Raw genomic sequence first — 56,439 nt, 5'->3', positions numbered from 1 at the left:
CCCGCCCACGACCCGGCCCGCACCCTGGCCATGCTCGAAAGCGCCCTGCCGATCCGCGTGCGCAGGCCCTTGCCCTGGTGGCACAGCATCGAGCCGCGCTAAGCGAAACAAGAATATTTTGCAGGGGTGTTCCGGTTTTTCCGCCCTCGTTCGGATTAGCAGATGAACACACCGTTTCATCCGCCCTGACAAGGAACCTCCATGCCCCTGCTTTCGCTCCCGGTGCGCCTGCGCCCTTTGCTGCTGGCGCTGCCATTGCTGGCCGCCAGCCCCGCCATGGCCGACGACGCGCGCCGCTACGACCTGCCGGCCGGGCCGCTGGCCCAACAGCTCAATCGCCTGGCCAGCGTGGCCGGCATCTACATCGTCGGCGATGGCAACCTCAGCCAGGGCAAGACCAGCACTGCGCTGCAAGGCGACTTCACCGCCGACCAGGCCCTCGAACGCCTGCTGCAAGGCAGCGGGCTGATCGCCGTGCCCAGCGGCGAGCGCCAGTATCGCCTGTTGCCCCAGCCACAAGGTGCCGCGCTGCAACTGGCGCCGACCGCCGTGGATGCCCGCGCCGACAGCGCCTATGGGGCCGTGGACGGCTACCTGGCAAGCCGCGCCAGCAGCGCCAGCAAGACCGACAGCGCATTGCTCGAAACCCCAGCCTCGGTCTCGGTGGTCACCCGCGACCGCATCAAGGCCCAGGGCGCGCAGACCATCACCGAGGCCCTGAGCTATACCGCCGGCGTGCACACCAATGTGTCCGGCAACAACCCCACCGACAACACCCTGATGGTGCGCGGCTTCCAGCAGATCAACAGCGATGCCTACAGCGACGGCCTGCGCAACAACAACATCGGCTACTACGCCCCCGAGCCCTATGGTCTGGAGCGCATCGAAGTGCTCAAGGGCCCGGCCTCGGTGATCTACGGCCAGGGCGAGCCCGGCGGCATGGTCAACCTGGTGTCGAAGAAGCCGCTGTTCACCGCCCACCGCGAAGTCGGCCTGTCGCTGGGCAACCACGACCGCCAGCAACTGAGCCTGGACGTCGGCGATGTGCTCGACGATCAAGGCGCCCTCGCCTATCGCCTGGTGATGCTGGGCCGCGACGCCGACAACGAAATCGACGGCATCAAGGATGACCGCCAGTACATCGCGCCCAGCCTGACCTGGGCGCTCTCCGAGCACACCAGCCTGACCCTGCTGGCCTCGTACCAGAAGAACACCAACCTGTTCACCTCGAACATGGCCTATTCGCTGTTCGACGGCTCCAATCCCAACGGGCGCGTGCCGCGCCACCGTTCACTGAACGAACCTGGCTTCGACCGCGAACAATCCGAGATGAACAACCTCGGCTACGAGCTGACCCACCGTTTCAACGAGACCTTCAGCTTTCGCCAGAACTTCCGCTACAGCCACATGCACGGCTACCAGAATCAACTGTTTCGCAACAGCGGCGTGATCAACGGCAACACCTTGGCCCGCTACTACGAACTACGTGACTACGACAGCGACAACTACACCCTCGACAACCAGCTGCTGGCCAACTTCGCCACCGGTCCCGTGCGCCACGGCCTGCTGCTGGGCGCCGACTACCTGCGCGGCCATCGCAGCCAGGACGTGCGCCACGGCGACGCGCCGTCGATCAACATCTATGCCCCCGCGCGCGGGGTGAACATCGACACCTCGCGCTATACCTCGCTGCTGTCCAGCGCCCGTGACGACCGCCAGCTGGGGCTGTACCTGCAGGACCAGATCCACCTGGACAACTGGGTCGCGACCCTTGGCGTGCGCCACGACTGGGCGCGCCAGGACAGCACCAACCGCATCGCCGACAGCCACCAGGTGATCACCGACGAGGCCACCACCACGCGCGCCTCGCTGGGCTACAGCTTCGACCTGGGTCTGTTCCCCTACGTCAGCTACAGCGAGTCGTTCAAGCTGGCCAGCGGCAACAGCTTCGCTGGTTCGCCTTTCGAGCCGGAGACCGCCAAGCAGTACGAGGTCGGCATCAAGTACCAGCCACCCGGCACGGAGAACTACCTCACCCTGGCGGCCTTCGACCTGCGCCGGCAGAACGTCGCCACCTCGGATGTCGCGCATCCGGGGTTCAGCGTGCAGCAGGGTGAAGTCACCTCCCGCGGGATCGAACTGGAAGGCGTGGCCAAGCCAGTCGATGGCCTGAACCTGATTGCCGCCTACACCTACAACGATGTCGAGGTGAGCAAGGACAATCCCAACGCGCTGGGCGTGAGCAACAAGGGCAACATGCCGGTGCGCGTACCCCGCCACCTGGCCTCGCTGTGGCTCGACTACACCCTGCAGGGCGGGCCGCTGGCCGGGCTGGGCGCGGGGCTCGGCGTGCGCTACACCGGCGCGACCTACGGCGATGCGCAGAACACCTTCGAGGTACCGGGCTATACCCTGGTCGATGCGATGGTGTCCTACGACTTCGGCAAGGCCGACCCGGGCCTGCAAGGGCTGTCGGCCCAGCTGAACGTGAAGAACCTTACCGACAAGTACTATGTGGCGGGCTGCTTCGCCACGGTCGCCTGCCTGCTCGGCACCGGACGCACGGTAACGGCGGACCTGACCTATCGCTGGTGATGGCGCGCCCCGGCCGGCCTGGCCGGGACCGCTCACCAACGCAGCAGTCGAGGCCCCATCAGCGCTCCGAGGACGGTCGGCAACAACATCCCCAGCAGGTACCACAGCCCCCAGAACGGCACCGCCATTTCCGGGCAGTGCAGGCAGTACACGAGCGTCGCGGTGGATCCGGCGAGCAACCCGCCGGCGGCGCCGGCCTGGCGCAGCCGGGTCGGCGCCAGGCCGCGCAGGGCCCAGAACACGGCGGCGAACACGGGCGCCGAGAGCAGGGCGATGTTCAACGCGCAGGTGCGCCAGGTGCGGCCGAAGATCAGCTCGGCGCGGGCCTCCACCGGCGCGCCGGCCAGGCTCACGGCGGCCCCCAGCCATACCAGCAGCAGCGGCAGGCCGAGCCACCCCCACAGCGCGCCACCGCGCACACCCGGCCTGGCCAGGCGCTGGGTCAGCCACAGGGCCAGCAGCCCCAGGCTGGTGGGCAAGGCCAGCTTGGCCCAGAACAACGGCGTGCGCGCCACTTCGGCCAGATCGCTGCGCACGCCGTAGATGGCCAGGGTCATCAACAATGCGCCCAGCATGCCAGCCAATAGCGCCAGCAGCAGGCGTCGCACCAGCGCATGACGATCCACCGGCTCTGTGGCGGTCGCCAGAAGGCTGATCAGCTCATCGGTCTTCATGGTCGTCTTTACCTCGAATCAACCTTCCCAGGGCCTTGAGCCCCCGGTGTATGCCCACCTTCACCGCCGAACTGGACAGCCCGGTGATACGCGCGGTCTCCTCCACCGACAGCCCTTCCAGCTTGACGTGGACGATGGGCAGGCGCTGCCGGTCGGGCAACTGCCCGAGCAGCTTGTTCAGGTCCCGGCTGGCCTGGGCCGGCTCTTCTTCGCCACAGGCGAACAGCGCGCTGTCATCCTCCAGCGGCTCGTGACGCGCCTCGCGCCGGGCCTGGCCGCGCCAGTGGTCGGCCAGCTTGTAGCGGGCGATCGCCTGCACCCAGGCGGTCAACGGTTGCTGCGCCTGGTAGGTGTGACGGGCATTGTGCACCGCCAGCAGCACCTCCTGCAGCAAGTCCTCGACCTCGGCCGGCCGCTGCGCCAGGCGCCGACGCAGATAGCCACGCAGGTGCACCGCCAGCGCGGCGAGGAATTCGCGATAGGCCCCGGCGTCACCGGCCAGCCCAAGCAACAGCAGGGCCTGCAGCTGTGACTCACGTGCGCTGAGCACATCCTGTGGGTTAGTTCGTTGCATCGGCCGCCGGGGTTACACCGTCAGTGGGTTTCTTTTTTTATCCAACCATCGCCGCCACGCCGCGCGCAAGCATCGACGCCGCTTCCTTACCTTAGGTGGCCGGCGCAGGTGGCGAAAAAAATTTTGCAGGCGCTGTAACCGCCTCGCCCATCGCCGCGAACTACTCCATGAGCCGCCGGTACATCGCCACGGCCCCACCCTCTGGAGACGACACCATGAAAACCCTCGCCCTCGCCACTGCCGCCCTTGCCCTCGCCTCCCTGGCAGGCGCAGCCGTGGCCGACGACACCACCAAGGCGGCCACCATGGAGAAATGCTACGGCGTGGCCATGGCCGGCAAGAACGACTGCAAGGCCGGCGCCGGCACCACCTGCGCTGGCAGCGCGAAAAAGGACTACGACGGCATGCACTGGAAAAACGTGCCGACGGGTACCTGCACCTCGATCAAGACCCCCAATGGCATGGGTTCGCTGACCCCGGTCAAGTCCTGAGCCGAGGCCATCGACCATGAACGCACCTGTGCGAATGGGCGCCGGGCTCGGCCTCAAGGCCGAACACTATGCCCAGGCGTGGGACTGCTGCGCCGAAGGGCTGTGGTTCGAAGTCCATGCGGAGAACTACATGGTCGGTGGCCCGCGCTTGGCCTGGCTGCAGCGGATCGCCGAGCGCCATCCGCTGTCGCTGCACGGCGTGGCGCTGTCGCTGGCGGCGGACACCGAGCCGGACGCTGCACACCTGCGGCGCCTGCGCACGCTGATCGACCAGGTACAGCCGACGCTGGTGTCGGAGCACCTGGCCTGGTCAAGCTGGGGCGGGCTGTATTATCCCGACCTGCTGCCGTTTCCACGCAGCCATGAAGCGCTGGCCCGCATCGCCGCCAACATCCAGCGTACCCAGGACACGCTGGATTGCCGGATTTCCATCGAAAATCCCAGTCACTACCTGCGCCTGGACGGCCATGACTGGGATGAGATCGAGTTTCTCGCCGAGCTGGTGCGGCGTACCGGTTGCGGCCTGCTGCTGGACGTCAACAACGTGCATGTCAGCGCCCACAATCTGGGTTTCGACGCCTGCGACTACCTCGCCCGCTTCCCCGCAGGCGCCGTCACCGAAGTACACCTGGCCGGACACAGCCAGGACGACCAGGGTGTCCTGCTGATCGACTCCCATGATGCCGCCATCACCGCACCGGTATGGGCATCGTACCGGCAGTTGATCGCGCGCATCGGCTCGCGTCCGACCCTGATAGAACGTGACGGCAACCTCCCCGCGTTCGAGGCACTGCTCGCCGAACGTGCGATCGCCCAGTCCACCCTCGACCTGGCGGGGGCCTTGCCATGAACCTCTCCCTGACACAGTTCCAGAACGCTTTCATCGACGCGCTTTACCTGCGCCCCGCGCCCGAGCTGAGGGAGTTGAGCGCGCAGGCCGCGTTCGCGGTGTACCGCAATACCGTGCTGGCCGGTTGCGTCGACGCACTGCGCGCCAACTTTCCCAGTGTCGAAACCCTGGTGGGCGCGCAATGGATGCACGACGCGGCCACAGCCTATGCCAGACAATCGCCGCCCTGCGACGCGCGACTGGTGCACTATGGCGCGGCGTTCCCAGCGTTTCTGGATGAGCTCGCAGGCTTCCATTGCTTGCCGTACCTGGCCGATGTCGCACGCCTGGATCATGCCTGGAACGAAGCCTTCAGCGCCCCGGACGCCCCTTGCCTGGCACTGGCCGACCTGGCCGGCATGACCGCCTCGGACCTCGAGCACTGCTGCCTCAGCCCTCGTGCCGGCGTGCGCTGGCACTGGTTCGGCCAGCATCCGGCCTACAGCCTCTGGCAGCACTGCCGCGAGGGCCGGGCATGGCCCGAGGATCACCCTTGGGAAGCCGAAGGCGTGCTGTTCGGCGGCGGCCGTGAAGGCGTCATCCACCAGGCACTCGGCCTCGGTGGCTGCATCTTCGTCGATGCCTGTGCCGCCGGCCTACCGCTGGCAAAGGCCTCCCAACTTGCCCAAGGTGCCCAACCCGACCTGGACTTCGGCGCCCTGCTCGGCGCGCTGCTGCGTGCCCAGGCCTTTGGCCCACTGACCTTCGCCTGAAAAGGAGCCGCCATGGACATCAGCCACTCCCGTGCAGCACCCCACGGTCTGCGCCATCACTACAATCGCCTGGCCGAGCGTGCGCAGCACCTGCTCGGCGACAACGTCCTGTGCCTGGTCGCGCGCCTGGGCATCGCCTCGATCTTCTTCCTGTCCGGCCGCACCAAGGTCGAAGGCTTTCTCAGCATCACCCCTGGCACCTATGAACTGTTCCAGAGCGAGTACGCCTTGCCGCTGGTGTCACCGTGGCTGGCCGCGCACCTGGCGACCTATGCCGAGCACCTGTTCCCGCTGTTGCTGGTGCTCGGCCTGTTCACCCGGCTGTCGGCCCTGGCCCTGCTGGGCATGACCCTGGTGATCGAGATCTTCGTCTACCCGGATGCCTGGCCTACCCACCTGTCCTGGGCCGGCCTGCTCCTGCTGCTGATCGCCCGGGGCGGCGGGGCACTGTCCCTGGACCGGGTGTTGCGGTTGCGCTAAAGAAAATGGGTCGCCAAGCGACCCTTTTTCCCGACTCGAAGCGGCTCGGCTCAGAGCCCTGCCGCGCGAGCCCGCGCGGCGTGCAGCTTCTTGTAGCTGTCCACCAGGCGCAGATGGCGGTCCAGCCCTTCGAGCTGCATGCTGGTCGGCGTCAACCCGTGGAAGCGCACGCTGCCCTCGACCGAGCCCAGTACCGCGTCCATGCGCTCGTTGCCGAACATGCGACGGAAGTTGGCCTCGTAGTCGGCCATCTCCAGCTCATCGTCCAGCACCACCTCCAGCACCACGTTCAGCGCCTGGTAGAACAGCCCGCGCTCGACGGTGTTGTCGTTGAACTGCAGGAACATCTCGACCAGCTCCTTGGCCTCCTCGAAGCGCTGCAGCGCCAGGTGGATCAGCAGCTTCAGCTCGAGGATGGTCAGCTGGCCCCACACCGTGTTGTCGTCGAACTCGACGCCGATCAGCGTGGTGATGGTGGTGTAGTCATCCACCTCGGCATTGTCCAGGCGCTTGAGCAGCAGCTTCAGCGAGCGGTTGTCCAGCTTGTGCAGGTTGAGGATGTCGGCACGGAACCCCAGGGCGCGGTTGGTGTTGTCCCAGATCAGGTCCTCGACCGGGTAGATCTCCGAATAGCCCGGCACCAGGATGCGGCAGGCGGTGGCGCCGAGGTCGTCGTAGACGGCCATGTACACCTCCTTGCCCAGGTCTTCGAGAATGCCGAACAGGGTGGCGGCCTCCTGTACGTTGGAGTCCTCGCCATGACCGCTGAAGTCCCACTCGACGAACTCGAAGTCGGCCTTGGCGCCGAAGAAGCGCCACGACACCACGCCGCTGGAGTCGATGAAATGCTCGACGAAGTTGTTCGGCTCGGTCAGCGCGAGGCTGTCGAAGGTCGGCTGCGGCAGGTCGTTCAGGCCCTCGAAGCTGCGGCCCTGGAGCAGTTCGGTGAGGCTGCGCTCCAGCGCCACCTCGAAGCTCGGGTGGGCGCCGAACGAGGCGAACACACCGCCTGTGCGCGGGTTCATCAGGGTCACGCACATCACCGGGAACTCACCGCCCAGCGACGCGTCCTTGACCAGCACCGGGAAGCCCTGTTCCTCCAGCCCCTGGATGCCGGCGACAATGCCTGGGTACTTGGCCAGCACCTCCTGCGGCACGTCCGGCAGGCACAGCTCGCCCTCGAGGATCTCGCGCTTGACCGCCCGCTCGAAAATTTCCGACAGGCACTGCACCTGCGCCTCGGCGAGGGTGTTGCCGGCGCTCATGCCGTTGCTCAGGTACAGGTTCTCGATCAGGTTGGACGGGAAGTACACCGTCTCGCCGTCCGACTGGCGCACGAACGGCAGCGAGCAGATGCCACGCTCCTTGTTGCCCGAGTTGGTGTCGTACAGGTGCGAGCCGCGCAGCTCGCCGTCGGGGTTGAAGATCTCCAGGCAGTGTTCATCGAGGATCTCGGTCGGCAGCGCGTCCTTCGGTCCTGGCTTGAACCACTGCTCGTTGGGGTAGTGCACGAACGGCGCGTTGGCGATGTCCTCGCCCCAGAACTGGTCGTTGTAGAAGAAGTTGCAGTTCAGCCGCTCGATGAATTCGCCCAGCGCCGAGGCCAGCGCGGCCTCCTTGGTGGCGCCCTTGCCGTTGGTGAAGCACATCGGCGACTGCGCATCGCGCACATGCAGCGACCAGACGTTGGGCACGATGTTGCGCCACGAGGCGATCTCGATCTTCATCCCCAGGCCGGCAAGGATCGCCGACATGTTGGCGATGGTCTGCTCCAGCGGCAGGTCCTTGCCGGGGATGTAGGTGGTGCTGTCGGACACCGGCATCAGCAGCGCCTGGGCGTCGGCGTCGAGGTTGTCGACCTCTTCGATGATGAACTCGGGACCGGTCTGCACCACCTTCTTCACGGTGCAGCGGTCGATGGAACGCAGGATGCCCTGGCGGTCCTTCTCGGAGATATCCTCGGGCAGCTCGACCTGGATCTTGAAGATCTGGTTGTAGCGGTTCTCGGGGTCGACGATGTTGTTCTGCGACAGGCGGATGTTTTCCGTGGGGATGTCGCGGGTCTGGCAGTACAGCTTGACGAAGTACGCCGCGCACAGGGCCGAAGAAGCCAGGAAGTAGTCGAACGGCCCCGGGGCCGAGCCGTCGCCTTTGTAGCGGATCGGCTGGTCGGCGATCACCGTGAAGTCGTCGAACTTGGCTTCGAGACGGAGGTTGTCGAGAAAATTGACCTTGATTTCCATGCGCAGGGGTACCAGAAAACGGGCGGGAACGAATAAATGGCGGGCATTATCCGGGATTTTTGCCGGCAAGTGTTGCTTCACCGCCCGGCGTGACTGAGGCCACGGCTCGCCGTTGAGCCGGGAGAAGGGGATGCTCCGGTTTCTTCTGAGGCCCTAGGTGCTCGCCGGGAGTGTTGTAGCGCTTACAAGATCGAGCGCCGCCCGCGCGGCGCATCGCGACGCAAGGCCGCTCCTACATCTGTTTCGGGCCAGTCAATCCTGTGCCATTACCTGGTCCGCCTTGTTGGCCCGGCGCGGTTTCAGCGTGGGCGCCACTGCCGCTCTACCTGTCTCAAGACATGCGCCAAGGCGGGCAACCATGGCCTGACAGGTTCGGTACGTTGCAACAGATGTGAGCGGCCTTGCGTCGCGATGCGCCGCGCGGGCGGCGCTCGATCTGATAGGCGCTGCAAAAACATCGGCGAACACCTGGTGGCCCTCACCGAATATCCCGACATGCACCTAGCCGCCCTCACGCGATCTCAGCCAACAATCAAAGCCAGGTGCCAGACGAAGGCCTTGTAGCGCCTATGAGATCGAGCGCCGCCCACGCGGCGCATCGCGACGCAAGGCCGCTCCTACATCTGTTTCGGGCCAGTCAATCCTGTGCCATCACCTGGTCCGCCTTGTGGGTACGACGCGATTTCAGCGTGGGCGCCACTGCCGCCTCACCTGTCTCAAGGCATGCACCAGGGCGGGCAACCATGGCCTGACAGGTTCGGCACGTTGCAACAAATGTAGGAGCGGCCTTGCGTCGCGATGCGCCGCGCGGGCGGCGCTCGATCTGATAGGCGCTGCAAAAACATCGGCGAACACCTGGTGGCCCTCACCGAATATCCCGACATGCACCTAGCCGCCCTCACGCGATCTCAGCCAACAATCAAAGCCAGGTGCCAGACGAAGGCCTTGTAGCGCCTATGAGATCGAGCGCCGCCCACGCGGCGCATCGCGACGCAAGGCCGCTCCTACATCTGTTTCGGGCCAGTCAATCCTGTGCCATTACCTGGTCCGCCTTGTTGGCCCGGCGCGGTTTCAGCGTGGGCACCACTGCCGCCCCACCTGTCTTGAGGCATGCACCAAGGCGGACAGCGGTACCCTCACAGGCATAACTGGCCCGAAACAAATGTGGGAGCGACAGCGGGAAGGCTAATGGCACAATGATTCACAAATGATTATCATTAGCCTTTATTTCGCATGTCGACTCTCCCATGAACTCCAACGATGTCGTCGCCAACCTCTACCAGGCGCACAACAGCTGGCTGAAAAGCTGGCTGCAACGGCGCCTGGGCTGCTCCAGCGAAGTCGCCGACCTGGCCCAGGACACCTTCGTCAAGGTACTGGGCCGCAACCTCGACGGCCTGCGCGAACCCCGCGCGTTCCTGCGCACCATCGCCCACGGCCTGCTGGTGGACAAGGTCCGGCGCAAGGAGCTGGAGCGCGCCTACCTGGCTACCCTGCAAGCGCTGCCCGAGGCACTGGCGCCCTCGCCCGAGCTGACTTGCTCGCTGCTCGAAAGCCTGTACGCCCTCGACCGCCTGCTCGGCAGCCTGCCGCCCAAGGTGCGCCAGGCCTTCCTGCTGTGCCAGCTGGACGGCCTGAAGTACGCCGAGGCCGCCGAGCGCCTCGGGGTGACCGTGAGTTCGGTGAAGAAGTACATGCGCACCGCCTTGCTGCACTGCCTGGAACTGGAGGCATGAGCGACAGACAGTCGAGCCTGGACAGCGCGCTGGACTGGTACATCGAGCTGCGCGAAGCCCATGCCCAGGACCCCCGCCGCCAGCGCTGGCAAGCCTGGCTGGACGAGTCCGAGGCGAACCGCCAGGCCTGGCAGCGGGTGCAGGCGTTGCAGCAACGCTGGGCGGGCGACGACGGCAAGCTGTTGCTCTCGGCCTGGCGGGCGACACCGCACGCCACCTCACGGCGCGCCTTCGTCGGCAAGCTGTGCCTGTTGCTGGGTGGCACCGGTGCCCTGGCCTACACCGGCCAGCAGCTCGCCTGGCCGACACTCGACGCCGACCTGCGCACGGCCACCGGCGAACAGCGGCGCCTGGAACTGGACAACCAGCTGGTGCTCGACATCAATACCGCCAGCGCCCTGGACATCAAGGCCCGGCACCAGGACACGCTGATCGAGCTGCTGCGCGGCGAGATCATGGTCGACTCCCGCCAGGCCCTGCCGTTGTCCACCCAGGTACGCAGCGGCCAGGCACTGATCCAGGCCGGCCACGCGCGCTTTGCCGTACGCGCCCTGGACGACCAGCCAACACGCATCTCGGTGTATCAAGGCCAGGTCGGCGTGCTACTGGCCGATGGCGAGCACAGCGTGCCAGCAGGCCAGCAATTGCTGCTGGGCGCCAGCCATCTGCAACGCGTGCCCTTGCCCCTGGCCTCCGATGCCTGGACTCGCGGCCTGCTGATCAGCGAAGGCATGCCCCTGGGCGAGTTCGTCCGGGAACTCGACCGCTACCGCCCCGGGATCCTGCGCTGCGACCCACAGGTGGCGCAACTGCGTATCTCCGGTTCGTTCGACCTGCATCAGCCCGAGCAGGTCCTGGCCACCCTGGGCCAGGTGCTGCCGGTACGGATTCTCTACCGCAGCCGCTACTGGGCGACACTGGTGCCCGTCGCATGAACTCGAATGTTCCCTCACCTCGAAAGCCCTGTACTGCCCCTGCGTGATCAACCGCCTGTGGGAGCAACTGTCTTGCTCAATTTTTAGAATCTGAGCAAGCTAGTTGTTCCCTCCGAAAGCCGACGCCCTGGTGCTATCCCTGTGGTCCCGCGACCTGCGGCGCCAGGACGAACTGCTTGGGATTGCGTCCCAGCCACTGCGCAGCCAGGCGGTTGACCGTCTGCAGGTCGAGCGCACGCAACCGTTCGGGCTCGCTGGCCAGACTGGCAAAATCGTCATCGACCATGGCCACCTGCAGCAACGCCTCGCTCCAGTACAGCGCGCTGCGCCGCTGCTGGCGCTGGTCGTTGAGCAGCGCCTGACGGGCCTGCTGCAGTTCGCTGGCACTGATGCCGGCCTCGGCGATCCGCTGGATGACATCACGGGCCTGGGCGGCCAGCGCCTCGGCCCGCTCGGGAGCGGCGGTGAAGTTGAGCCGCGCCAGGTAATAGGACGACGGCAGGCGCGTGAGCAACTGGGAGAAGCCGATGGCATAGACACCCGAAGCCTGCTCGCGGATCGCCTGGCGCAAGCGCAGGCTGGCGACCTGATCCAGCAGTTGCAGGGCCAGCACATCGTCGCCACGCCACTGCGCGGGACTGCTGTAAAGCACGCTGACCATGCTTTTCGGGCTGCTTGACCAGGGGTAGGTTTCATTCATGACGCGATGCAACGGACGCACCCCCCGGTCCTGCCAGTGCGGGCGCACGCTGTCGGCAAGCGGCAGGCCGGCGACCCAGGTCCGGGTGAGCGCACGCAACTGCGTCAGGTCCGCAGGCCCTGCGATCACCAGGGTCATGCCTGGGCGCACGGCGAACAGCTCGCTGTGCACGCGAGCCAGCTGGGCCACATCGAAGTGCCGCCATGGCCCTTGCGCATCGCTGACCATGCGCTGGCCATTGGCATAGGCATCGCGGTTGATCGCGTCCATGTAACGCCGCTCGGCCGGCTGGTGTCGCAGGCCCTCGGCCATGCTTTGGCGCATCTGCGCCAACGGCGCGGCGTCGAACCGGGCGGCCGTCAGCTTGAGGTTCAGCAACTTGAACAGTGTCTCCAGCTGGTCCGCCGGCGCCGTGCCGCGCAGGCCATGGAACAGGCTGTCGCTGAACGGCTGCACACGCACGCCGTGACGGTCGCCCAGCCGTGTCAGCTGGCGTGGCGAGTAGGCACCATAGCCGCTGCGCTCGGCGAGCTGGATGGCCCAGTGCTGCTGCCCGGCCTGGTCGTCGGGCTCCAGCGAGCTGCCCCCGGCCTGGCGCAGCTCGAGGCGCACGTTGTCCTGCAGGCTGGGGTCGGTCTTGACGATGACCCGGATACCGTTGCCCAGGCGCCACTGCTGCGCACCCACTTCGGCCAGGTCCGGCAAATCGTCCAGGCGGCCGGACGCGGGCGCCGCCAGGGCCAACTCCTGGGTCTCTGCCTGCAAGGCGAAGCGCTCCAGCTGGCTGGCCTGCACACGCTGCCACACGGCCTGGAAACGGGCGTCGTCGAAACGCCCGGCATCGCTGTCCGGGCCAATTACCGCCAGGCGCGGCGAAGCCTGTTGCAGCAGCTCGGCGACCGCCGCGCGCAGATGGTCGACGCCGATGCGCGGCAACCAGGCTTCGGTCAGGGCCAGTTGCTGGCGCTTGTCGAACATCGGCATGCGGTACTCCAGCGCATCGGCCAGGCCATCGGCCAGCACGGCATGCCCGTAGCGCTGCTGCCCGGCGGCCTGACCCTGCAGTTTTTCCAGCAAGCGGCGCTTGGCCGAGGCCAGCTCGCTGGCCGTCACCGGCTGGACGGCCAGGCGCCGCACTTCGCTGAGCAGCCGCTCGGCGGCGCCCGGCAGGTCGTCATCGCGCAGGCTCGCCATGAACAGGTACTGGGCACGACGGGCATCGAGCAGGCTGGAACGCTCGGCGGTGCCGGCACTGGCGAAGCCACCCTGTTCGACCAGCAGGTCGAGGCGCTCGTCGAGCACGCCGAGCCACAAGGCATCGATCAAGTCCCGCCACTGGCCGTTCTGGGTGTCGAGCGAGGCTGGCAGGTCGCGCTGCAAGGCGAACTGCAACAGCCGCTGGCCTTGCTCGCCGTCGAACACCTGGGCCACGCGCAGCGTGGTGTCGCCATGGAAGCGCGGCGCCGCCGGGTTGACGGCCTGGCCACGCGGCTGGGTAGCAAACGCCTGGTCAATCGCTTCGCGCACCTTGCCCTCGTCGAAGCTGCCGACCAGCACCAGGGTCATGCGCTGGGGCTGGTAGCCGTCACGGTAGAAGGCTACGGCCTGCTCCAGCGGCGCATGGCGAATGATCGCCAGGTCGCCGATGGGGTCGCGCCGCGCATAATCACTGTCGGCATAGCGCAGCCTCTCGAGCTGCTGGTTGATGCGCTGGCCGACACCCTGACGCAGGCGCCACTCCTCGACGATCACCTCGCGCTCGGCTTCGAAGGCCGCCGGGTCGAAGCTGACCTGCCCAGCCCAATCGGCCATCACACGCAGGGCCAGGTCGGTCTGGCCGTCGGGCAACGACAGCTTGTACAGGGTGCTGTTGAAACGGGTCGCGGCATTGATGTCCGGCCCCAGGCTGATGCCCTCGCGTTCCAGCGCCTGCAACCCGGCCTGCCCGGGGAAATGCCGCGTGCCCTTGAACGCCATGTGCTCGACGAAGTGCGCCAGGCCACGCTGCTGCGCCGTTTCCTGCATCGAGCCGCTGGCCACCAGCAGACGCAGTTCGACGCCCGGCTCCGGGCGTGGCAGCAGCAGGACGCGCAGGCCGTTGTCCAGCCGATAGTCGCGAAGGCCGGGGCGCACCGGCAGCTCGCCGACGGCGCTGACGGTTGCGGCGCTATCGGTGTTGTCGGGCGACGTGACGGTGCAGGCCGCCAGGCACAGCATGCTGGCCAGTAACAGTGTTCTAGAGAGCATCGACGGGGAGTTCCTTGACGGCGGATTGAAGCACGCCCAGCTCGATCACGGTGTCGGCCAGGGCGGCAAGGTGAGGCTGGTGACTGACCAGCAGGATGGCACTGTCAGGCAAGCGTTCACGCAGCAGCGACAGCAGTTCGCTGGCTGTCTGCGGATCGAGGGCCGAGGTGATCTCGTCCAGCAGCAGCAACCGTGGCTGGTTGAGCAGCAGGCGGGCGAACAGCAACCGTTGCCGTTCGCCGCCCGATAGCCGTTGATTCCAATCGGCGCGCTGCCACGCCCGCCCGGCCCATTCGCCCAGCCCGACATCGGCCAGTGCCTGCGCGAGCTGCGCCTCGGGGAAATCCGCCGCCGGCCGTGGGTAGGCCAACAGCTCGGCCAGCGCTTCGTCGGCCAGGTAGGCTTGCTGGGGTATCCAGAAGGCCTCTTCACGTCGCATCAGACGGCCGCTGTAGTGCGGCCAGAAACCGGCCAGCGTGCGCAACAAGGTCGACTTGCCCACGCCGGAACGCCCATGCAACAGGGTCAGGCTGCCGGGGCGCAGGCCCAGTGCCAACGGCGCCAGCAAAGGGCCGCCATCGGCTTGGCGCACGCTCAGGTGCGCCTCCAGCAGGGCGCTCGTGCGCGGCGCGAGCGGCGCTGTTGCCCGGTCGGCCTCGAGCAGGCGGACGAACCCATGCAGACGCTCCACGCAAGCCGACCACAGCGCGATATCGCGATAGGCGTGGATGAACCAGCTCAGCGAACCCGAAACCTGGCCGAACGCCGACTGGATACGCATCAGCCCGCCCAGCTGCAACTGCCCCGCCAGGAAGGCCGGCAAGGCGAAGAAGAACGGCGCGATGATGGTCACCTGCTTGTAGCCGACCGTGAAGAACGCCAGGTTGCGCTCCGCGCGCATCAGCCGGTACCAGTTGCCCACCACCTCGGCGAAGCGGCGCCCCAGGGCCCGGCGCTCACTGCCCTCGCCGTGCTGCCCGGCAATCGCTTCGGCGTGCCGCCGACGCAGGATCAGCGCCCCACGGTAATCGGCCTCGCGTTGTTGCTGCTGGTAGTTCAGCCGCTGCAGCGAGCCGCCGATCCACTGGGTCAGGCCGATGCCCAGCACCGTGTACAGCACGCACGCCCAGACCATGTAGCCAGGCAATCGATACTCGCTGCCCCACAGGCTGAAGGCGAAGCTGCCCGACAAGGTCCAGAGGATGGCGACGAAGGACACCAGGGTCACCAGCGCGCGGACGAACGACAGCAGCAGCTGCAAGCTCAGCTCGATCATCTGGCGGATGTCGTCGGCGATGCGCTGGTCCGGGTTGTCCGGTTCATGCCCTTGCAACTGCAGGCGATAGTGGCAGGCATCGGTGGCCAGCCAGCGCCCGACGACATGCTCGGTGAGCCAGGCGCGCCAGCGGATCAGCAGCTGCTTGCGCAGGTAGTCGGCGTACACCACCGACAGAATCATCGCCAGCGCCAGGCCCGCGAACTGGTACAGCAGGCGGTACAACGCAGGGCCATCGACAGCTTGCAGGGCGTTGTAGAAGGCGCCGTTCCATTCGTTCAGGCGCACGTTCAGCCACACCCCGAACAGGGTCAGGCCAAGCACCGTGGCCAGCAGCGCCCAGGCCGGCCAGGCCTGGCGCGAACGCCAGAATGGCCGGGTGACGACCCAGAACTGACGCAGCCGGTTCATCGACGGCGCCCGCCGCTCAGAAGTCATAGGACAGCCCCAGCCACAGTTGACGTCCCGGCTGGTAGACCTTGTAGGTGCCGCCGCGCCAATTCAGGGTGTCGCTCTGGTTGCGGGTATTGAACAGGTTGCTGACCTCGGCGGTGAAGCCCAGTCCACCGGCGAACACCGGCTTCCATTGCAGGCTGGTGTCCCAGCGCCACAGCGAGCCGATGCGCGCCGAGCTGTACTTGCGCACCCGCAGGCCGCTGTCGGGCAGCGTGTAGTAGCCGTCGGCATCGGTGTCGTGCTTGTAGACCTGGTCGCGGCTGCTCTCGAACGTCACCCGATTGAACAGCGACAATCCTTGCGCCTGCCAGCTCGCCTGCCAGTCGAGGTTGAGCTTCCATGGCGCGTTGAAGTCGGTGGCGGGCAGGTCCCTGGCACTGATCACCTTGCCGTTGTACCAAGCCTTGTCCGGATCGAGCTTCATGCTCAGGTCGATGTCGCTGTAGCCCAGCTCCAGCGCGGTATCGCTGCGGGTACGCTGCCAGGCCAGCGAGGCGCCGAAGAGGTGCTCGGCGCCCTGCCAGCGCAGCGGCTCGAGCATGCTCACGCTCAGGTAGACGTTGTCGCTGTCGGTCCGGCTGTCGTTGGTGAACTGCTTGATGCTGCGCTTGCCGCTGTCGCGGCTGTCCGGGTACTTGGGCCGGCTGCGCACTTCGTCGCGGTGCTTGCGGTTGACGTACTGCAGCGACCACAGGCTGTTGCCCCAGCGCTGGCTGAGGCCGACCATCAGCTCGTCGCTGTAGGGGGTCTTGAGGCCCTCGAGCCCCTCGTAGTCGGGGGTGGCGTCCCAACTGCCGTCGCCGTTGTCGATCAGGTCCAGGCAGCTGGCCTCGTAGTAGCAATGCTTGAGGCCGCCGTTCTGCGCACCATACAGGGCATAGGTCAGCATCGAGCTGCCGTAGTAGCGGTTGGCACCGGCCTTGAGCACGGTGTCGCCATTGCCCTGCACGTCCCACGAGACGGCCAGGCGCGGCGCCAGGTTGTTGCGCCCGACGAAGTCGTCGCGGTCCAGGCGCACGCCGGGGCGCACGGTCACCCGCCCCCACTCCACGGCATCCTCGGCGAACAAGTGGTAGCTGGTGTAGCGGGTGGAGGCGGAGCCGGCGAAGAACGCATCGACCTGCTGCAGGTTGTAGTAGTCCTGCATGCCGGTGAAGGTCGCCGAGTAATAGGTCTGGTCGCGCTTGAACTGGGCATCGACCTGATTGACCCCGGCCCCCACGGTCAGCTGGTGGCCCAGCACGCCGGTGCGCAGCTGATCGAAGGCGAACTGACCGGACAGCTCGACGGTATCCTGGTAGCTCTGCAGGCTGCCGGGACCGCCGTACTGGTAGTTCTTCGGGCTGCGCCAGTCACTGAAGTCACGGACCATGATGCGAAAATCGGTGTCGCCGTCACGCTCGTCGGTCATGTGCCGGTAGCTGGCCGAAAGGTCCAGGCGCCCAAGGTCGGTCAGTTGCTCGAGCTTGAGGATGCTGCCCAGGCCGTCGTGACGGCTGCGGTAGCCGGAGTCGGCGATGGTGTTCTGGAACATCTGCTCGTCATAGCCCGAGTACAGCACCGTCCAGTGCAGCGTGGTCTCGGGCGTGGCGTAGAGGCTGAACTTGGCCGAGAGGTTGTCGGACTGACGGCGTTGCTGGCGATTGCGCGCGGGGTTGTCCGTGGCCACCAGCTCGTCGCCCGCGACGACGAACCCCTGCCCGCCCAGGTCGCGCATGGGGATCTTCGAATCGCGTCGCGAGACGCTGAGCACCACGCCGAGATTTTCCGCCAGCTGGGTTTCGGCCCAGGCGCCGTAATCGCTCTTCTGGTACTTGGGCTGAAAGCGCGCCGGGCGGTCGACGCTGTTGTTGGCGCTGTCGAAGTCCAGGCGGCTGTCGCTGAAGCTGCGGTTCCAGTCGGCGTCGCTGTGCCGGTAGTACACCCGTCCACCCTGCCCGCCGCGCCAGCTGCGCGAGGTGGCCTCGACCACGCCGCCGGTGAAGCCGCTGTAGCGTGCGGAAATGTTCGAGTCGTGCACTTCGAGGCTGTCGATCAGGCGGCTGTCGAGGTAGAAGCCCTGCTCGCTGGAGGTTCCCGAGGCCAGGGTCACGCCATTGCCGGGATCGACCGGATCGAGGTCGTTGTTCATGCGCATGCCGTCCAGGCTGAACAGGCCCTGGTAGGGCCGCGAACCATGGATGGAAATCGAGTCGGGCTTGATCTCGCCCTGGTTCAGGCCGCTCTGGCTGCTGTTGGAGAACTGCACCACCGGGTGGCTGCGCAACAGATCGGTGAGGTTGCTGTTGGCCTGCGGGCGTTTCTCGATCTGTTCGGCGGTGAGCGCGAACGGGTTGGAAAAACGCTGCTCGTCCTCGTTGTGCACGCTGTTGACGGTGGTCGGCTGCAGGCGCACGGCATCTTCAGCGCTGGCCTGGTCCCGACGGATCAGGTAGCCGTTGCCGGTAGCGATGGAGCTCAGGCCAGTTCCGCCCAACAACGCTTCCAGGGCGCCTGCGACGCTGTAGTGACCCTCCAGGCGCAGGGCCTGATGGCCGTCCACCAGGCGCGAATCATAGGCCAGGCGCACACCGCTGTGCTCGGCGAAACGCGTCAGGCTCTGGCCCAGCGGGCCGGCGGGAATGGCGAAGTAGCGGCGCTCGCCGGACTGCTCGCGGGAGGCCGGCGCGTCATCGGCCAGGGCGCAGGGGACGGCTGCCAGGAGCATTGAAGCGCAGAGCAGTACCGGGAAACTCGAGGTATCGGAAGGCATCGATCGTGATCCGTGCAGGGCATTGTCGATCCCAGCGAACTGGGAATCATTATCGATTTGTTATGCCGAACAAGATCGCGAAAGGGACAATGGCCAACGCCCGCATCACCAACAACGCGCATTCAATCCCAGTAACAGCCGCACCATTGTGGAATTCAAGTAAACAATAGAGCGAATAATTGCCCGAGATAGGAATTTATCGCCTACATAGACTAGCGCGATCTACCTTGCCTGGATTGCCTGCCATGCCACACGCCCCCTCACCCGCTTCGGCGATGCCACGTCGCAGCGCCGGCTCCATCGCCCTGCTGGCCATCGCCGCCTTCGTGATCGTCACCACCGAGTTTCTGATCATCGGCCTGCTGCCTGCCCTTGCCCGCGACCTGGACATCTCCATTTCCGCCGCGGGCCAACTGGTCACCCTGTTCGCCTTTACCGTGATGCTGTTCGGCCCGCTCTTAACCGCCGCCCTGGCCCATATCGAGCGCAAGCGCCTGTTCATGGTCATCATGCTGATCTTCGCCGTCGCCAACGCCCTGGCGGCCGTGGCCCCGAACATCTGGGTGCTGAGCCTCGCCCGGTTCATCCCGGCGCTGTTGCTGCCGGTGTTCTGGGGCACCGCCAGCGAAACCGCCAGCCAACTGGTCGGCCCCCAGCAGGCGGGCCGCGCCGTGGCCCAGGTATACCTGGGGATCGCGGCGGCCACCCTGTTCGGCATCCCGCTGGGCACCGTGTTCGCCAACCTGATCGGCTGGCGTGGCGCCTTCTGGGGGCTGGCCGCGCTATCGCTGCTGATGCTGGTGCTGCTGGCGCGGTACCTGCCGCCCCTCGCCCGCTCCGAACGCAGCAGTATCGGCCAGCAGATGCGCATCCTGCGTGACGGTCGCTTCATCGGCAACATCCTGCTCTCGGTGGCGGTGTTCACCGCCATGTTCACCGCCTACACCTACCTGGCCGACATGCTCGAACGCCTGGCCGGCATCGCCCCGGTGGCGGTCGGCGGGTGGTTGATGGGGTTCGGCGCCATCGGCCTGGTCGGTAACTGGCTGGGGGGGCACTGGGTCGACCGCAACCCGCTGGGCGCCACGGCACTGTTCGTGCTGGTCCTGGCCGCCGGCATGGCCCTGAGCATGCCTCTGGCCAGTTCGTCCGTTGGCCTGGCGCTGGCACTGGCCGTCTGGGGCATTGCCTATACCGCGCTGTACCCGGTGTGTCAGGTGCGGGTGATGAGAGCGGCCAGTCATGCCCAGGCCCTGGCGGGCACCCTGAACGTCTCGGCCGCCAATGCGGGCATCGGCCTGGGCGCCATCATCGGCGGCTACAGCATCGAAAAGACCGGCCTGGCCAGCATCGGCTACATCGCCGCCACGATAGCCCTGGCCGCGGCAGTGATCTGCCTGCTGCTGATCCAGCGAGAGGAACGCCGCGCCACCGATGCTGGGACGCTCCTGCGATGACCGAGCGAGGCGTATTTCGCCTGACGGCGAAGGCGCCACCTCGGTTTCGGCCCGCCGTGCTTGCTGCTACCCTGGCCGCCACCCCGCGCACTCAACGCATGCAGCGTGTATGCCCACCTCGGGCGCGAAAGGTAGAAGGATTTTCAATGAGGCTCACCGAGCACCTCAAAGGCATCGAGGTTTTCGTCACCACGGCGGACGCCGGCAGCTTCACCGCCGCCGCCACGCAGCTCAATCTTTCGACCTCGGCCGTGAGCAAGGGCGTCGCCCGCCTCGAAGCACGCCTGGGGACTCGATTGTTCAGGCGCACCACCCGCAGCCTTGCCCTGACCGACAGCGGCGAGGCGTTCTACCGTACCTGCGCGCGCATCCTGGCCGAGCTCGAAGAAGCCGAAACGGTTCTGGCCGCACAGCGGCACGAACCTGCCGGGCGCCTGCGCATCGATGTGCCGGTGACCTTCGGCAAGCAACATGTACTGCCGTTGCTGCTGAATTTCACCGAACACAATCCGCGCCTGCGTCTGCATGCCTCGTTCACCGACCGCTTCGTCGACCTCATCGAGGAAGGGATCGACCTGGCGGTGCGTATCGGCAGCGTCGAGCAACTGCCCAACCTGCTGGCGCACCAGCAGCTCGGCCAGGAACGCCTGATCTTCTGCGCAGCGCCCCAGTACCTGGGCCAGCACCTGGACATCCAGCACAGCCATCAACTCGACCAGCTCGAGTGCATCATGTATGGCCGTGCCGATGGCAGTGTCAGCCCTTGGCTGTTCCGTGGCCCCGATGGCCAGATCGAGCGGCGCACCATGAACGGCAGGATCACCGTAGGCAGCGGTGAAGCCCAGGTGCAGGCGGTCAAGGGCGGCTACGGTATCGCGCAACTGGCGACCTGGATGATTGGTGACGAACTGCGCCGTGGCGAGCTGGTGGAAATCCTGCCGCACCTGGCAACGCCGGGGTTGCCGGTACACCTCATCTGGCCGCGCAGTCGGCAACTGCTGCCCAAGGTCGACCTTATGCTGCGTTTGCTTGCCCGCCATTTGACGCCGCTGCTTTTCGACCACGACTAAACGCAAAAGGCCACCACGGGGCGATTTCAGCTGGCCCCGTAGTGCCCGCATACATCCATGTGTATGCTGGCCAGGCGCTGCGATCGGCCTTGCGGATCCGCCGCCGCCCTTCGCGATCGGGCCACGATCGAGCCATTTCGTAGCGGACGCCCTGCCCCATGCCCGTCGACCTGAACGCGCTCTACCCCAAGCTGATCCACCTGATGCTGGACACGGTGTTCGTGGTCGACCGGGACAACACCATCGTGTTCGTCAGCAACGCCTGCGAAGCCTTGCTCGGCTACCGCGCCGACGAGCTGACCGGCACGCCGATCACCCGCTACCTGCACCCCGACGATCTGGACAGCACACGGGCCTCGATCATCCGGGTGATGAACGGTCACGCGCACTTCGACTTTCGCAACCGCTATATCCGCAAGGATGGCGGCATCGTGCATATTCTCTGGGCGGCGTTCTGGTCCGACGAAGTGGGCGCGCGGATCGGCGTGGCACGCAACGTGACGGCGCTGACCGAGGCCGAGGAGGAACTGCGTTTTCTCGCCCATCACGACCCGCTGACCCGTCTGTGCAACCGCTCGCTGTTCAACGACCGCCTGCAGGCGGCCCTGGGCACGGCGCAGCGCGAGGAGCAGGTACTGGGGTTGCTGTTTCTGGACATCAACGACTTCAAGGGCATCAACGACGTGCATGGCCACGCGGCGGGAGACCGTGTGCTGTGCACCGTCGCCCGGCGCCTGCAGGGTTGCGTGCGGGCCAGCGACACGGTGGCCCGCATGGGCGGTGACGAATTCACCGTGCTGCTGCCGGCTCTCCCGTCGGCCAGCGCCGTGGCCGAAAAGGTGGCGCAGATTCTCGCCGTCATGGCCGAACCGTTGGGGGATGAGTTCGGCGCGATCCGCATGCCGTCGTGCAGCATCGGCGTGGCCTGCTACCCCATGGACGGTACCGACGCCGACACGTTGCTCAGCCTGGCGGACGACGATATGTACCGGCGCAAGCGCTGTCGCCCCAGGGCGGGATGATATGCGCGAAGACGGGCGGCCGGCGCCATGCCTGCCGAACGCAAGGGCCCCTGGATAGCGATCCGCGACCTGCCGCCGGCCAGAACTTTTTGCGCTTTGGCGGTCTATTGGTCAGCACGCCACAACGATGTCGCGCGCTCCTGTCGTCAGCGGTCCAATTGCCATCCAGAGGTTGCCCTTCCCCATGAAACTGCCTGCCTCACGCCTGCTGATCGCCGGCCTGCTCGCGCTCGCGACGGCGCTGCCTGTCGCCGCCAAGCAGCTCAAGACCGTCAGTCCATCCTTCACCCCGGAACCTGCGGCCAGCAGGGCTGCGCCCTGGCCAAGCATGGCCGGCGAGCACGGCGGCCCATTGCTGGCCCATGACGATCGCTACCGTCACGATGATCGCTGGCATGACCGTCGGGACGACTGGCGGCGTGAGCAATGGCACCGTGAACAATGGCGCAGGGAGCAGCACCGCCGGGCGATGGAGCGACAACGCTACTGGGAACGCCATCATGATCGCGCGTGGCACCATCGCTACGAGGACGATCACCGCCGTTATCGTCGCTAATCCCCTGCCGGCATTGCCCCTTTTGCTGTCAGCCAGGTGGCGAACCCGGAAATGGCCACTCGCCACCACTCGATCCCTTGCGTAGACTTCTCTGCCAACTGAATCTGCTGGCATGTGACACCCATGGACGAAAGCATTCTCTGGCTGGGCCGACTGTTGGCACAAGCCAAGGAGCAACACCTTCAAGGCAAGCGCACCGACCACGAGTTCGAACAAGTCCTGCTGTACACCTTGGGGGCGTTGCTTGTCGACTGGACGCGTGGACCTTGGCTTGCAGCGCTGACGCCCCAGGAGGAGAGCCAACCTCGGAACTGGGCGCATCTGACCCAGATCCTGGTGGATGCCTGCGAGGCCAAGGCCTCGAAGACCACGCTCGATCTTTCCCGGGTGCAAGCGTGCGCGAACCTGTTGTCGAACTGGACCAAGCTCAGGCCACGGGAGGAGTGTCTGGCGCTCTTCGACACGCTGTTCTATCGCATCATCAGTCGCGCAGGCTTCAATCGACGTCACGCAGATTTCGTCGCACAGCTGACCACGGGCCTGGCGGGCAAGCGCGGCATCACCGACCTGTACGCCTACAACGCAGAGGCACTGATCAGGCACGGCACTCCATTGTCCGACAAAGGCCTGCATGAGGTCAGGGAGACGGAGAGCGTCTTCGTGCACCTGACCCATCTTCGACTCGCCGTATTGGCCATTGGCTACAAGCGCATCGATGGCACAACAAGAGGCAATGCAGCGAATGTCGCCTTGCTGGACAACCCCGTTCTGCTTACACATCCATTCACCCGCCTGTTCACCCTGGCCGTCGATGGTCGAGTCAGCGGCGAAACGCTCATGGTTTTCCAGATCACCACAGGTGCGATGGACCCGGTACAGATGGAAGTCAGGCGCCTGTTGAGCGAGCAGGATCTGCTGGAGGCAATCGTCGATTTCACCAGCTACAACCCAACGGGAAAGACGCGACATTACACCGCCTGGCTATTGAACAGCGACAAGCCGCGCGGCGGACAAACCCTGTGCATCGACACCCGGCAGACCCTGGAGCCCATCAAAGGCGCCAACGTGCGACACATTGCCGAGTTCGCCGTGGCCATCGTGCAGAAGTGGAGATCCAACGACAGGCCCAAGGCAGGCAACAAACTCCAATCGCTAGGCCCACTCAGCGGTTTGTACGCTCAGTGGTTCGACCGCGGATACCGCGATATCGACGGTGTGTGCCGCGCTGTCGAGACTCGTCAAGCACTGAAGTCGCCAGTCAACAGCAAACGCGTACCCACACGCACCGCCTTGCGGGGCTTTTCGCTGCTCGATAGCAGACCCCTGACACGTTTGCTGGACGACACACCGCACGCGCCCCTTTGCGTGTACATCATTGGCAACAACGGGGCGGGCAAGAGCTGGTTGCTGGCCTCGCTCATCGGCAGATTGAAAGAGCAGGACACGCCGTGCTCGGCGATCGCCATCGGCCCACAGGACCGCTTTCCCCATTGGAACAAGCAACTGGGCGACTACCGCTACCTGGGCGACCGTACCGAAAATGGCTACTCCGTGCCGGCCATCGAAGGCAAGCTCATCAGCCTCATGATCGAGCTGCACAAGGACGAAGCCCGGGTAAGGACGCTCGACCATGTCATGGATCGGCTGGGCTTCAAGCATCAGACCTACCTCGTCCCGAAAAACGAACTGAACGATGTGCTCAACCCCCTGGCCTTGAGTGAGTCACTCCAGCCCTTCGGCCAGCACATCAAGCAAACCCGTGGAACCCGAAACAAGTCACTGGCTGTCGCCCGGCAAGGCAGCACGCAGTTGTTCCATTTCAGCGAGCTGAGTTCCGGAGAGCAGCAAGTGCTCGTGCTGTTCACCAAGATCATCGTGGCGGCGCAACCTGGCAGGGTCTTGCTGATCGACGAGCCAGAACTCAGTCTCCATGTGCATTGGCAACAATTGCTGCCGCAATTACTCGGTCTGATTGCCAGGGAACGCAGTGTACGGTTGATCGTCGCCACCCACTCGCCAACAGTGGTCGCCAATGCGCAAGACCCCATCGACCACTGCTTCCTGGCCAAGGACCAGCAGCTGACCGACATCGCCCCGGAACGTCGCCACTCGGTGGAAACCATCCTGCTCGAAGGCTTCGAGACCTACACCCCGCACAATCGCGAGATGCCTGAGCGCTGCGCCGCGTTGGTCGCTGACGCGATGCGCGCCATCAACCAGGAAAAAAGCGCCATGCGCGCGCGGCACAAGCAGCTCACCGACAAGCTCGGCGAGTTGCGCGACCTGATGAAAGCCTCAGGCGCGCTGCGTGATGATCGCTTCGAACGAGACGCTCAGCTGATTGACCAGGCACAAAGAGCCATCGAGGAAACCTTCAAGCTGGCGAAGAGGCAGAGCACCGTATGAACGCCAAGGCTCCGCCCGCCCCCACGGTGAAGTTCGGCCCGTACCTCACCCAAGCACAACGACAGATGCTGCAACAACGCCAGCGATTCAGGGCGATGCGTGATCTGCAACGTGACGCCAGGGCAGGCGATACCAAGGTTTGGAAAAGATTGAGCAATGACCCCCTGCCGCATCACAAGCATTGGAAAAAGCTCATTCGCGACCGTCTCAAGGACGAACAAGAGCCGCGCTGCTGCTACTGCAAGCGATGGCTGCTCGCCTACGCCCATGCGACCCCCATCGAGCATGTGCTGCCCAGCAGCCGCTACCCGGCGCGGGCGCTACGGTTGCGCAACCTCGCATTGGCATGTCACGACTGCAACTATCTGAAGGGCGATAGCGACTGGAACGAGCACGCGGGGCCATACCGCTCATGCGACGGACTGGGTTTCTTTCATCCCCGGTACCATGCCTATGACGACCACATCCAGTACATCCACTATGAAACCAATGACCTGGAATACATTGCCTATCAGGGCTTGACGACCCAGGGCCGCCATTTATGCCGAGCGCTGCTGAGCGATGTCGTGGGGAAAAAGCGACTGGTGGAGTACTTCCCCGGCCTGCGCAGCTGGACGCAAGCCGCCAGCAGTTTCGCTGCCACCCCCCAAGGGGCGAGTGAACGCCCGCAGCTGGACAGCTTTGCCAGGCTGCTGAGTCAGACGGTTACCGACCAATTGGCCGATGGCGCGAAGATCAGTGCGATGTGGGTACGCAAATCGCCGTAGAATGAGCGTCGCACGCCAGCCACCCGGCCTGTCCGACAGGCGCGAACCTGCCGGCGACACAACGCCGACGTCGGTCCGCGCCTTGACCGTTCGGCGACTTCACGTACAAACCTCGGAGCACCCTTGTGCTGCCTGGCAAAAGGTAAGACAGTAACCCACTGCCACTGCCAAGAAACGGAGATTCGCCCTTGAGTACCGATCGTCTGAGCCTGCTGCAATTCGAGCACCTCAGCCTGAGCCCCGCGGCCGCCGAACAGTTTGCCCTCGCACGCAAGGCGCTCGAGAGACTCTCGCTTTCCGAGAGCATCACCCATCATGTGGCGCACTACCTGGGCGACCTGGCCGAAGCGCAAGATGCACTGCAATTGGCTGAGGCCGTAGGCCTGGGCATCGGGTACATCTGGGAACTGCGCGCCGCCCGCGCCCTCAAGGTTTCCCAGGAGAAGGCGCTGCTGGAGGTCTTCAGGGAAGCCCGCGAGCGCGCCATTGCACTGGCTGAAAAGAACGCCCACGCCCATCATTCATGACCCACACGCCTTTCTCCCCCTTGCAGCCCCTGGCGGACAGGCTGCTGGCCTGCCTGCCCGCCGCACCCGGCGACGGTTCCCATGACCTCTCTCACCTCCATCGGGTCTGGGCCAACGTCCGGCGGATCCAAGCCAGGGAGGGCGGCGACCTGGAGGTGCTGCTCGCCGCCACCGTGCTGCACGATTGCGTGGCGGTGGAGAAGAACTCACCGTTGCGCACCCAGGCGTCGAGTCTTTGCGCCGACAAGGCCGCCGAAATCCTCAGCGTCATGGGCTGGCCCGCGCCCCGCATCGAACAAGTGGCCCACGCGGTGAAAACCCACAGCTATTCGGCGGGTTTCGCGCCACAGACCCTGGAAGCGAAGATCCTCCAGGACAGCGACCGCCTCGACGCCATCGGCGCGGTGGGCATCGCGCGCTGTTTTTATGTGTCCGGGCGCCTGGGCTCGGCACTGTACGATCGCGACAACCCGGGCGCCCAGGGTCGCGACTATCAGGACAACACGTTCGCCATCGAGCACTTCCATGCCAAGCTGCTCAAGCTCGCCTCTGGCCTGCAGACCCGCGAAGGCGCCCGCCTGGCCGCGATCAGGCATGCACGGCTGGCGTCGTTCGTCGACGACTTCATGGATGAGATCGGCGCCGCCGAGTAACGCCTGATCCACGGCACATGCACCCATGCCGATCGTCGTCACTTTCGCGCTTTACTTGTCTATAACTTCAGGGTTCATGATCGCCCCAGCGCATGAGGGGAGGACAGATGTATCGCATTTCCGAATTGGCAGCCAAGCTCGGCCTTGCCCGCTCCACGCTGCTCTACTACGAAAAGCTGGGGCTGCTATCGTCCCGGCGCCAGGCCAACGGCTATCGCCACTACGGCGAACAGGACCTGCAACAGCTGCGTTTGTTGCAGCAACTGCAGGCCGGCGGTCTGAGCCTGAAGGAGTGCCAGGCGTGCCTGCAGGGGCGCATGGACCGTTCCGTCCTGCTCGCCCGCCTGCATACCCTGGACGAGCAGATCGCCGCCCGGCAGCGCTCGCGTGACCTGCTCGCCGCCATGCTCGGCCTGTCGTCCATGCGCCCCTGGCACCAAGTGCTCGAACGGCAGGCCCCCGGGGCTCACCTGGCGTGGCTGCGCACCCAAGGATTCAGTGAAAAGCAGGCCCTGCGCCTGAAATGGTTATCCCGCGACATGAACGAACACGAACGCTACATGGCCGACTTCGAGCGTATCTTCGATAGCCTGCAACACCTCGGCCCCGGCTCGTCGCACGACTCGCTCGAAGCCCTGCGCGCCCTGCCCCGGGCACCGACCACACTGCTGGAAATCGGCTGTGGCCGTGGCGCCACCAGCGTGCTGCTGGCCGAGCACAGCCAAGCGCGCATCACCGCGCTGGACAATGACGAACACAGCCTCGGCTGCCTGCGGGCCACCCTCGCCGACAAAGGCCTGCAGGATCGCGTCACGCCGGTATGCGCGAGCATGACCCGCCTGCCGTTCGCCCAGCCGGGCTTCGACACGCTCTGGGCCGAGGGCTGCGCCTACATCATGGGCTTCGACAATGCCTTGAAGTACTGGCGGCCCTTCATCAAGCCACAGGGCTGCCTGGTGGTCAGCGACCTGGTGCGGGTGGCCGACAGGCTCGCCCCGCAAGCCGAGGCATTCTGGCAAGCCGGCTACCCGGACCTGCAGAGCGTCGACACGCGTCTGGCCAGCATCGCCCGGCTGGGCTATCGCACCTTGCTGCACTTCCCCTTGAGCCCGCAGGCCTGGGCCAATTACCTGGAGCCACTGCGCGAACGCGTGTCCGCCCTGGCCGACGAAACGTTCGCCTCCCAGGCCTTGGCCGATATCAAACGCGAACTCGAGATCCACGAAAACCACCTGGGCGAGTACGGTTATCATCTGTTCGTCATGCAGACACGCTGAAACCGCCCCAGGACATGGAGTCACCATGAACATCGAAAAACTGCAGAACCGCCTGACCTTCCTGCGCCAGGCCGAACAACTCAAGAGCGTGATCCGCAGCGCCCATACCTCCACCGGCCGCGCCGAAAGCACCGCCGAGCACACCTGGCGACTATGCCTGATGGCCATCACCTTCGCCGACGAACTGGGCGAGCTGGACCTGCTGAAAGTGCTGAAAATGTGCCTGATCCACGACCTGGGCGAGGCGATCCATGGCGACGTTCCCGCCGTCAGCAAGCAGGGCTTCCCCGACAAGAGCCAGCAAGAGCGCGAAGACCTGCTGCACCTGATGGCGTCGCTGGACGCCACGCTGCGCGACGAAATCATGGCGCTGTGGGAAGACTACGAAGCCGCGACCTCGCCCGAAGCCCAGGCGGTCAAGGCCCTCGACAAGCTGGAAACCCTGCTGCAGCACAACCAGGGCCGCAACCCACCAGGCTTCGACTACGCCTTCAACCTGAACTACGGCAAGCGCTACACCGCCGCGACGCCGTTGTTCGAGGCCCTGCGCGGCCTGATCGACGCCGACACCCAAAGGCACCTCGACAATGGCATCGCCTTGCGCGACGAACGCCCGCAGGATAGCGCGGCCATCAGCCAGCTGACCGAGGCCGCCTTCGCCAATGTCGAGCACAGCAGCCACACCGAGCAGTTCATCGTCACGGCCCTGCGCCGGGCGGGCCAGATCACGGTGTCGCTGGTGGCCGTGGCGGCCGACGCCGTGGTCGGCCACGTGGCGATCTCCCCGGTGACCCTGTCGTCAGGCACCGCTGGCTGGTACGGACTGGGGCCGGTCTCGGTGTCACCGCAGCGCCAGGGACAAGGCATCGGCTCAGCGCTGGTCAACGCCGCGCTGGCCCGCTTGCACGCGCTGGGTGGCCGGGGCTGCGTGGTGCTGGGCGACCCGGGCTACTACAGCCGCTTCGGCTTCAAGGTCCATCCAGGCTTGACCTTGCCCGGCGTCCCCGCCGAGTACTTCCAGGCCCTGGCCTTCGCTGGCGATGTACCAGAGGGTTCGGTGCAGTACCACGCGGCATTCGAGGCCACGCAATAGCATTCGTCAAGGCCGTGCCAGAGTACTGCGGTGCCTGGCACCGGCTACGCCGGTGTTCGCGGCTGAAGCCGCTCCCACAGGCACAGCGCCGATCTCAAGCCATGCGTATACCTGTGGGAGCGGGTTTACCCGCGAAACAAGCAACGCATTGCCTGGCACCGGCTACGCCGGTGTTCGCGGCTGAAGCCGCTCCCACAGAGTGGACTGCCAGATCGAGGAGTCTGAGCAAGACAGTTGCTCGGATCTCTCCCCGAGGGAGCGGATCACCGACGTTGCCACACCTGCCCTTGCGCGCCGACCACCCACGGCGCCTGCCCGGCATCGATGCGCACGCCGCCCACCCAACGCTCGGCAGGCCCCTGGTCCAGCCAGTTCGCTTGCCCTGCCAGTACCTGCTCGCCCAGCGCGGTCAGGCGCAGCGAGCGCTGCTGCCAGTGCTCGCCGGGGCTTTCGTGCAGCAGTGGGCGTGGCGTGTCGATCAACGGGCGCAGCAGCACATGGAACATCAGGTCACCCAGGTACGGCAGCGGCTCGTCGCGCGTCATCAGCTCGCTGAACACGCGCCCGGCCGGCAACTCGCCGTATCGGGCAAGGATGCGCAGGCTCAGGCGCTCGGTCAGGCTCAGGCCGTCATTGGCCCCTGGCAGCTCCTGCAACTGGCGGGCGAGCGCGGCGCCAAGCAACGGCAGCGCCGTGTGTCGATGCGTGGCGAGCTCGGCCCAGGCCGACGGGTCGGACGCTGTGTAGGCAGCCCAGGCCTGACGCGCCAGGGCCAGGGCGTCCTCGCCCAAGGCCCGGCGTTGCGGCCATAGCCAGGCCAGCAGGTCCGGAGCGAGCTGGCCGATACCGACGAAACGCTCGACGCCCGGCACCCGGTCGACCTCGACCAGTTCCAGACGCCTGGGCAGCGCGGTCAGGCTGGCCAGCACACGCACGAGGAACAGCTGATCATAGGCATCCGCCTCGCACCACAGCACCATCTGGCTGTCGCCACTCAACTGCGCCAGTGCCGTGCGTTGCCGCGCCTGGCGCCGGGCCAGGTCGACGGGGTCGAGCTTGAACACGCGCTGCACGTAGGCGGTGCGCACACGCCAGTAGTCATCTTCCGGCAGGGCCGGCACGGGGCCCATCACCATGGGATCGTCGAACATCCAGAATGCCCCGGAGAATCCGGCGATACGCAGGCTGTGTTCGATGTCGTTGCCACAGCGCCAATGCTGCACCTGCGCCTGGTCATCGGCAGCGAAACCCGGATGGCGCGCGGCGAAGCTCACCGCGTCGGCATGCGCCTTGAGCTTCGGCCAGCTGGCGAAACCGGCCTGGCGGGCCACCAGCCACTGGGTATCGGCCAGACGGTAATCCGGGCCGTGCAGGCCCAGGGCGTGCAGTTGCGTGCGGGTATCGGGGTCCAGCGCCTTGAGCAGGCGCTTGGCGCGCTTGCGCAGCGCAGGCAGGTCGAGAAGGCCGTGGTGACGGGATGCATCGATGGCGGGCATGCCAACTCCTTGTGGGGCTCGGTCCGCCGACAAGCCGGGAGCTGGAATGAAATGAGGTGTTCAGAGCCTGGGGAACCCCTTTGCGCGGACCGCGGGCGCAGCGAACGCCTGAGGCCAGACTTTAGCGGCACACGGGGCGCGATGCAAACGATGTGCTCCGGCGCCTGCGGCCATCGTCTACCTGGACGTTTCGAACGCGCCTTTCCTTCGCCCCAGGTTCCCCGATGCAAGCACTTCTGCAAGAGATCCTCGACCACGTCCGCCCCCTGCTCGCCCAGGGCCAGGTGGCGCAATACATTCCCGCCCTCGCCCAGGTCGACCCGAACCAGCTGGGCATCGCCGTGCAGAGCCTGGATGGCCAGCTGCACTGCGCGGGCGACGCGCGCACGCCGTTCTCGATCCAGAGTATCTGCAAGGTGTTCAGCCTGGTGCAGGCGATCAACCACAGTGGCGAGGACATCTGGTCGCGGCTGGGCTATGAACCGTCGGGCCAGGCCTTCAACTCGCTGGTGCAGCTGGAGGTGGAAAAAGGCCGGCCACGCAACCCGTTCATCAACGCCGGCGCCCTGGTGATCTGCGACATCAACCAGTCACGCTATGCCACCCCGGCCTTGTCGATGCGTGACTTCGTCCGCCGCCTGGCGGCCAACCCACGCATCGTCAGCGACGCCGTGGTGGCCGAGTCCGAGTACCAGCACCGTGCGCGCAACGCGGCCATGGCCTACCTGATGCAGGCCTTCGGCAACTTCCACAACGATGTCGACGCGGTACTGCGCAGCTACTTCCACCACTGCGCGCTGTCGATGAACTGCGTGGACGTGGCCCGTGGCTTCGCCTTCCTGGCCAACAGCGGCTATTGCCCGCACAGCGGCGAGCAAGTGCTCAGCCCGCGCCAGGCGCAGCAGGTGAACGCGATCATGGCCACCAGCGGGCTGTACGACGAGGCCGGCAACTTCGCCTACCGAGTCGGCCTGCCGGGCAAGAGCGGCGTGGGCGGCGGCATCGTCGCGGTGGTGCCGGGGCGCTACAGCATCTGCGTGTGGTCGCCGGCGCTCAACGCCTCGGGCAACTCGCTGGCGGGGCTGCGGGCACTGGAGTTGCTGAGCGAGCGCATCACCGGTTCGGTGTTCTCGGCGGTGTGATCGCCATCGATCTGCGCCATGCCCAAGCGCGCCGTTTCCTTCAGCCCCAGTGAGCACCCGGCCACCAGCGCCAGCGCGGCGCCCCCATACAACGCCACGCCCAACGGGTCGTGGTCGGTGAGAATGAGGATTGCCGTGGCAATGCTGGAGGCCGTTCCCCCGCCCAGGGCCGCACCGACCTGGTAACTGGCAGAGATCCCCGAGTAACGCATCGAACGGGGAAACTGCTCGCCCAGGAAGGCCGGAATCGGCCCCTGGGTCGCGCCCATCAGCGCGCCGATCAGGCTATAGGCGAACAGGGCGGTGGCGAAGTGGCGCATGTCCACCAGGGCGAAGAAGGCGAACAGTCCCAAGGCCATGACCAACGCCCCGAACACCATCACCACGCGCCGCCCCAGGCGGTCCGACAAGTACCCGAACAGCGGCGCCGACAGCACGATGGCCACCGACAGGGTCAGGTCGAACATCAGGGCCTCGGTGCTGCCGTAACCCACCTGGGTGGCGTAGGTCAGGAAGAACGTGCTGCCGATATAGGCGACGGTGCAGTAACCGAAGGCGATCCCGGTACATAGCAACAGTTGCCGTGGCCGTTGCCGCAAGGCCTGGGCCAGGGGCGCCCGCACGGGTTTGGCCGTGGAGGTGGCCGACGGCGTCTTCAGCCGTGCGTACAGGCCGATCAGCACCAGGGTGCCCCCCAGCCAGAACGGGATCCGCCAGGCGAAGTCCACCAGGTTGTCATCGAACGCGACGCTGACCAGGGCGAACACCGCCGCCCCGAGAATGCCGCCCACGCCAATGCCCATGCTGGTGAAGCTGCCCCACAGCCCGCGCCGCCCCGGTGGCGCCGACTCGATGCCGAACAGCGCGGCGCCGCCCCACTCGCCCCCGGCGGCGAAGCCCTGGATCAGACGCAGCAGCACCAGCAGGATCGGCGCGGCCACACCGAGGCTGGCATGGCCCGGCAGGCAGCCGATGAGGAAGGTGCTCAGCCCCATCAGCAGCAAGGTGGTGACCAGCACCTTCTGCCGGCCAAGGCGATCGCCGAAATGGCCGAACACCAGGCCACCCAAGGGGCGAGCGAGGAACCCCGCGCCGAAGGCGCTGAACGCCACCAGGGTAGCGGTCAGGTGATCCAGCCCAGGAAAGAAGACCTGGGGAAACACCAGCGCCGCGGCGGTGCCGTAGATGATGAAGTCGTAGAACTCGAGGGCCGTGCCCAGGCCGGAGACGCAGAAGGTGCGCAAGGCGGAACGCGAAGGGTGTGCATGCATTGTTGTTGTTCTCGTGAGGCGAATGGGCTCAGAAGCGTTGGCAGCCGGCCTTGGCCAGTTGCAGCGGGGTGCCGGCCACGTAGTCCAGATGGCCGTGCTCGGTGTCAATGGCCACGCTGAGCAGGGTCTCCCAGCGCTCGGTGTCGGGCAGCGCCAGGTCCGGATGGAAGCAGATCGGCGCGGCATCGCCCGCGGCGCCGCACATGGCCTCGGCCCGGGCACGCGGGTCGGCGCTGGTCATCTGCTCGACCACCTGCCGCAGATGGGCCAGCCGGCCCTCGGTCTCGGCGCGGTCGGCAACCTGCTCGCCGGCGCTGAGCTGCGGATCGAGGAAGTGGTTGGTGTGCAACAGCCAGCCATCCTCGCCGGGCAGCACCAGCGCCGTGCGCTCGGGGCTCAGCTCGATGCTCACCGCACGTGGGCTGCTGTCCTCGCGGGAGAACACGGTGAGCACGGTGGAAGCGCTGACCCGCGCCGAGCGGGCCAGCTCGATGGCTTCGTCGACACTGCGTGCCTCGTCCAGCAGGCGTCGGGCGATGGCATGCACCGGCACGCCGCCTGTGGTGTTGTCGCTACGGTGGTGAAGGATGTTGAAGTGCAGACCCAGGCCCGCGCTGTTGACCCCCAGCTTGGCCAGCATGCCGAACTCGCAGAACAGCTTGACCGCCAGGCCCTGGCGGCTGCGCAGGGCCAGCATCAGGCCATGGGGGCACAGGCTGTCGTGCCAGTCCCAGGTCTGCAGGGTCTGCGGTACGCGCGGGCCACGGGGGGCATGCACGGTGGTGGAGCATTCGCTGTGACGGGTGCGTGCCGCCAGCACCTCGGTGCGGGCGTTGAGGCTCGCCAGCTGCCACAACGGCAGGCCGCTGCCGCAGGCCAGGCCGGCAACTTCGGCCGCCAGGTCCGGGCTCCAGGCCTCCAGAGCCGCCAGGCTGTTCTCGCCGATGCGCTGTACTTCGCCCAGCGTCACGCCGACACGGGGAAAGAACTCCAGGTACAGCTGGGTGGTCTCGCCGATCTGCCCGGCAAAGCGCTCGCCGACCTGACGGCCACGGGCATGGGGATCGAGGGTATCGGTGACGCAGGTATGGATCTTCACGACGGCTTTCCTGATGGGACGCAAGCGGCAAGCCTAGCGGCGAGGCTCCACCCCGATCATCGCCAGGTCCCGCACAACTTTTGTGCCCACCAGGAAAAACTCAGGCGCGCAGGCCTTGCCCACGCAAGTGCTCGTGCAACAGGGCGATGAATGCCTGCACCTTGCGCGTATTGCGCCGATGCGGCAGGTACAGCACATGCACCCAGGGGCCGAACGCGCTCAGCGCCCGCCAGTAATCAGGCATCACCTCCAGCAGCTGCCCGCTGGCCAGGTAGGGGGCCGCGCACCAGGTGGGGATGAACTGCAGACCCTGGCCATCGAGCAGGCAGGCCAGCAGGAAGTCGAAACTGTCGCTGACCAGCCTGGCCGTCGGCTGGCGCACGCGCAGCGTCTGCCCCTCGTGCTCGATCCACCAGAAGCTGCGGTTGAGCAACGGGTGACGCAGCAGCAGCCAGTCGTGCTGGGCGTAGTTGTCCAGGGTGATGACTTCGCCGCGTCGGGCCAGGTAGTCGGGGCTGGCGCACAGGATCACGCGATTCTCGATCAGCGGCTGGGCGATCAGCTCGGGCTGGTCGGTGGGGCCGTCGCGCAGCGACAGGTCGTAGCCGCCATCGATCAGGTCCTCGTTGGCATCGTTGAGATTCACCTCCAGGCGCACCTGCGGATGCTCGCGCATGAAGCGGCAGCACACCTGGTTGAGAAAGGCCGGGCCGAACGACGGTGGCGCGGTGATGCGCAGGGTGCCGCGCAGCTCATGCTGCAACTGCTCCACTTCCTCGGTGACCCGCTGCAGGTGCATCAAGGCCTGGCGCGCGCCCTCCAGGTAGAGGGTGCCGGCTTCGGTCAGGGCCATGCGCCGGGTGGTGCGTTCGAACAGCCGCACCCCCAGCTCGGCCTCCAGGTGGGCGACCGCCTTGGTGATGGCCGACGGCGTCTTGCCCAGTTGCTCGGCGGCACGGCTGAAGCTGCCGTGCTCGGCGGCGGCGACGAAGATGGTCAGGGCCGTCATTTTGTCCATGGTTGCTTCCTGGTTGGCACACGTGGGGCGCCGTGGAGTATCCATGGATTCCTGCGCAGGCGGCAATCGACGGGGAACAGCAAGCACTCTTTCCAGAACGCGAATAAAGTTGTGCCTGTCGTGCCGTTTAACCGCCCTTCCCGCTTGGCTAGCCTGCCGCCTCCCCCATCAAGCACGAGGCATCGCATGAAGCAGTTCCTGAAGATCGCGCTCGGCGCCGGCCTGGCCTGCGCCGCCCTGCCCGGCTTCGCCGCCGTCGACCTGATCCTGTACAACGCCAAGGTCTACACCGCCGAGCCGGACCAGCCACTGCAGCAAGCCGTGGCGGTGGAGGGCGAGAAGATCGTCGCGGTGGGCTCCGACCAGGCCGTGCTGCGCCTGAAGGCCACTGGCACGCGGACCATCGACCTGGGCGGCAAGGTATTGATGCCCGGCCTGCTCGACTCCCACTCCCACGCCATCAAGGGTGGCCTGCAACTGGAGCTGGCCGACCTGGCCGGTGTACAGCTCCCCCTCGACGCCCTGGAGCAACGCCTGCGTCAGTGGCGTGACGACGGCAAGGCCCGCCGCGGCGAGTTCCTCAGCGTCGGCGGCCTGCCGCCGATCTACTGGGACGACCTGGCCGCGCTCGAGCAGCGCTTCAACCAGGGCGAATGGGCCGACCAGCCGATCCTGTTCGCCGCCAACGACATGCATACCGGCTGGGCCAACCGCGCCATGCTCGCCCGTGCCGGCATCGATGCGGCAAAGATCGCCGCCCTGCCGGCAACGGCCCGCAACACCATCGGCCAGCACCCGGACGGCACGCCGAACGGCTTTCTCGTCGATGCCGGGCTGTACCCGGTCACCGACCTGCTGCCGGCACTGACCCACGACACCCTGATGAGCGCCGGGCGCCAGGCCCTGGACCACTACAAGCGCCTGGGCGTCACCGGCTGGATGGACCCGCTGGCCAACGAACTGCCCGGTGCCGACGTGCACAACGATTCGCTCGGCGTATTGCCGGTGTACAAGGACCTTGCCCTGCGCGGCGAACTGACGGCCCATGTAGCCGCGCTGCTGCTGGCCGACTCGAGGGCGCGCCCGGCCGACCTGGATGAGCTGGACAAGGTGCGCCGGCAGTTTCTCGGCGTGCCCAACCTCACCCTGCCCGGCATCAAGGTGTTCGCCGATGGCGTCGCCGAGATGCCGGCGCAGAGCGCGGCGATGCTCGCGCCTTACCGCAACTCGGGGCAGCACGGCGAGCTGCTGCTGGACCCGGCGCACTTCGGCGAGCTGGTGAGCGCCGCCGATGCCCGTGGCTGGCTGGTGCATGTGCACGCCATCGGCGACCGTGCCGTGCGCGCGGCGCTCGATGGCGTGGCCCAGGCCCGCCGCGACCGCGCCAGCGGCATCGCGCACTCGATCACCCACCTGCAGATGGTCAACCCGCAGGAGTACCCGCGCTTCAGGCAGCTGGACGTGATCGCCTCGATGCAGTTGTACTGGGCCAGCGCCGACGAGGCCAATCTGGAGCTGGTCAAACCCTACGTCGAGGCCATGGCCTTCCTGCATACCTTCCCGGCGCACTCGCTGCTCGCCCACGGCGCCACCATCGCCGGCGCCAGCGACTGGCCGATCAGCACCCCTGACCCGTGGCAGGCCATCTACCAGGCCATCAGCCGCAAAGGCCCCAGGGGCGTGCTCAACGCCGCCGAGGCCCTCGACCGCGAGACGATGTTCCAGGCCTACACCCTCAATGCCGCCCGGGCCATGCGCCTGGAACGGCAGATCGGTTCGATCAAGGCCGGCAAGCAAGCCGATATGATCGTGCTCGACCGCGACGTCTTCAGCGTCGCACCCGAGGCGCTGCGCGATACCCGGGTGCTGCAGACGTGGTTCGCCGGGAAACGCATCTACGCACGCTGAACCGAGCTCACACGTGTCGTGCATCCTCTGGGAGCGCCAGATCGGGGCGTCTGGACAGGACAGTCGCTCTTGCCCGCGATCACTGACTACACGCCGCAGTGTATGCTTCAGCGCGGCTCCCTCTTGCGCTCCCTCGACCGACAAGGACATCGTCATGCCTCGCCTGGACTGGCTGAAACACCACATGGCCCACTGCGATACCCTCGCCCAATGGCTGCACCAACAGTTCCACTACGAGTACGCGCACGTGCCGCTGTCCGACTGGCAACGCGAGTTCGCCGAAGGCCAGCACAACGGTCAATGGCAATGCCTGGTGGCCCTGGACGGCGACCGCCTGCTGGGCAGTGCCGCCCTGGCCAGCGACGACCTGCCCGGGCGCAGCGATCTCGGTCCGTGGCTGGCCTGTGTGTTCGTCGCCCCAGAGGCGCGCGGGCAAGGCCTGGCGGAGCGACTGATCGAAGGTGTCTGCGAGCATGCCCGCGGCAATGGCGTCGCCATGCTCTACCTGCATACCCATGACCAGGACGCCTACTACGCCAAGCGTGGCTGGGCGCACATGGAGCCGTTCGAGGCCTGGGGGCACAGTCATTGGTTGATGTCTCGCACGCTTTGACCAACAACGCCCTCAAACCTTGCGCCCTCCCCTGTGTAGGAGCGGCCTTGCCGAGGCGTCCGACCGGTCCGACGCCTCGGCAAGGCCGCTCCTACACGAATCGCGCATGGTTTGCTGCACGCAAATGACCCGGCAGGGAATTATTTAGCGCGCCGTCGTATCTGACCTTAGGTACAAGGCTGGCCAAACCATGGCCATGCCCCCAAGCCTCAAGGACAACGGCCCCATGAAATCACGCAGGAAATCCGTCAAGCCCATCGGCCTGAAGGACATCACCATCGTCGACGACGCCAAGATGCGCAAGGCCATCACCGCCGCCGCCCTGGGCAACGCCATGGAATGGTTCGACTTCGGCGTCTACGGCTTCGTCGCCTATGCCCTGGGCAAGGTGTTCTTCCCCAACGCCAGCCCCGGCGTGCAGATGATCGCCGCCCTGGCCACCTTCTCGGTGCCGTTCCTGATCCGTCCGCTGGGCGGGCTGTTCTTCGGCGCCCTGGGCGACCGCTACGGGCGGCAGAAGGTGCTGGCCGCGACCATCGTGATCATGTCGCTGAGCACCTTCGCCATCGGCCTTATCCCTTCCTACGCCAGCATCGGCATCTGGGCGCCGATCCTGCTGTTGCTGGCGAAGATGGCCCAGGGCTTCTCGGTGGGCGGCGAATACACCGGCGCGTCGATCTTCGTCGCCGAATACGCCCCGGACCGCAAGCGCGGCTTTCTCGGCAGCTGGCTGGACTTCGGCTCGATCGCCGGCTTCGTGCTCGGCGCCGGGGTGGTGGTGGTGATCTCGACGGTACTCGGCGAGGAGCAGTTCCTCGAATGGGGCTGGCGCCTGCCATTCTTCCTGGCCCTGCCGCTGGGCCTGATCGGCCTGTACCTGCGCCATGCCCTGGAGGAGACCCCAGCCTTCCAGCAACACGTGGAAAAGCTCGAACAGGGTGACCGCGAGGGCCTGGCCAGCGGCCCCAAGGTCTCGTTCAAGGAGGTCGCCACCCAGCACTGGCGCAGCCTGCTGACCTGCATCGGCGTGGTGATCGCCACCAACGTCACCTACTACATGCTGCTCACCTACATGCCCAGCTACCTCTCGCACAACCTGCACTACAGCGAGGACCACGGCGTGCTGATCATCATCGCGATCATGGTCGGCATGCTGTTCGTGCAGCCGATCATCGGCCTGCTCAGCGACAAGTGGGGGCGCAAGCCGTTCATCATCGTCGGCAGCGTCGGCCTGTTCCTGCTGGCGATCCCGGCCTTCATGCTGATCACCAGCGGCAAGCTGGCGGTGATCTTCGCCGGCCTGTTGATCCTTGCCGTGCTGCTGAACTTCTTCATCGGCGTGATGGCCTCGACCCTGCCGGCGATGTTCCCCACCCATATCCGCTACAGCGCCCTGGCCAGCGCCTTCAACATCTCGGTGCTGATCGCCGGCCTTACCCCGACCCTGGCCGCCTGGTTGGTGGAGACTACCGACAACCTGTACATGCCGGCCTACTACCTGATGGTGATCGCCGTGGTCGGCCTGCTCACCGGCCTGACCATGAAGGAGACCGCCAACCGCCCGCTGCGCGGCGCCGCCCCGGCCGCCTCGGACATAGAGGAAGCCCGCGAGCTGCTGCAGGAGCACCACGACAACATCGAGCAGAAGATCGAGGACATCGACGCGCAGATCGCCGAGCTCGAGGCCAGGCGCAAGACCCTCGCGCAACAGCATCCGCGCATCGATTGACAGCCGCTTGCGCATTCCGCCGAGTTGCTTGCCTGATCCTCTGAATCTGCGGGGTGTATCGGTTGCGCAATGGACCTCTGTGCTAGCGTTTCTGGATTGGGGAACAGCGTATTCCCCTTCTCCATAACCGTTGATCAGCAGGTGAGCCCATGGAACTACGAATCAACCAGCAGACCTATCAGGTCGAGGCTGACGCCGACACGCCCTTGCTCTGGGTGATCCGCGACGACCTGGGCCTGACCGGCACCAAGTATGGCTGCGGCCTGGCCCAATGCGGCGCCTGCTCGGTGCTGGTGGACGGCAACGTGGTGCGCGCCTGCGTCACCCCGGTGGCTGGCGTGGTCGGTCGCGAAGTCACCACCATCGAGGCCATCGAGCAGGATGCCGTGGGCAAGCGCGTGGTCGCCGCCTGGGTCGAGCACCAGGTAGCCCAGTGCGGCTACTGCCAGTCCGGCCAGGTGATGGCGGCCACCGCGCTGCTCAAGCACACGCCCAAACCCAGCGATGCGCAGATCGACGCGGCCATGGTCAATCTGTGCCGCTGCGGCACCTACAACGCCATCCATGCCGCCGTGCACGAGCTGGCCCAAGGGGAGAACGCCTGATGAACGCGCGCATCGACTCCCCCGACGATCTGCTGCGCCTGCGCAACGGCGAAACCGTCAACCTGTCGCGCCGGCGCTTCCTCGCCGGCACCGCCATCGGCGCCCTGGTGCTGGGCTTCGGCCTGCCGCTGGGCTCGGCACGGGTGCAGGCCGCTGCCGCGACCACCGAGCGCGGCACCCAGGTGCCGGCTTTCCTGGAGATCCGCCCCGACGGCAGCGTGCATCTGCTCAGCCCGTTCATGGAGGGTGGCCAGGGCGTCAATACCGCCATGGCCCAGATCATCGGCGAGGAACTGGACGCCGACCCGGCCACCTTCGTGGTCGACAGCGCGCCGCCAGGCGAAGCCTACGTGGTGATGGAGAACGGCTGGCGCATCACCGGCGGCAGCATGTCGGTACGCATGAGCTACCCGACCATGCGCCGCCTCGGCGCCCTGGCCCGAGCCATGCTGCTGCAGGCCGGCGCCGAACAGCTGGGCGTGCCGGTCGCCGAACTGAGCACCGAGCCGGGCAAGGTGGTGCACGCAGCCTCGGGCCGCTCGCTCGGCTATGGCGAACTGGCCGCCAAGGCCATGGACCTGCCGGTGCCGGACCCGGCCAGCGTCAAGCTGCGCGACCCCAGCCAGTTCCGCTGGATCGGCAAGCCGGTGCAACGGCTCGATGCCCATGACAAGTCCACCGGCAAGGCCATCTACAGCATCGACATCAAGGTCGACGGCATGCTCCATGCCGCCGTGCAGCATGCGCCGCGCCTGGGCATGACCGTCGGCGGCCTGCGCAACGAAGAGCAGGTCAAGACCATGAAGGGCGTGCACTCGGTGCACCAACTGCCCGGCGCGGTGGCCGTGGTCGCCGAACGCTGGTGGCACGCCAAGCGCGCGGTCGAAGCGTTGCAGGTGGACTGGAAGGAGGCGGCGGCCGACAGCCAGGTGCGGCCGATGCCCGCCGATTTTTCCAGCGACGGCTGGCGCGAGCACCTCGCCGCCCAGACCGGGCCAAGCCGCGACGAGGAGAATGAAGGCGACGTGGCCACCGCCCTGGCCGGCGCCAAGAGCACGGTCGAAGCCACCTACCACAACCAGTTCCTCAACCATGCGCAGTTGGAACCGCCCTCCGCCACTGCTCGCTTCAACCCCGACGGCAGCCTGGAGGTGTGGCTACCCAACCAGGCGCAGGACATGTTCCGCGACGACATCGCCAAGCGCACCGGCCTGGCCCCGGCGCAGATCACCCTGCACTCGCCGCTGCTCGGCGGCTTCTTCGGCCGCCACTTCCTGTACGACTCGGCCAATCCCTACCCGCAGGCCATCGCCCTGGCCAAGGCCGTGGGCCGCCCAGTGAAGCTGATCTGGAGCCGCGAGGAGGAGTTCCTGCGCGATGCCATGCGGCCGATGGCCGTGGTCAAGTTCCGCGCCGGGCTGGACGACAAAGGCATGCCGGTCGCCATCGAGGCGATCAGCGCCACCGAAGGGCCGACCGAGGCCATCGCTGGCAAGCAGGGCGACAAGGTCGATCCCACCGCCCTGGAAGGGCTGTCGGGCAAGGCCTACGCCATCGCCAACAAGCGCACTGCGCAGATCTATGTCAAAGGCCCGGCCATGCTCGGCTACTGGCGCTCGGTGGGCAATTCGCTGAACGACTTCTTCTACGAGTCGTTCCTCGACGAGCTGGCCGACAAGGGCGGCCACGACCCATACGAACTGCGCCTGCATCTGCTGCAGGGCAATCCACGCCTGACCACGCTGCTGCAGGCGGTCGGCGAGTTGTCCGGTGGCTGGAAGCGCGGTCCATTCACCGCAGAGGACGGCAGCAAACGCGCGCGTGGCGTGGCCATGGCCTCGCCGTTCGGCTCGGAGGCGGCGGTGATCGCCGAGGTGTCGCTGGAGGGGGGCCAGGTCAGGGTGCACGATATCTGGCAGGCCATCGACCCGGGCAGCATCGTCAACCCGGCGATCATCGAGGCCCAGGTCAACGGCGCGGTGTCCCTTGGCCTGTCCCAGGTGCTGCTGGAGGAATCGGTGTGGCTCAACGGCATGCCACGGGCGCGCAACTACGATCTGTACCCAGTGCTGCCGCCGTCGCGCATGGCCCGGGTGCATGTGCGCATCGTCGAGAGCGGCGCGAAGATGGGCGGCATCGGTGAACCACCGCTGCCGGCGGTGGCGCCCGCGGTGGCCAACGCCGTGGCACGACTCACCGGCCAGCGCGTGCGCAGCATGCCCCTGAGCCGCCATACCTTCAGCTGACACGACAAGGACAGCCCATGAACAACAGCCGATTCGCAAGAACCGCAGGCTGGCTGGCCTTGCCGTGCCTGGTCGCGGCAGGCCTGCTGGCCTGGTACGTCACCCGCGAGCCCGCCTCGCCCTTCAGCGCCACGGACAGCGCCGACGCCGCCCTGGTCAGCCGCGGCGAATATGTCGCCCGGCTCAGCGACTGCGTGGCCTGTCACAGCCTGCCGGGCAAGGCACCGTTTGCCGGTGGCCTGGAAATGGCCACGCCGCTGGGGGCCATCCATGCCACCAACATCACCCCGGACCGCGAGCACGGTATCGGTGCCTACAGCCTGGCCGACTTCGACCGCGCCGTGCGCCAGGGCGTGACGCCCGATGGAAGGCGGCTGTACCCGGCCATGCCCTACCCCTCCTACGTCAAGCTCAGCGACGACGATGTGCGGGCGCTCTATGCGTTCTTCATGAAAGGCGTGCAACCGGCTGCCGAGGCCAATATCCCCAGTGGCATTCCCTGGCCGCTGAACCTGCGCTGGCCCATCGCCCTGTGGAACGGCCTGTTCGCGCCGACCAGCGCCTATGCGCAGAAGGCCGACCAGGACCCTCTGTGGAATCGCGGCGCCTACATCGTCCAGGGCCCCGGCCACTGCGGCAGTTGCCACACGCCTCGGGGGCTGGCCTTCAACGAGAAGGCCCTGGACGAAAGCGGCGCGCCGTTCCTCGCCGGCGCCCTGCTCGATGGCTGGTACGCGCCGAGCCTGCGCCAGGACCACAACACCGGGCTCGGGCGCTGGAGCGAGCCGGAGATCGTGCAGTTTCTCAAGACCGGGCGCAACAAACACGCGGTGGTGTACGGTTCGATGACCGAGGCGTTCAACAACTCCACGCAGTTCATGAGCGACGACGACCTGAACGCGATTGCGCGCTACCTCAAGTCGCTGCCCGGCGACCCGGGGCGTGACGGCGCACCCTGGCAGTATCAGGCGGTTGCCGCAGGGCTCGATACGCCGGGGGCGCATACCTACGCGACCCGCTGTGCCAGCTGCCATGGCCTGGACGGCAAGGGCCAGGCCGAGTGGATGCCGCCACTGGCGGGCGCCACTTCGATGCTGGCCGCGCAGAATGCCTCGGCGATCAACATCACCCTCAACGGCTCGCAACGCATCGTCGCCGCCGGGGTGCCTGACGCCTACCGCATGCCGGCGTTCCGCGAGCAGTTGTCGGACCAGGAGATTGCCCAGGTACTGAGTTTCGCCCGCAGTGCGTGGGGCAATCACGGCGGCGCGGTGGAGGCCAAGGCGGTGGGCACGTTGCGCGGGCATACCGACCCGGCCAGCAGCAGCCCGATCATCCTGCATATGCGCTGAGCGGCGCCGTGGGAGCGGGTTCACCCGCGAAGCAGGCACTGCGGTGGATGGCACGGGCTTCGCCCGTGTTCGCGGGTAAACCCGCTCCCACAGGGATGGTGTCAGCTTTTGGAAATCGAGCAACACAGTTGCTCCCACAGGCACACGGCAAGACGAGGTTTCACACATCATGGAAAGCATCGACCTGCTGGTCCTGCGCACCACCTTCGACTGGCTCCAGGCCGGCCACCGCGTTCTGCTCGCCACCGTCGCCCGCACCTGGGGCTCATCGCCGCGCCCGGTCGGCTCGATGATGGCCTTGCGCAATGATGGCCGGGTGGTTGGCAGCGTGTCCGGTGGCTGCATCGAGGACGACCTGATCCACCGCTACACCACCGCCTACGGCGGCCCCGGCCTGCCCCAGCGCGCCCCCGAGGTGGTCCGCTATGGCGTCAGCGCCGACGAGGCCCACCGTTTCGGCCTGCCCTGCGGCGGCACACTGGAGCTGATTCTCGAGTTCAGTCCCGCCGCCGCGGCCTTGCGGCAGCTGCTCGCACGGCTCGATGACGGCCAACTGATGCGCCGTCACCTGAGCCTGGCCAGCGGAACGGTCAGCCTCGACGTCATCGCGGCGCCGGAGCAGTTCACTTTCGACGGCCAGCACATGGTCAACACCCTCGGCCCCGGTTACCGCATGCTGCTGATCGGCGCCGGCGCGCTGGCCGAATACCTGGCGACCATGGCCTTGTTCAACGGCTTTCGCGTGACCGTCTGCGACCCGCGCCCCGAACACATGGCCACCTGGTCGGTGGCCGGCGTCGAGCACCGCCGAGGCATGCCCGACGACGTGGTACGCGAATTCAGGACGGACCTGCGCACCTGCATCATCGCCGTCAGCCACGACCCCAAACTCGACGACCTGGCCCTGCTCGAGGCCCTGCACGGCCCGGCGTTCTATATCGGCGCCATCGGTTCGCGGCGCAACAGCCAGCTGCGCCGCGAGCGGCTGATCGAGCATTTCGGCGAAACCGAACAGTCGCTCGAACGCCTGCATGGCCCGATCGGCATCTACATTGGCAGCAAGACCCCGGCGGAGATCGCGGTCAGCGTCATGGCCGAAGTGCTGGCGGCGAAGAATGCCGTGAACTTGCCGGGGGCGGTGAGTGTGTCCGGAGCCAAGCGCGAGCGTGACCATCAACCTTTGTAATGCCTGAACCGCGGCCTTATCGCGGGGCACCATTGGCCACACACCTGCCAACCTGTGTCTATGCTTCTTCTCGCATACACCCACCGGTATCGACCACAAGGAAGACAGGCCAATGAACCCGACCCGCGCCATCGCTCTCGCCTCGCTCATCTTCGCCGCCAGCCTCGCCGCCCACGCCGCCGAACTGCCTATTGCCAGCGAGGCGCTGGAAAGCCATGTCACCACCGAAGTGACCAAGATCGACCTGCCCAGCCGCCAAGTCACGGTCAAAGGGCCACACGACAAGGACGTGACCTTCCAGCTCGGCGAACAGGCCAAGGCCCTGCCCAACCTCAAGGTCGGCGACCAGGTCGATATCTACGTGACCCGCGCCGTCGCCTACGTGCTCAATACCAACGAAGGCGGCGCACCGAAGGCTTCCGAAGAGTCCGGCAGCATCCGCGCCACCAAGGACAACCCCAACCCCGGCGGCGAAGCGTTCCGCCAGGTGAAGGTCACCTCGCAGATCAAGAAGATCGACCTGAACACCCATGAAGTCACCCTGCTGCCGCCCGAGGGCAAGCTGCAAGTGGTCAAGGTCGAAGACCCGGACCTGCAGGCGCGCATGAAGAACCTCAAGGTCGACCAGACCGTCGATGCCATCTACACCGAGATCCTGCGCGTGGAGACCTCGCGCCCAGCCCAGTAAAACCTTTGGCCGGCCCGCGCATCGAAGATCATGTGAGCCTTCCCCCCCTTCAGGAGGTTTCCCATGGCGATGCGCCTGGCCGTGCCGTTTTGCTGCAGCCTCATCCTTGCGCTCGCGGGCTGTGGCAGCGCCCGCGAACAACAGCCGCCCACCACGCAACAGATCGAGCTCCAGCGCTACCAGGGTACCTGGTACGAGTTGGCGCGCCTGCCGATGTTCTTCCAGCGCAACTGCACGCAGTCCGAAGCCCGCTACGGGCTACGCGAGGATGGCCGTATCGACGTGACCAATCGCTGCCTGGAGCAGGACGGCCAGTGGAACGAAGCCCGAGGCATCGCCGAGCTGCAGGTGCCTGGACGTACCGACAAGCTCTGGGTGCGCTTCGACAACTGGTTCAGCCACCTGGCGCCGAACCTGACCAAGGGCGAGTACTGGGTGCTCTACCATGACGCGGACTACCGCGTGGCGCTGGTAGGCCATCCGAACCGCGAATACCTGTGGTTGCTGTCACGCACCCCGACGGTCAGTGACCAGACCCGCGAGCGGTTGCTGGCCCTGGCACGCGAGCAAGGCTACCCCACCGAACAGCTGATCTGGCGCCAGGCCAGTCCCTGACCCCATCGACGCTGCCGTCCGCCCGCTGTAAGGTGAGCCTCCCGGCTCAGCCAAAGGATTGCGTGCAATGATCACCTGCCACCTCAAGTACATCATCGACCCGTACCAGATCCCGGCCTTCGAAGCCTACGGCAAGCTATGGATCGACCTGGTCAACCGCATGGGTGGCAGCCATCACGGCTACTTCCTGCCCAGCGAAGGCGCCAACAACGTTGCCTACGCCTTGTTCAGCTTCCCCAGCCTGGCAGCGTACGAGCAGTACCGAAAAGCCTCTGAGACCGACCCGGAATGCATCGCCGCCTTCGCCCTGGCCCGCGAGCAGCGCTTCATTCTCAGCTACGAACGCAGCTTCCTGAGACCCCTACAACCGTAATAGGAGCAACCCTTCGCGACTCAAGGTCGCCCTGCTCCCTTGCCGCCCACTTCAGGTCCTGCCTGCAAGGCCTTGATGAAGTCGTTCAGAGGCAGACGCACGGCGGGCCAATTCTCGACGTAATGGTGCTCGATCACCACCATCTGCCGCTCGAACGCGACATGGTAGGCATTGCCGCTGTAGGACTCCACCGCCTGGTCCTGGCGTGCCGCCAGGGCCTTTTTCAGCAGCTCCTCGCGGGCCAAAGCGGTCACCTCCTCGGCGAGAAATTGCCGAAAACCAGGGTTCTGGGGGTTGGACATGAAAAGCTCCCTCACTGCGGTAACGAGAAGAGCCGGGCATGATGCCCGGCCCTGGTGATGATGACGCAGGATCAGTAGTCAGGATAGGCGGTGGTCACCACCGTGCCAGTGGCATCCAGGTAGCCGACGATGTTGAACGACGCCGCCGGTGCCCCGGCCTGACAGCTCGCCCCCGAAGGCCCGCGGAACTGATTGCCGTTCAGCGCGGTACGGTTGTTGTAGGCGTTCTGGATGGCAGCCACCACGTTGGCTTGCGAGCAACTGTCGGGGAACATCGTCGAGATGCTCTTGGTGCCGCTCGCGCCGTTCTCGGTGATGGTGAAGTTGCGCAGTACGTAGATCCCCGCAGGCCCTTGCGGTGTGCCGGCGCCAGCCCCGGTCACCGTCGCCGGCGACTGACCGTTCGGCCTGCTGTGAAAGCCCTTGGCCCGGTTACCGGATGCTCGCACCTCCACCTCCCCGCAGAACACGTGCTGCTGGTTGACCGCCGGCGCGCCAGCGGAGTTGGGCTGTGGGCACGCCACGGCGGCCTGGGCCGCCGTCATCGGCAGCAGGCCGAGTGCCAGGCTGCCGCTGACCGCCAGGGCAGCCAGCGCGGTGCGCGCATGCGTTATAACGAAAGTCTTTTTCATCATGAAGCTCCTTTTTGCAGTGACAGGACGTTGACGTCCTCGAGGGTCCGCCGCTGGCGGCGGAAAGCGCGGTAAAGCGTTCAGCCGATCAGCAGCCACTTGGCCCGGGCGAGGTAGGCGGCGCGGTCGTCAAGGCCGTTGAAGCCGCCATTGACGCGCCGGGTGACCTCGCGCAGATCGTCCTTGTCGGCCCAGTCATTGAGCTTGCGGTTGGCCCAGAACCAGCCGGCGACATCCACCGCCAACGCCGGATCGCTGCTCACCAGGGCAGGGTCGTCACGACTCTCGAAATCACGTTTGCAGTACTGGCCGTACTGGCGGTAATTGGCGCGACCGGTCAGCTGGATCAGCCCGCGGCCCTTGAAGCGGGGGCCGTCGCCGGGCTGCAGGTTGCCCAGGTCCTTGCGCCCCTCGTAGGCCGAGCCTGAGGCCAGCTCTTCGGTGTAACGCAGGCAGCCGCTCTCGTGAGCGATCTGGGCGAGGAAGTGGGCGATGCGCAGCGGCGTGTCGATGCGGTAGCGGGTCAGCACGTCGAGCACCGGCTGATGGAAGGCGTCGATGCGTGTGCCGTTGGCATTGATCAGCGCCAGCCACAACTTGGGCGCGACCAAGCCACCGGGCAGCCCCACCCGCAGCGCGCCCAGGGTCGCGTCGCCCGGCGCCACCGGCTTGCCCAGCGGGCTGCCGATGATCTGCTGGAAGCGCTCCAGCGCGCCGCGCGTCCCCGCGCCCCACAGGCCGTCGGTGCCAAGCGCGCAGTTGAAACCGCGTTGCCCGCTGTTCAGGTTGAGCAGCAACTGCAGGCTGCGCACATCGGCGGCGGCGTTGTTGCCGCCGGTGCCTACGGTGTTGGTGATGCACATGATCTGCTCCTTGCTCCGGGCAAGCCGCTCCCCGTGGGGCAGCGGCCTGGCCGTGCCTTGATGTCGAACCGGTTGGAAGTCGGGTGGGGCGTTACTGGTTATCGGGCGGCGCGAGGGTGACGCGCTGGGCGAGCGTATTGCCCTGGGTGAACAGCTGGATCTGCAGGCCACTCGCGCTCGCCTGGCTCTGCAGGTGGCCGAGCGTCAACGGCCCACAGCGGCCAGCGCCGGACTTCTTCAGGGCGTAGCTGCGCGCCTGTCCGTCGGTACCGGTCAGTTGCAGGTCGAAGCCACAGGCCCAGGCACCTTCGAAACGGATTGTGCCGGCGGCCTTGCCCAGTCTCGCGGCGGGGTCGATGTTCAAGGTCACGGGGACGTCGACGCCATTGTCCTTGAAGCTGCCTTCGTACTCGCCGGCCCATGACGGAGCCAGGCTGGCCAGCGCCAGGGCGCCGACCAGTGCGGTTGCCAGGTGTTTCATGATGACTCTCCTTGTTGTGTGGTTGCGGGGGTTCAGAACGCCAGCACCAGCCCCGCCCACTTGGCGATGGCCAGGGCCAGCTCGGGCTGGATCACGCCCAGCGAGACCAGCGCCGACAGCAGCGCCGCACCGATCGCGCACAACACCCGTTTGCCGACGGACATCCGCGCCGGGCGACCTGGCTTGTTCTTCAGGATCGAGCGCATGGTCCGTGTCTCCTCGGTTGACAGCAGCAACCGCATCGAGCGGTCAGTTCGCCTGGCCATCGCTGGGCCTCCCGTAGTGCCCGAACAGTTGGCCGTCGAGGCGCACGACGATCGCCTCGCGGGCATCACCGGGCACGGCGATACTCAGTTGGTGCAGCATCTGCTTGCGCCGTGGCGCGCGGCCGATGCGCAGGGCCAGGGCGCCCGGGGCATCGCCGGACTCGACGGTGGCCGCCAGCACCACTTCCATCGAGGCGATGCGGATGCCTGGCCAGCGCGCGCCAGTGGCCTGCTGGGCGCAGTGCATGGCGCCGCCCAGGGCCTGGATGAATGATTCGAGACGGTTCATCACGAGGCCTCCTGGTCGTCGGCCAGCCAGAACGGTCGACGGGCGAAGCCCACGTGGTAGATCAGGGACTGCAGCACCACCTGGTGCTCGCCGATGTTGAGCAGGTTGAAGGTCTTTTCGATGCCGACGATGCGCCCCTTGGGCGGTTCGCTCAGGCAGCGGTTGAGCAGCGCGGTCTGCGCCTGGATCACGTCCTGCGACGTCAGCTTCTCCGGATCGGTGCTGCCGACGACGATGCGTTTCACATATCCCACGTCCGTTAGATCGAACATCACGGAACTCCTTTCCGGAAAAGACTGACGGCCAACCCTGGCGAAAGCTCAGCGGGCCAGAAGGCTGGCGTTGGCCAGATCGCCCGTTACTGCTGGGTGATGGCTTTTGGCGCGACCGACTGGGCAATCATGTCCAGCACCCGTGCCAGGCCTTCCGGCATGCCGTCGTCGGCCGCATGGACCTCGACGTGGTACTTGGCCGACTGGTCGGTGGAGCGGGTGTTCTCCTTGTGCGAGGACACCGAGCCGGAGATGTTGACCTTGGCGCTGAACGGTCCCCAGCCGATGCTGGCCTCGGCCGTCATCGCCGCCTGGGCATCGGTGGCTTCGCGTGATTGCTCGGAGTTTTTCACCTCCATGTCGAAGGTGATGTCGACCTTGTTGATCGACAGGTTCGGCACCTTGACCACCGCCAGCAGCGGGACTTCCAGCTCGACCCGTTCCATCGGGATGGAGCCGTCGTCGGGCTTGCTGGTGGAGGGCCGGTCGTAGCGGAAGCTGACGGTGCGCACGTCACCGACGGCGTTGGGGTCTGCCGGATTGTTGGGGTCAGGTGGCGGCGGCAGGAAGCCGATCACCTTGATGAAGTCGGCAGTGGCATTGGCCAGGCGCACCTGGGCGTCGCAGGCGGCGGTCAGCGGCCCGCCGATCAGGTCGCCCATGGGCAGGCCGCGGAACTGATCACCCATCGAGAAGTTAGCCATTTCTGTTTCTCCTAGATCAATTTATCGAGGTTTTGCAGCAGCCGAGCCATCCCCTCCGAAGGGGGCTGGGTTTCGACTTTGAGGGTGACGCGCGCCAGTGGCCCGCCTTCACCATTGCGGCGAACGCCCAGATCGACGTTCAGAGCCTTGTGGGTCTCGCTCGGCCAGCCAGAGCCGTCATCGCCATGGCCCTCGTCGGCGGCCATGCCGTCGCCGCCGTTGAGGCCGACCTCGAACGAGATTTCCATGTCCTTGACGGCCATCAGCCGGGCGCCCACGAGCGACAGCAGCGGCACCCGCACCACGCGCTCTTCGCCGTCCTGCGCCTGGGGCGAGTGCGAAGGCAGCCGCACATCGATGCTGACCGGTCGATTGTCCTCGTCGAAGTACTGGCGCACGGTGGAGACCTGGAAGCGCTGGATCTTGTCCTGCGCTTCGGCCACCGCGCCGGCGATGCTCTGGATGAGGTGATGGAGGGATTGATTCGCCACGTCCGACGCTCCTTGTCACATTCGGTGCCGATGCCGTCCGTCTGGCGTCGGTAGGGGCCGTGAAGACGGCACCGGGGGTGGGTGGATGATGGGGTTGTCAGGTGGGACCAGATTACGGTCGGCGCAGGACCACGTCCGCGGACAGGCGTCCCGAAAACCTGGCTGTGCGTCCCAGAATCAACAGTTCAATCACTGCCCAGATCATGAATCCAGCGCGCCAGCGCCGGCCCGTCCGCGCCCACCGGCGGCAAATGGGCCATGACCGCCAGTTCACCCCGTTGCAGCGCCAGGCGCGCCGCCCGTGGCGACAGGCCGAACGTCTTGCGAAACAACTTGCTGAAGTGCGCCTCGTCGGCAAAACCATGGGCGTAGGCCACATCGCCGATGCGGCGTGCGGCGTGACCCGGCTCGCCCAAGGCCAACAGGCTGCGGCGCAGGCGTCGCCGTTGCAAGTAATGGCCAACCCCACCAAAGCGCTCGAACGCCCGGTACAGCTGGCTGCGAGAGGTGCCCAGGGCCTTGGCCAGCAGCGCGGGCGTGAGGTCCTCGCGATGCAGGTTGAGCTCGATGTAGCGGCGCACCCGGCGTCCGAGTTCGTCGTGTCCCGAGGGGGTGATCGCCGCACGCTCCGCCAACGCGCCGGCCAGGCAGGCCGCCACCATGCTCAGCACCGGCTGGCTCAGGTGCAGGCCCTGATCCTGGGTCAGGTCGGGCGCGGCCACGGCAAGGGAAGACAGCAGGCTGGCCAGCAAACGCCCCGGCGCGCTCTTGCCGCACAGGCGCAGGCCATGCAGCCGATCGCTGTCATGCAGCAGCGCGGTGCGTGGGATCACCAGGCTCAGCGCCGTACCGCTGGTCGTGCGAAAGGCCGCTGGCTGCGCCAAGTCCAGCAGCACGATATCTCGCGCCCGCACGCGCAGGCCGTTGCCGCAGGCCAGCCCGCGTTGCAGCGGCACGTGCAGGAGGTAATGATCGAGGTCGCACCAGCCCAGGCGAGCCCGATCGCGGCCATAGCGGGCGCCATCCAGACGCCCGCTGCAAAGCAGAAACCGATGGAAGTGAAAAACCTTGAACGAGGCGTTGAAGGCATCCCCTGACCGACTTGACGGGTTGAACAGCAGATCGGCGGTGAGGCGCCAGGTGGCGAAGGCATCGGTGGCGATGTGGAGGCTGGGCAGTGCTGCGGTGCGTGGGATGGCGGGCGTGCGTTCTACGTGCGAAGCAGTGATTTCCATAGTGCGGGCTCATCTATCCATGAATTGAGCCGGAAAAGTGGTTCACTTCCGAAGAATGCGTAGCTTTTTGCCATCATTCATAAGAGGGGATTGCCCGCTCCAGGTAGGCTCCCTCCTACAAGGCGTTCACAAAACAACAACGGCTTGCGACAAAAGCGATATTTTTTCTGTAACGAAAATGTAAAATTCGCTTTCGCATACCTATAACAACCTGGAGCTTCACATGTTCGCCTTCTTCCGCCCTGCCGCGCACCAGGCGCCGCTGCCCGACGAGCGCGTCGACAGCACCTACCGTCGCCTGCGCTGGCAAATCTTCGCCGGGATCTTCATCGGCTATGCCGGCTACTATCTGCTGCGCAAGAACTTCTCCCTGGCCATGCCCTACCTGATCGAGGAAGAGGGCTACAGCCGTGGTCAACTGGGCGTGGCGATCTCCGCCATCGCCATTGCCTACGGCCTGTCCAAGTTCCTCATGGGCCTGGTATCGGACCGCTCCAACCCGCGCTACTTCCTGCCGTTCGGCCTGTTGGTCTCGGCGGGGGTGATGTTCATTTTCGGTTTCGCGCATTGGGCCACCTCCAGCGTGGCGATCATGTTCGCGCTGCTGTTCATCAACGGCTGGGCCCAGGGCATGGGCTGGCCGCCGAGCGGACGGACCATGGTGCACTGGTGGTCGCAGAAAGAGCGTGGTGGCGTGGTCTCGGTATGGAACGTCGCCCACAACGTCGGCGGCGGCCTGATCGGCCCGCTGTTCCTGCTCGGCCTGGGCTGGACCAACGACTGGCATGCGGCCTTCTACGTGCCCGCCGCCGTGGCGGTGCTGGTGGCCGTGTTCGCCTTCGCCATGATGCGCGATACCCCGCAGTCGGTGGGCCTGCCACCGATCGAGCAGTACAAGAACGACTACCCGCAAGGCTACGATGAAAGCCACGAGCAGGAATTCAGCGCCAAGCAGATCTTCGTCCAGTACGTGCTGCGCAACAAACTGCTGTGGTACATCGCCCTGGCCAACGTGTTCGTCTACTTGCTGCGCTACGGCGTGCTGGACTGGGCGCCGACCTACCTGAAGGAAGCCAAGCACTTCAGCGTCGATACCACCTCGTGGGCCTACTTCTTCTACGAGTGGGCCGGCATCCCGGGCACGCTGCTGTGCGGCTGGATGTCCGACAAGATCTTCCGGGGCAACCGCGGCCTGACCGGCATCGTGTTCATGGCCCTGGTGACCGTGGCCACCCTGGTGTACTGGCTCAACCCACCAGGCAACCCGACCATCGACATGATCGCGCTGTTCTCCATCGGTTTCCTGATCTACGGGCCGGTAATGCTGATCGGCCTGCAGGCGCTGGAACTGGCGCCGAAGAAAGCCGCCGGCACCGCCGCGGGCTTCACCGGGCTGTTCGGCTACCTGGGCGGCTCGGTGGCGGCCAGTGCGGCGATGGGCTACACCGTCGACCACTTCGGCTGGGATGGCGGCTTCGTATTGCTGGTAAGCGCTTGCGTACTGGCGATCGCGTTCCTGATTCCGACGCTGCGCCATACCAAGACGGCGAGCGCCAGCCGTGAGGCGATGGCGTGAAGTAGTACGGACTGTGAAGGTCGATCCCGAGAGCCACCTCTCGGGATCGACGGGTCAGATCATGCGAATGCTTGCTCAGCGCGAACCGACCGCTGTTCAGTAACCGTTTGCGGTGAAGGCGAAGTTCGCCAGACACAGCAGCAAAACCGTGCATCCCAACAGCGTATCGACGATGCATCGGCGCCGGAGTTGTTCACCTCGGGCGCGAAGGGTGGCATCCGCCAACCCTTCATAACGGCGCTTGTACAAAAATGACATCATCTTGAACTCGACGCCCGTCTTGAAGTGAACAGGCCCCTTGGTCCCGGGCAGGAACTCGGGACAGCGCGTAGTCAAATCGCCCAGGTATTTTCTGAAACGGTACTGCGTGACCAGCGTTCTGATGAACCCAAATGCGAACACCAGCAACATCAGAACGCGGGACCACATGGCCAAATCCTTCACAGCTCACCCTCTTTACCAAAACAAGTGTGGGAAACTCCACGTGTAGCCAGTGGTGACAGCCATGGCTGCGCCTCCCCCGGTACCATAGCTGACACTGCCATCAACGCCCATCTGACCGAAGTTCATCTCCGCGTTCGCATGACCACCCATGCCTGCGGCAACGATGGTCTTGGTGGTCAACCCCTGCGCAGAGCCACTGACGAACGTGGTGCCCGCATTCACCGCCGCCGAAACTTCGAAGCCCATGCCCAGACCGGCTCCGGTATAGATCAACAGGCCACCTGAAGGCGTGATGGTAGCGGTCATGTTGCCCCCCAGGACATAACCACCGGTGACAGTGAAGGTCATGTTGGTGTTGTTCATCGCATAATTCTGCACCCCAGTGCCGATCTGCCCCATGAGGCTGGTCAGTTGGGCGGCGGCAAGCCCTGTGGGATCGACCCGATTGATGGGGTTGTTACCGACGTAGGCATAGAGGTTCATGTCGTCCTTGTAGCCGACAGGATCCGTTTGCAGGAAACGGCCCAGGGACGGGGAATAGAAGCGGGCCTTGTAGTAATACAGGTTCAGCTGTGGCCAGAACTGCTGTCCGGTGTAACCGAAGCGCAACGGGACGACCGCCCCCGTCTCGCCAAACGGACCATAGCTGTAGGCCGCCATGCTGGTGCCTGTGGTATTGGCCATGGCCACCGGACTGCCTTGATGATCAGCATAGATCCAGGTTCGGCCCGCAACCCCGGCCCCGTCGTAGACGACCACCGGCTCGTTGGCCCCCGCCCCATAGACATAGCGCTTGAGCATCACGCCGTTGCTGTCGTATTCGGCAACCAGTCGCTCACCGTCGTAAAGCAGATCCGTTTGCACGCCCGCCAGGACAGCACGCCGCAGGCGTCCTTCGGCATCGTAGCTCAGCGTGTGACTGACGCCCGCCTGATTGATGGTACGAAGATGGTTGTCGCGGTCGTAGCCATAGGTGGTATTACCGTCACCGGTGAAGTTGCCATTGGCATCGTAGCTGTGAGTCGAAGCCCCTGAGCTGAGATACTGATTCAGTCCGTTACTGCTGTAGGCAACGGCTCCCGCTACCGCACCATTCCACTGATACTGGCTGTTGTTGGAGCTCACCTGAGTCACGTCACCCATTTGATTTCGCAGATAGGTGAACTTGACATCCTGCGCAGTGCCAACCAGAAAGTGCTCCAGGCTTGCCATGCGACCTTGCCCGTCATAAGTGAAACCGGAGCTCGTGCCGTTGGCACGGGTCATTGCAGTACGGTGGCCCAGATCATCGTACGCATAGCTCATCAGCATGACATTGTCATTTTCCAGGATGGACCAGACGCGATTGAGCACATCGTATCGGGTCCTGACAAAGACACCGTCGGGCCACGTGGTGCGCGTGCGATTACCTGCGCCATCGTATTGATACGTCATGAGTCGCCCGGCCGAATTACTGGCCAGCAGACGCCCCGCGCTATCCCAGGTGTTGAGGATGTCAGAGCTGCCATTGGCGAAATTGCTCTGCGTCTTCAAACCACGCAGATCGTAGACAAAGCGCACATTATCTTCAGTGCTGGCAAAGTTTCGCGCCGTCAGTCTGTTCAACTTGTCCCATGTCTGCTCCACCACTTCGCCACTGCGCAGACGATGGCTCACGACATTGTCATTGGCATCATATTCGAACTGCTCATAGTCGCCAGCGTTCCCTTGACCCGGCGTATTGGGCTGTGGGTAGTAGACACGCAGCAGGCGATCCATGCCATCCAGCTCACGCACGGTCAGGTTGCCACGCGCATCCTGGCTGGTGAACAGCTTGCCATTATTGGTATAGGTGTAAGTGACGTAGTCCTGGAATGCTGTCGTACTGACCGACCGTTGGATTTTTTGAATGGAATCATCCAGGTTGTAAGCCGTCTTCGTCACCCGGTTCCCCCCTTCATTGACGGCCAGATAT

Annotated in this window: 52 protein-coding genes and 1 pseudogene (2 of these 53 cut by a window edge); 31 read left to right on the top strand and 22 right to left on the bottom strand. The window is 65.8% G+C overall.

The features are described 5' to 3' along the window. Both ACYUME_RS09910 and ACYUME_RS09905 read left to right on the top strand, forming a co-directional pair. Positions 1-102, top strand: the end of a protein-coding gene (locus ACYUME_RS09910; protein ID WP_460418724.1) for a FecR domain-containing protein. Its footprint begins 870 nt before the window's first position; only the last 102 of its 972 coding nucleotides appear in the window; its start codon lies beyond the left edge, outside the window; its stop codon occupies positions 100-102. Between the two features lie 99 nt (positions 103-201). Beyond that, complete coding sequence (locus tag ACYUME_RS09905) at positions 202-2,595, top strand: TonB-dependent siderophore receptor (RefSeq protein WP_460418723.1); 2,394 nt, start codon at positions 202-204, stop codon at positions 2,593-2,595. A gap of 32 nt (positions 2,596-2,627) precedes the next feature. On the opposite strand, the gene ACYUME_RS09900 is transcribed toward ACYUME_RS09905, so the two are convergent. Then, positions 2,628-3,269 (bottom strand): DUF1109 domain-containing protein, encoded by a 642-nt coding sequence (locus tag ACYUME_RS09900; protein ID WP_460418722.1) that lies wholly within the window; start codon positions 3,267-3,269, stop codon positions 2,628-2,630. Continuing rightward, positions 3,256-3,843 carry a sigma-70 family RNA polymerase sigma factor gene (locus ACYUME_RS09895; RefSeq protein ID WP_279880533.1) on the bottom strand — a complete coding sequence of 196 codons (588 nt, stop codon included), beginning with the start codon at positions 3,841-3,843 and terminating at the stop codon, positions 3,256-3,258. The genes ACYUME_RS09900 and ACYUME_RS09895 overlap by 14 nt, the downstream gene beginning before the upstream one ends. A gap of 215 nt (positions 3,844-4,058) precedes the next feature. On the opposite strand from ACYUME_RS09895, the gene ACYUME_RS09890 reads away from it, so the two are divergent. From ACYUME_RS09890 to ACYUME_RS09875, 4 genes are read left to right on the top strand one after another with little or no spacing between them, the layout of a single operon-like run. Then, entirely contained in the window at positions 4,059-4,334 is a 276-nt protein-coding gene (locus ACYUME_RS09890; RefSeq protein WP_028692560.1) for a BufA1 family periplasmic bufferin-type metallophore, read from the top strand. Between the two features lie 16 nt (positions 4,335-4,350). Further along, positions 4,351-5,184, top strand: coding sequence for an MNIO family bufferin maturase (gene bufB, locus ACYUME_RS09885; protein ID WP_460418721.1), 834 nt, complete (start codon positions 4,351-4,353; stop codon positions 5,182-5,184). Beyond that, entirely contained in the window at positions 5,181-5,936 is a 756-nt protein-coding gene (locus tag ACYUME_RS09880; protein ID WP_460418720.1) for an HvfC/BufC N-terminal domain-containing protein, read from the top strand. Before bufB ends, ACYUME_RS09880 begins: the two co-directional genes overlap by 4 nt. A 12-nt stretch (positions 5,937-5,948) precedes the next feature. Further along, positions 5,949-6,416, top strand: a complete 468-nt coding sequence (locus ACYUME_RS09875; protein ID WP_279880524.1) for a DoxX family protein — start codon at positions 5,949-5,951, stop codon at positions 6,414-6,416. Between the two features lie 50 nt (positions 6,417-6,466). On the opposite strand, the gene ACYUME_RS09870 is transcribed toward ACYUME_RS09875, so the two are convergent. After that, entirely contained in the window at positions 6,467-8,659 is a 2,193-nt protein-coding gene (locus ACYUME_RS09870; RefSeq protein ID WP_279880522.1) for an OsmC domain/YcaO domain-containing protein, read from the bottom strand. Between the two features lie 1,247 nt (positions 8,660-9,906). Between ACYUME_RS09870 and ACYUME_RS09865 the strand changes: the two genes are divergently transcribed. Both ACYUME_RS09865 and ACYUME_RS09860 read left to right on the top strand, forming a co-directional pair. Beyond that, positions 9,907-10,395, top strand: coding sequence for a sigma-70 family RNA polymerase sigma factor (locus ACYUME_RS09865; protein WP_460418719.1), 489 nt, complete (start codon positions 9,907-9,909; stop codon positions 10,393-10,395). Further along, positions 10,392-11,330, top strand: a complete 939-nt coding sequence (locus tag ACYUME_RS09860) for a FecR domain-containing protein (protein WP_460418718.1) — start codon at positions 10,392-10,394, stop codon at positions 11,328-11,330. Before ACYUME_RS09865 ends, ACYUME_RS09860 begins: the two co-directional genes overlap by 4 nt. A gap of 133 nt (positions 11,331-11,463) precedes the next feature. On the opposite strand, the gene ACYUME_RS09855 is transcribed toward ACYUME_RS09860, so the two are convergent. The 3 genes from ACYUME_RS09855 to ACYUME_RS09845 are packed head-to-tail and all read right to left on the bottom strand — an operon-like array spanning position 11,464 to position 18,761. Continuing rightward, positions 11,464-14,277, bottom strand: a complete 2,814-nt coding sequence (locus tag ACYUME_RS09855) for a M16 family metallopeptidase (RefSeq protein ID WP_460418717.1) — start codon at positions 14,275-14,277, stop codon at positions 11,464-11,466. Continuing rightward, on the bottom strand, positions 14,267-15,964 hold the full coding sequence (locus ACYUME_RS09850) for an ABC transporter ATP-binding protein/permease (protein ID WP_460418716.1): 1,698 nt from the start codon (positions 15,962-15,964) through the stop codon (positions 14,267-14,269). The genes ACYUME_RS09855 and ACYUME_RS09850 overlap by 11 nt, the downstream gene beginning before the upstream one ends. A 16-nt stretch (positions 15,965-15,980) precedes the next feature. Continuing rightward, on the bottom strand, positions 15,981-18,761 hold the full coding sequence (locus tag ACYUME_RS09845) for a TonB-dependent receptor plug domain-containing protein (RefSeq protein ID WP_460418715.1): 2,781 nt from the start codon (positions 18,759-18,761) through the stop codon (positions 15,981-15,983). Between the two features lie 236 nt (positions 18,762-18,997). Between ACYUME_RS09845 and ACYUME_RS09840 the strand changes: the two genes are divergently transcribed. The 11 genes and pseudogenes from ACYUME_RS09840 (at position 18,998) to ACYUME_RS09790 (ending at position 29,589) form a co-directional block, all read left to right on the top strand. After that, a complete protein-coding gene (locus ACYUME_RS09840; protein WP_460419326.1) occupies positions 18,998-20,218 on the top strand; it encodes an MFS transporter in 1,221 nt (406 codons plus the stop codon). A gap of 146 nt (positions 20,219-20,364) precedes the next feature. Then, entirely contained in the window at positions 20,365-21,288 is a 924-nt protein-coding gene (locus ACYUME_RS09835; protein WP_279880510.1) for a LysR family transcriptional regulator, read from the top strand. A gap of 158 nt (positions 21,289-21,446) precedes the next feature. Beyond that, the gene (locus ACYUME_RS09830; RefSeq protein ID WP_460418714.1) at positions 21,447-22,310 is read left to right on the top strand and encodes a diguanylate cyclase domain-containing protein; all 864 of its coding nucleotides are present in this window, start codon (positions 21,447-21,449) and stop codon (positions 22,308-22,310) included. A gap of 184 nt (positions 22,311-22,494) precedes the next feature. Then, positions 22,495-22,866, top strand: a complete 372-nt coding sequence (locus tag ACYUME_RS09825; protein WP_279880507.1) for a hypothetical protein — start codon at positions 22,495-22,497, stop codon at positions 22,864-22,866. A gap of 123 nt (positions 22,867-22,989) precedes the next feature. Beyond that, positions 22,990-25,272, top strand: coding sequence for an AAA family ATPase (locus ACYUME_RS09820; protein WP_460418713.1), 2,283 nt, complete (start codon positions 22,990-22,992; stop codon positions 25,270-25,272). After that, positions 25,269-26,039, top strand: a complete 771-nt coding sequence (locus ACYUME_RS09815) for an HNH endonuclease (protein ID WP_460418712.1) — start codon at positions 25,269-25,271, stop codon at positions 26,037-26,039. The genes ACYUME_RS09820 and ACYUME_RS09815 overlap by 4 nt, the downstream gene beginning before the upstream one ends. A gap of 188 nt (positions 26,040-26,227) precedes the next feature. Continuing rightward, entirely contained in the window at positions 26,228-26,566 is a 339-nt protein-coding gene (locus ACYUME_RS09810) for a hypothetical protein (RefSeq protein WP_460418711.1), read from the top strand. After that, positions 26,563-27,219 carry an HD domain-containing protein gene (locus tag ACYUME_RS09805; protein ID WP_460418710.1) on the top strand — a complete coding sequence of 219 codons (657 nt, stop codon included), beginning with the start codon at positions 26,563-26,565 and terminating at the stop codon, positions 27,217-27,219. Before ACYUME_RS09810 ends, ACYUME_RS09805 begins: the two co-directional genes overlap by 4 nt. A 107-nt stretch (positions 27,220-27,326) precedes the next feature. After that, complete coding sequence (locus ACYUME_RS09800; RefSeq protein WP_460418709.1) at positions 27,327-28,496, top strand: MerR family transcriptional regulator; 1,170 nt, start codon at positions 27,327-27,329, stop codon at positions 28,494-28,496. Positions 28,497-28,521: 25 nt separating this feature from the next. Continuing rightward, a pseudogene (locus ACYUME_RS09795) lies at positions 28,522-29,079 on the top strand (HD domain-containing protein); the annotation flags it as partial. Between the two features lie 9 nt (positions 29,080-29,088). Continuing rightward, complete coding sequence (locus ACYUME_RS09790) at positions 29,089-29,589, top strand: GNAT family N-acetyltransferase (RefSeq protein ID WP_460419324.1); 501 nt, start codon at positions 29,089-29,091, stop codon at positions 29,587-29,589. A 263-nt stretch (positions 29,590-29,852) separates the two neighbouring features. Here ACYUME_RS09790 and ACYUME_RS09785 read toward each other — a convergent pair whose 3' ends face one another. Then, positions 29,853-31,085, bottom strand: coding sequence for a DUF1835 domain-containing protein (locus ACYUME_RS09785; RefSeq protein WP_460418708.1), 1,233 nt, complete (start codon positions 31,083-31,085; stop codon positions 29,853-29,855). 224 nt (positions 31,086-31,309) lie between these two features. Between ACYUME_RS09785 and glsB the strand changes: the two genes are divergently transcribed. Next, a complete protein-coding gene (gene glsB / locus ACYUME_RS09780; RefSeq protein ID WP_279880493.1) occupies positions 31,310-32,227 on the top strand; it encodes a glutaminase B in 918 nt (305 codons plus the stop codon). On the opposite strand, the gene ACYUME_RS09775 is transcribed toward glsB, so the two are convergent. From ACYUME_RS09775 to ACYUME_RS09765, 3 genes are all read right to left on the bottom strand, one after another. Then, on the bottom strand, positions 32,110-33,498 hold the full coding sequence (locus ACYUME_RS09775) for an MFS transporter (RefSeq protein WP_460418707.1): 1,389 nt from the start codon (positions 33,496-33,498) through the stop codon (positions 32,110-32,112). The two genes, glsB and ACYUME_RS09775, sit on opposite strands and share 118 nt — an antisense overlap. Before the next feature lie 28 nt (positions 33,499-33,526). After that, positions 33,527-34,597, bottom strand: coding sequence for a C45 family autoproteolytic acyltransferase/hydolase (locus ACYUME_RS09770; protein ID WP_460418706.1), 1,071 nt, complete (start codon positions 34,595-34,597; stop codon positions 33,527-33,529). A gap of 100 nt (positions 34,598-34,697) precedes the next feature. Next, a complete protein-coding gene (locus tag ACYUME_RS09765; RefSeq protein WP_279880490.1) occupies positions 34,698-35,615 on the bottom strand; it encodes a LysR family transcriptional regulator in 918 nt (305 codons plus the stop codon). A gap of 186 nt (positions 35,616-35,801) precedes the next feature. Here ACYUME_RS09765 and ACYUME_RS09760 point away from each other — a divergent pair, with 186 nt between their 5' ends. From ACYUME_RS09760 to ACYUME_RS09715, 10 genes are all read left to right on the top strand, one after another. Next, positions 35,802-37,523, top strand: a complete 1,722-nt coding sequence (locus ACYUME_RS09760; protein ID WP_460418705.1) for an amidohydrolase — start codon at positions 35,802-35,804, stop codon at positions 37,521-37,523. Between the two features lie 154 nt (positions 37,524-37,677). Next, complete coding sequence (locus tag ACYUME_RS09755) at positions 37,678-38,136, top strand: GNAT family N-acetyltransferase (RefSeq protein ID WP_460418704.1); 459 nt, start codon at positions 37,678-37,680, stop codon at positions 38,134-38,136. 226 nt (positions 38,137-38,362) lie between these two features. Further along, positions 38,363-39,865, top strand: coding sequence for a glycine betaine/L-proline transporter ProP (gene proP / locus ACYUME_RS09750; protein WP_279880487.1), 1,503 nt, complete (start codon positions 38,363-38,365; stop codon positions 39,863-39,865). A 149-nt stretch (positions 39,866-40,014) separates the two neighbouring features. Continuing rightward, positions 40,015-40,470: a (2Fe-2S)-binding protein gene (locus ACYUME_RS09745; protein ID WP_279880486.1), complete on the top strand. Its 456-nt coding sequence runs from the start codon at positions 40,015-40,017 to the stop codon at positions 40,468-40,470. Beyond that, positions 40,470-42,716, top strand: coding sequence for a xanthine dehydrogenase family protein molybdopterin-binding subunit (locus ACYUME_RS09740; RefSeq protein WP_460418703.1), 2,247 nt, complete (start codon positions 40,470-40,472; stop codon positions 42,714-42,716). Before ACYUME_RS09745 ends, ACYUME_RS09740 begins: the two co-directional genes overlap by 1 nt. Before the next feature lie 17 nt (positions 42,717-42,733). Beyond that, the gene (locus tag ACYUME_RS09735) at positions 42,734-44,068 is read left to right on the top strand and encodes a c-type cytochrome (protein ID WP_460418702.1); all 1,335 of its coding nucleotides are present in this window, start codon (positions 42,734-42,736) and stop codon (positions 44,066-44,068) included. A gap of 169 nt (positions 44,069-44,237) precedes the next feature. Further along, on the top strand, positions 44,238-45,254 hold the full coding sequence (locus ACYUME_RS09730) for an XdhC family protein (protein ID WP_460418701.1): 1,017 nt from the start codon (positions 44,238-44,240) through the stop codon (positions 45,252-45,254). A 112-nt stretch (positions 45,255-45,366) separates the two neighbouring features. After that, complete coding sequence (locus tag ACYUME_RS09725; protein ID WP_460418700.1) at positions 45,367-45,942, top strand: hypothetical protein; 576 nt, start codon at positions 45,367-45,369, stop codon at positions 45,940-45,942. Between the two features lie 63 nt (positions 45,943-46,005). Then, positions 46,006-46,557, top strand: coding sequence for a lipocalin family protein (locus ACYUME_RS09720; protein ID WP_460418699.1), 552 nt, complete (start codon positions 46,006-46,008; stop codon positions 46,555-46,557). 67 nt (positions 46,558-46,624) lie between these two features. After that, complete coding sequence (locus tag ACYUME_RS09715) at positions 46,625-46,930, top strand: NIPSNAP family protein (protein WP_279880479.1); 306 nt, start codon at positions 46,625-46,627, stop codon at positions 46,928-46,930. Positions 46,931-46,950: 20 nt separating this feature from the next. Here the strand turns inward: ACYUME_RS09715 and ACYUME_RS09710 are convergent, their stop codons facing one another. The 10 genes from ACYUME_RS09710 to ACYUME_RS09665 all read right to left on the bottom strand — a co-directional run bounded on the left by ACYUME_RS09710 (position 46,951) and on the right by ACYUME_RS09665 (position 52,465). Next, complete coding sequence (locus tag ACYUME_RS09710) at positions 46,951-47,232, bottom strand: hypothetical protein (protein WP_460418698.1); 282 nt, start codon at positions 47,230-47,232, stop codon at positions 46,951-46,953. Positions 47,233-47,303: 71 nt separating this feature from the next. After that, entirely contained in the window at positions 47,304-47,864 is a 561-nt protein-coding gene (locus ACYUME_RS09705) for an EndoU domain-containing protein (protein WP_460418697.1), read from the bottom strand. Positions 47,865-47,944: 80 nt separating this feature from the next. Next, positions 47,945-48,727, bottom strand: coding sequence for a glycoside hydrolase family 19 protein (locus tag ACYUME_RS09700; RefSeq protein ID WP_460418696.1), 783 nt, complete (start codon positions 48,725-48,727; stop codon positions 47,945-47,947). Positions 48,728-48,818: 91 nt separating this feature from the next. Then, positions 48,819-49,208, bottom strand: a complete 390-nt coding sequence (locus tag ACYUME_RS09695; RefSeq protein ID WP_460418695.1) for a hypothetical protein — start codon at positions 49,206-49,208, stop codon at positions 48,819-48,821. Positions 49,209-49,240: 32 nt separating this feature from the next. Then, the gene (locus tag ACYUME_RS09690) at positions 49,241-49,414 is read right to left on the bottom strand and encodes a hypothetical protein (RefSeq protein ID WP_279880471.1); all 174 of its coding nucleotides are present in this window, start codon (positions 49,412-49,414) and stop codon (positions 49,241-49,243) included. A gap of 43 nt (positions 49,415-49,457) precedes the next feature. Further along, positions 49,458-49,763 (bottom strand): hypothetical protein, encoded by a 306-nt coding sequence (locus ACYUME_RS09685; RefSeq protein ID WP_460418694.1) that lies wholly within the window; start codon positions 49,761-49,763, stop codon positions 49,458-49,460. Continuing rightward, positions 49,763-50,035 (bottom strand): hypothetical protein, encoded by a 273-nt coding sequence (locus ACYUME_RS09680; protein WP_279805420.1) that lies wholly within the window; start codon positions 50,033-50,035, stop codon positions 49,763-49,765. Before ACYUME_RS09680 ends, ACYUME_RS09685 begins: the two co-directional genes overlap by 1 nt. Positions 50,036-50,121: 86 nt before the next feature. Continuing rightward, the gene (locus ACYUME_RS09675) at positions 50,122-50,739 is read right to left on the bottom strand and encodes a DUF2589 domain-containing protein (protein ID WP_279880469.1); all 618 of its coding nucleotides are present in this window, start codon (positions 50,737-50,739) and stop codon (positions 50,122-50,124) included. A gap of 11 nt (positions 50,740-50,750) precedes the next feature. Then, a complete protein-coding gene (locus ACYUME_RS09670; protein WP_279880467.1) occupies positions 50,751-51,230 on the bottom strand; it encodes a DUF2589 domain-containing protein in 480 nt (159 codons plus the stop codon). A gap of 185 nt (positions 51,231-51,415) precedes the next feature. Continuing rightward, positions 51,416-52,465, bottom strand: coding sequence for a helix-turn-helix domain-containing protein (locus ACYUME_RS09665; RefSeq protein WP_460418693.1), 1,050 nt, complete (start codon positions 52,463-52,465; stop codon positions 51,416-51,418). 223 nt (positions 52,466-52,688) lie between these two features. Between ACYUME_RS09665 and glpT the strand changes: the two genes are divergently transcribed. Then, positions 52,689-54,041, top strand: a complete 1,353-nt coding sequence (gene glpT / locus ACYUME_RS09660; RefSeq protein ID WP_460418692.1) for a glycerol-3-phosphate transporter — start codon at positions 52,689-52,691, stop codon at positions 54,039-54,041. 96 nt (positions 54,042-54,137) lie between these two features. On the opposite strand, the gene ACYUME_RS09655 is transcribed toward glpT, so the two are convergent. Both ACYUME_RS09655 and ACYUME_RS09650 read right to left on the bottom strand, forming a co-directional pair. After that, a complete protein-coding gene (locus tag ACYUME_RS09655; protein WP_401105874.1) occupies positions 54,138-54,470 on the bottom strand; it encodes a hypothetical protein in 333 nt (110 codons plus the stop codon). Between the two features lie 27 nt (positions 54,471-54,497). Then, positions 54,498-56,439 carry the 3' end of an RHS repeat-associated core domain-containing protein gene (locus tag ACYUME_RS09650; protein ID WP_460418691.1) on the bottom strand. It continues 3,821 nt past the right edge of the window, so the window shows 1,942 of its 5,763 coding nt (coding positions 3,822-5,763); its start codon lies off the right edge, out of view; the stop codon is at positions 54,498-54,500.

The sequence above is a fragment of the Pseudomonas sp. microsymbiont 2 genome (assembly GCF_054788395.1).
This window is presented reverse-complemented; position numbering and strand designations above follow the sequence as displayed.

Bases quoted from the DNA above. Each gene is read 5' to 3' on its own strand.
- ACYUME_RS09905 (WP_460418723.1), top strand. From the start codon at position 202: ATGCCCCTGCTTTCGCTCCCGGTGCGCCTGCGCCCTTTGCTGCTGGCG.
- ACYUME_RS09900 (WP_460418722.1), bottom strand. From the start codon at position 3,269: ATGAAGACCGATGAGCTGATCAGCCTTCTGGCGACCGCCACAGAGCCG.
- ACYUME_RS09895 (WP_279880533.1), bottom strand. From the start codon at position 3,843: ATGCAACGAACTAACCCACAGGATGTGCTCAGCGCACGTGAGTCACAG.
- ACYUME_RS09890 (WP_028692560.1), top strand. From the start codon at position 4,059: ATGAAAACCCTCGCCCTCGCCACTGCCGCCCTTGCCCTCGCCTCCCTG.
- bufB (WP_460418721.1), top strand. From the start codon at position 4,351: ATGAACGCACCTGTGCGAATGGGCGCCGGGCTCGGCCTCAAGGCCGAA.
- ACYUME_RS09880 (WP_460418720.1), top strand. From the start codon at position 5,181: ATGAACCTCTCCCTGACACAGTTCCAGAACGCTTTCATCGACGCGCTT.
- ACYUME_RS09875 (WP_279880524.1), top strand. From the start codon at position 5,949: ATGGACATCAGCCACTCCCGTGCAGCACCCCACGGTCTGCGCCATCAC.
- ACYUME_RS09870 (WP_279880522.1), bottom strand. From the start codon at position 8,659: ATGGAAATCAAGGTCAATTTTCTCGACAACCTCCGTCTCGAAGCCAAG.
- ACYUME_RS09865 (WP_460418719.1), top strand. From the start codon at position 9,907: ATGAACTCCAACGATGTCGTCGCCAACCTCTACCAGGCGCACAACAGC.
- ACYUME_RS09860 (WP_460418718.1), top strand. From the start codon at position 10,392: ATGAGCGACAGACAGTCGAGCCTGGACAGCGCGCTGGACTGGTACATC.
- ACYUME_RS09855 (WP_460418717.1), bottom strand. From the start codon at position 14,277: ATGCTCTCTAGAACACTGTTACTGGCCAGCATGCTGTGCCTGGCGGCC.
- ACYUME_RS09850 (WP_460418716.1), bottom strand. From the start codon at position 15,964: ATGAACCGGCTGCGTCAGTTCTGGGTCGTCACCCGGCCATTCTGGCGT.
- ACYUME_RS09845 (WP_460418715.1), bottom strand. From the start codon at position 18,761: ATGCCTTCCGATACCTCGAGTTTCCCGGTACTGCTCTGCGCTTCAATG.
- ACYUME_RS09835 (WP_279880510.1), top strand. From the start codon at position 20,365: ATGAGGCTCACCGAGCACCTCAAAGGCATCGAGGTTTTCGTCACCACG.
- ACYUME_RS09830 (WP_460418714.1), top strand. From the start codon at position 21,447: ATGCCCGTCGACCTGAACGCGCTCTACCCCAAGCTGATCCACCTGATG.
- ACYUME_RS09825 (WP_279880507.1), top strand. From the start codon at position 22,495: ATGAAACTGCCTGCCTCACGCCTGCTGATCGCCGGCCTGCTCGCGCTC.
- ACYUME_RS09820 (WP_460418713.1), top strand. From the start codon at position 22,990: ATGGACGAAAGCATTCTCTGGCTGGGCCGACTGTTGGCACAAGCCAAG.
- ACYUME_RS09815 (WP_460418712.1), top strand. From the start codon at position 25,269: ATGAACGCCAAGGCTCCGCCCGCCCCCACGGTGAAGTTCGGCCCGTAC.
- ACYUME_RS09805 (WP_460418710.1), top strand. From the start codon at position 26,563: ATGACCCACACGCCTTTCTCCCCCTTGCAGCCCCTGGCGGACAGGCTG.
- ACYUME_RS09800 (WP_460418709.1), top strand. From the start codon at position 27,327: ATGTATCGCATTTCCGAATTGGCAGCCAAGCTCGGCCTTGCCCGCTCC.
- ACYUME_RS09785 (WP_460418708.1), bottom strand. From the start codon at position 31,085: ATGCCCGCCATCGATGCATCCCGTCACCACGGCCTTCTCGACCTGCCT.
- glsB (WP_279880493.1), top strand. From the start codon at position 31,310: ATGCAAGCACTTCTGCAAGAGATCCTCGACCACGTCCGCCCCCTGCTC.
- ACYUME_RS09775 (WP_460418707.1), bottom strand. From the start codon at position 33,498: ATGCATGCACACCCTTCGCGTTCCGCCTTGCGCACCTTCTGCGTCTCC.
- ACYUME_RS09765 (WP_279880490.1), bottom strand. From the start codon at position 35,615: ATGGACAAAATGACGGCCCTGACCATCTTCGTCGCCGCCGCCGAGCAC.
- ACYUME_RS09760 (WP_460418705.1), top strand. From the start codon at position 35,802: ATGAAGCAGTTCCTGAAGATCGCGCTCGGCGCCGGCCTGGCCTGCGCC.
- ACYUME_RS09755 (WP_460418704.1), top strand. From the start codon at position 37,678: ATGCCTCGCCTGGACTGGCTGAAACACCACATGGCCCACTGCGATACC.
- proP (WP_279880487.1), top strand. From the start codon at position 38,363: ATGAAATCACGCAGGAAATCCGTCAAGCCCATCGGCCTGAAGGACATC.
- ACYUME_RS09745 (WP_279880486.1), top strand. From the start codon at position 40,015: ATGGAACTACGAATCAACCAGCAGACCTATCAGGTCGAGGCTGACGCC.
- ACYUME_RS09740 (WP_460418703.1), top strand. From the start codon at position 40,470: ATGAACGCGCGCATCGACTCCCCCGACGATCTGCTGCGCCTGCGCAAC.
- ACYUME_RS09735 (WP_460418702.1), top strand. From the start codon at position 42,734: ATGAACAACAGCCGATTCGCAAGAACCGCAGGCTGGCTGGCCTTGCCG.
- ACYUME_RS09730 (WP_460418701.1), top strand. From the start codon at position 44,238: ATGGAAAGCATCGACCTGCTGGTCCTGCGCACCACCTTCGACTGGCTC.
- ACYUME_RS09725 (WP_460418700.1), top strand. From the start codon at position 45,367: ATGAACCCGACCCGCGCCATCGCTCTCGCCTCGCTCATCTTCGCCGCC.
- ACYUME_RS09720 (WP_460418699.1), top strand. From the start codon at position 46,006: ATGGCGATGCGCCTGGCCGTGCCGTTTTGCTGCAGCCTCATCCTTGCG.
- ACYUME_RS09715 (WP_279880479.1), top strand. From the start codon at position 46,625: ATGATCACCTGCCACCTCAAGTACATCATCGACCCGTACCAGATCCCG.
- ACYUME_RS09710 (WP_460418698.1), bottom strand. From the start codon at position 47,232: ATGTCCAACCCCCAGAACCCTGGTTTTCGGCAATTTCTCGCCGAGGAG.
- ACYUME_RS09705 (WP_460418697.1), bottom strand. From the start codon at position 47,864: ATGAAAAAGACTTTCGTTATAACGCATGCGCGCACCGCGCTGGCTGCC.
- ACYUME_RS09700 (WP_460418696.1), bottom strand. From the start codon at position 48,727: ATGTGCATCACCAACACCGTAGGCACCGGCGGCAACAACGCCGCCGCC.
- ACYUME_RS09695 (WP_460418695.1), bottom strand. From the start codon at position 49,208: ATGAAACACCTGGCAACCGCACTGGTCGGCGCCCTGGCGCTGGCCAGC.
- ACYUME_RS09690 (WP_279880471.1), bottom strand. From the start codon at position 49,414: ATGCGCTCGATCCTGAAGAACAAGCCAGGTCGCCCGGCGCGGATGTCC.
- ACYUME_RS09685 (WP_460418694.1), bottom strand. From the start codon at position 49,763: ATGAACCGTCTCGAATCATTCATCCAGGCCCTGGGCGGCGCCATGCAC.
- ACYUME_RS09680 (WP_279805420.1), bottom strand. From the start codon at position 50,035: ATGTTCGATCTAACGGACGTGGGATATGTGAAACGCATCGTCGTCGGC.
- ACYUME_RS09675 (WP_279880469.1), bottom strand. From the start codon at position 50,739: ATGGCTAACTTCTCGATGGGTGATCAGTTCCGCGGCCTGCCCATGGGC.
- ACYUME_RS09665 (WP_460418693.1), bottom strand. From the start codon at position 52,465: ATGGAAATCACTGCTTCGCACGTAGAACGCACGCCCGCCATCCCACGC.
- glpT (WP_460418692.1), top strand. From the start codon at position 52,689: ATGTTCGCCTTCTTCCGCCCTGCCGCGCACCAGGCGCCGCTGCCCGAC.
- ACYUME_RS09655 (WP_401105874.1), bottom strand. From the start codon at position 54,470: ATGTGGTCCCGCGTTCTGATGTTGCTGGTGTTCGCATTTGGGTTCATC.